Source organism: Mycobacterium lehmannii (assembly GCF_001499925.1).
Classification (GTDB): Bacteria; Actinomycetota; Actinomycetes; order Mycobacteriales; family Mycobacteriaceae; genus Mycobacterium; species Mycobacterium lehmannii.
In genome coordinates, this window is record NZ_LQIR01000004.1 from 1 (window position 1) to 56,088 (window position 56,088).

Genomic DNA, 56,088 nt, shown 5'->3' on the forward strand with positions numbered 1-56,088 from the left:
CGGGGCCACACCACCAACCTGTACCACCAACCTGTCACCGCCCACCGGCAACCAACCACAAATCGCAACAGCCACTGAGCGCTCCTAGCGGTGCACCAATCACTCGTCGTCGTCGCCGCCGGAGTCCGACCCGCGGATCGACGCCAGCGTCGCGGCCAGTTCGTCGGGTTTGACGAGAACCTCACGGGCCTTGGAACCCTCGCTCGGCCCGACGATGTTGCGGGTCTCCATCAAATCCATCAACCGGCCCGCCTTGGCGAAACCGACGCGCAGTTTGCGCTGCAACATCGACGTCGACCCGAACTGGCTCGACACCACCAACTCGACCGCCTGCAGGAAGACGTCCATGTCGTCGCCGATGTCGGGGTCGACGTCGGTGCGCTCGCTGTTTGTCTTGGCGTTGGTGACGCCCTCGGTGTACTCCGGTTCGGCCTGCGACTTGGTCGCTTCCACGACGGCGTGGATCTCGTCGTCGGTGATGAACGCGCCCTGCAGACGGATCGGCTTATTGGCCCCCATCGGCAGGAACAGCCCGTCGCCCATGCCGATCAGCTTCTCGGCGCCCTGCTGGTCGAGGATGACGCGGCTGTCGGTCAACGACGACGTGGCGAACGCCAACCGTGACGGCACGTTGGTCTTGATCAGGCCGGTGACGACGTCCACCGACGGTCGCTGCGTGGCCAGCACCAGGTGAATGCCTGCCGCGCGGGCCTTCTGGGTGATGCGCACGATCGCATCCTCGACATCGCGCGGGGCGGTCATCATGAGGTCGGCCAACTCGTCGACGATCGCGACGATGTACGGATAGGGCTTGTACTCACGCTGACTTCCCAGCGGTGTGGTGATCTCGCCGGAGCGCACCTTCTTGTTGAAGTCGTCGATATGGCGCACGCGCGAGGCCTGCATGTCCTGATAGCGCTGCTCCATCTCCTCCACCAGCCACGCCAGCGCGGCGGCGGCCTTCTTCGGCTGGGTGATGATCGGCGTGATGAGGTGCGGAATGCCCTCGTAAGGCGTCAGTTCCACCATCTTCGGGTCGATCAGGATCATCCTGACCTCCTCCGGTGTGGCCCGCACCAACAGCGACACCAGCATCGAGTTCACGAAGCTCGACTTACCGGAACCGGTCGAGCCGGCGACCAGCAGATGCGGCATCTTGGCGAGGTTCGCCGAGATGTACTCGCCCTCAATGTCTTTGCCCAAACCGATGACGAGCGGGTGGTGGTCACCCCGGGTACTCGGATCGGTCAGCACGTCAGCCAGGCGCACCATCTCGCGATCCACGTTGGGAACCTCGATACCGACCGCACTCTTGCCCGGGATGGGCGCCAGCATCCGGACACTCTCGGTCGCGACCGCATAGGCGATATTGCGTTGCAGCGCAGTGATCTTCTCGACCTTGACGCCCGGTCCGAGTTCGACCTCGTACCGGGTGACGGTCGGGCCCCGAGTGCATCCGGTGACCGATGCGTTGACCTTGAACTGGTCGAGCACCTCGGTGATCGCCTCGATCATTCGATCGTTGCCCGCGCTGCGCCGTTTCGGAGGATCGCCGGCGATCAGAAGCTCGAGCGACGGAAGCGCGTACGGGCCGTCGACCACGCGGTCCAGCGTCATCGTCGACTGCTTTTGCTTCTTCTTGCGCGTCTTGGCGGTCGGTTCGGGAATCGTCGGCGCTTCGTCGGAGAGCGGGTAGTTCTCCATCGGCGTGCCGGTCGGCCATGCCTGTTCGGCGTCGTAGGCGTTCGGATCGTCGTAGTAGCCGTCGGAGAAATCGTCGGACTCGGATATGACGGCGGTGTCCTCGTCGTCGTACTCGTCGTAGTCGTATTCGTCGTAACCGCGGGCGGAGAACATGGAGCGCACGGTCGAGGGCACTTCGCGAATCGTCGTGCCGGTCACCAGCAAGACGCCGAACAACACACCAATGAACAACAGCGGGGCGGCGATCCACGCTGTCAGCCCGTCGGAGAGCGGACCGCCGATAGCGAACCCGAAGAAGCCCGAGGCATGCCGACGTGCCACCGGATCCTGCGGCGAACCGGCCCACAGATGCCATAACCCGAGCGCGGGCAGCGCGATCATCGCCGAACCCAGGATCAGCCTTGGCCTGGCGTCCGGATCCGGTTCAGTGCGCATGAGCGTCACACCGACGGCTGCCAGAGCGATCGGCACGAGCACGACGGCGGCGCCGATCAGCGTCCGCCAGAACGTGTCGAGCCAGTCACCCACCGGGCCGGCGGCACCGAACCACGAACTCGCCGCGAGGATCACCGCCAGGCCGAGAAGTGCCAACGCGATGCCGTCACGGCGATGACCGGGTTCGAGGTCGCGAGCCCGCCCGACCGAACGCGCGGTGGTGCCCGCGCCTTTGGCCACCATCAGCCAACCCGCCCGCACACCGCGGCCCACCGAGGCACCGGCCGACGAGATGGGTGACGACGTCCGGCGTGGTGACGTGGTCTTGCGCGGCGCCGGCTTACGTCGCGGCGCCGCCCGGCCACCCGATCGCGCGCCCTGTTTTGATCTGGTGGAACGACTTCCAGAGCGCGCGGCGGTCTTACTAGGCATCCTGTAAGCCTAGTCGCTCCAGCCCCATAATCACCATCTGCCACACGGGTAACAGATACGTATCAATTGATGCGGTTTCGCGACTTACCGTGCGGAAATGACCGAAACCAACACGTCGGCGAGCCTGCCGACCACCACCAAAGCGCTGTGCGCCGCCTATGGCGTCATCGCGCTCGTCGCGCTGATCGCCACCTGGAGCCAGAACCTGGCCTACCTCGACCGCGGGGCGGACTTCCTCCGCGTGTTCTGGGAAGAAACCAAGGTCAACCCGGCGTCGCGATCCATCACCGCCGACATCACCCTGTTTCTGCTCGCCGCGGTGATCTTCATGGTGTTCGAGGCACGCAAGCACGGCATCCGCTTCGTCTGGATCTACGTCATCGCCTCGTTCCTCGTCGCGATCAGCGTGACGTTCCCGTTGTTCCTCCTGGCGCGGGAGCTGCGCATACACCGCACCGAGGCCCCGCAGATCGGTCTCGGGGACACCGTCGGACTCGTTCTCGTCGCGGTGCTTGCCGTGGCGTTCACGATCTGGGTCGACGTGGTCTGAATGTCGCAGGGGTCGCTGGGTAGGCTGTGCACTCGTCCAGCAGCACTCACCGAGGAGTCGGCGCCTGATGTCCAACCCAAACGCAGTTGTCGTTGTCGCCACCATGACCGCCAAACCCGAATCCGTTGACACGGTGCGGGACGCCTGCAAGAAGGCCATCGAGGCGGTGCACCAGGAGCCCGGCTGCGAGCTCTACGCGCTGCACGAGGCCAACGGCACCTTCGTGTTCGTCGAGCAGTGGGCCGACGAGGATGCCCTCAAGACGCACAGCACCGCACCGGCCATCGGCGAGCTGTTCGGCGCGGTCGGTGAGCACCTCGACGGGGCGCCCGACATCAAGATGCTGCAGCCGGTTGTCGCCGGCGACCCGAGCAAGGGCGCGCTGCGGTCCTGATGCCCGGGCTCGCAGGCAAAGTCGCGTTCATCACGGGTGCGGCGCGCGGGCAGGGCCGCGCGGAGGCGGTGAAGTTGGCCTCCGACGGCGCCAACATCATCGCCGTCGACCTCTGTGACCAGATCGCCTCGGTGCCCTACCCATTGGCGACGGCCGACGATCTGGCCGAGACCGTGAAGCTCGTCGAGGACACGGGCGCGCGAATAGTGGCTCGCCAGGCCGACGTTCGCGACCAGGATGCGTTGGCCTCGGCAGTGCAGACCGGCGTCGACGAGTTCGGCCGCCTCGACATCGTCGTCGCCAACGCCGGTATCGCGCCGATGCAGTCGGGCGCCGACGGGTGGCGCGATGTGATCGACGTGAACCTCACCGGCGTTCATCACACAGTGGAGGTGGCCAAGGGGGCACTGATCGCCACCGGCGAGGGCGGCTCGATCGTGCTCACCAGTTCGGTCGTGGGCCTGGTCGGGATGGGCAGCGATGATCCCGGTGCGATTGGCTACGTCGCCGCCAAACACGGCATCGTCGGATTGATGCGGCTATACGCCAATCTGCTTGCACCACATAGCATCCGGGTCAACTCGGTGCATCCCGCCGGCGTGGACACCCCGATGATCAACAACGAAGCGACGCGACAGTGGCTGGGCAGCATCGCGGAGAAGTCGCCGCAGGACATGGGCAACGCGCTTCCCGTGCAGGTGCTGCAACCCGAAGACATCGCCAACGCGGTGGCGTGGCTGGTGTCGGACGCCGCGCGTTACGTCACCGGTGTCGCGCTGCCCGTCGACGCCGGGTCGGTGAACAAACGCTGAGCTCTTGCGAGGGAGAAACTCAGGGCGACGAGCATACCGGCCTCGGTGCATGCTGCCCATGTGGCTCAGCAGTTGCAGCCCGCCTCTTCTATCTGTCGGTGATGCCTCCCTGACTGCCCAGCTGCGAGCGAAATATTCGTGGGCAGCGAATAATTCGCTCAGAGGCGGGCAGCCCACAACTGCGTCCAGCGGAGGCTGGCGAGGCTGGCCATACCGGTGATCGGCACCGCGACGTGGCCTAGCCAAACCTGCGAGTCAGATCTCGATGACCGTCGGCACGATCATCGGCTGGCGCCGGTAGACCTCCCCTACCCATTTACCGACGGCGCGCCGCGACGCCTGGGCGATGCGGTTGATATCGGTGACCCGTTCGGCCACAAGCGCTTCGAGTGCCTCTTCGACTTTGCGGGTGGCCGGTTCGAGGGCCTTCGGGTCCTCGGAGAAGCCGCGGGAGTGCAGGTGCGGCGCCGCCGCGGGCTTACCGGTCCCGCGCTGAACGACGACCGTGATGCCGATGAATCCTGAAGAGAGCGTGAGCCGTTGACCGACCACGGCGTCCCCCACATCGCCGGTGACCAGCCCGTCGACGAACATCTTGCCTGTGGGCACCGCGCCCGCGATCGACGCCCGCCCGGCCACCAGGTCGACGCTCACACCGTTCTCGGCCAACACGATGTTGTCCTCGGGCACCCCCGTGCGGGCGGCCAGACCGGCGTTGGCCCGCAACATCCGCCAGGTGCCGTGCACGGGCATCACGTTGCGCGGGCGCACTCCGTTGTAGAGAAATAGCAGTTCACCGGCGTAGGCGTGGCCGGAAACATGTACGCGCACTTGCGCGTTCGTGACGACGCGCGCGCCGATCTTCGCCAACGCGTCCAGCACTCCGAAGATCGCCTCCTCGTTGCCCGGTATCTGCGACGACGACATGATGATGAGGTCGCCCGCAGTCAACGTGATGCTGCGGTGCTCACCGCGCGACATCCGCGACAGCGCCGCCATCGGCTCCCCCTGCGTTCCGGTGGTGACGAGCACGACGCGTTCAGGAGCCATCATCTCCGCGGCGCCGATGTCGATGATGTCGTCATCGTTTTCCAGCGTGAGGTATCCGAGTTCCCTGGCGATCCCCATGTTGCGGACCATCGACCGGCCGACGAACGCCACCTTGCGGCCCAGCGCCACCGAAGCGTCGATGATCTGCTGCACGCGACCGACATTGGAGGCGAAGCAGGCCACGATGACGCGCCCCTGCGCGCTGCGGATCAGCCGGTGCATGTTCGGGCCGATCTCGCTCTCCGACGGCCCCACCCCGGGAATCTCGGCGTTGGTGGAGTCACAGAGGAACAGGTCCACCCCGGCATCGCCGAGTCGCGACATACCGGGCAGGTCGGTGGGTTTCCCGTCGGGCGGGGACTGATCGAGCTTGATGTCGCCGGTGTGCAGCACCGTGCCCGCACCGGTGTGGATCGCGATGGCCAGGCAGCCCGGGATCGAGTGGTTGACCCCGAAGTATTCGCACTCGAACACGCCGTGTCTGGAACTCTGGCCCTCGTCGACTTCGACGAAGACCGGTTTGATCCGGTGTTCGCGGCACTTCTCGGCCACCAGGGCGAGCGTGAACTTCGAGCCCACGACCGGGATGTCACGGCGAAGCTTCAGCAGGAACGGGATCGCGCCGATGTGGTCCTCGTGCGCATGGGTGAGCACCAGCGCCTCCACCTCGTCGAGGCGGTTCTCGATCAGGCGCAGGTCGGGCAGAATCAGGTCGACCCCGGGCTCGTCGTGGGTGGGGAACAAGACCCCGCAGTCGACGATCAGCAACCGACCCAGATGCTCGAAAACGGTCATGTTGCGGCCGATTTCGCTGATCCCGCCCAGCGCAGTGACCCGAAGTCCGCCTGGGGCCAGTGGCCCCGGTTGGTTGAGTTCTTCGTTCACTACCGCAGCACCGCGGCCGCCCGCATATCTGCGGCCAACGCATCGAGTTGTGCAGGGGTGGCCGGTACTTGCGGCAGCCTGGGCTCACCGGCGTCGAAGCCCTGGAGCCGCAGCCCGGCCTTCGACAGCGTCACGCCACCGAGCCGGGCCTGCGCGTCGACCAGCGGGCCCAGCGTGACGTTGATCTTGCGGGCCGTTGCGATATCGCCGGATTGGAAGGCCGAGAACATTTCTCGCAGCTGGCTGGCGGCCAGGTGGCCCCAGACGCTGACGAATCCGACGGCGCCCATGGCCAACCAGGGCAGGTTGAGCGCGTCGTCTCCGGAGTAGTACGCCAGGCCGGTCTCGGCAATGATCTGCCCGCCGCCGTGCAGATCGCCCTTGGCGTCCTTGACGGCCACGATGTTGGGGTGCTCGGCAAGCATGCGCAGCGTCTCCCACTGGATCGGCACCACCGACCGCGGCGGGATGTCGTAGAGCACCACCGGAAGCGGCGTCGCGTCGGCCACCGCGGTGAAGTGAGCCAGCAGCCCAGCCTGCGGCGGGCGCGAGTAGTACGGCGTCACCACCAGCAGCCCGTGCGCACCCTCGGCCGCACACGCTTTGGCCAGATGCACGCTGTGCGCGGTGTCATAAGTGCCCGCACCGGCGATGATGCGTGCCCGGTCGCCCACGGCGTCGAGCACCGCTCGCAGCAGCGCGATCTTCTCGGCGTCGGTCGTGGTCGGCGACTCGCCGGTGGTCCCGGACAGCACCAGGCCGTCACAGCCGGCGTCGACGAGTCGCGTCGCCAGCTGGGCCGCGGCTTCGGTGTCGAGCATGCCGTCGGGCTTGAACGGAGTCACCATCGCGGTCAGCACGGTGCCCAACCGGGCCCTCACATCGATTCCGCTGGTGCTCACGGGGCTCAGATTACTCGTTGATGGTCACGCTTCCGTGGCCAGAGGCGATGTGGCGACCTCCGTGCCGTCGGACAGCGTGGAGATCTCGAAGTCGCTGAACACCTGGGGTGCGACATCGACCAGTCGGCGCAGGCACTCGATGGCCAGCCGACGAATCTCCACGTCGGCGTGCTCGCTGGCCCGCATCGCGATGAAATGCCGCCACGCGCGGTAGTTCCCGGTCACGACGATGCGGGTCTCGGTGGCGTTGGGCAGCACCGCGCGCGCAGCCTGTCGCGCCTGCTTGCGTCGCAGCACACCGAGCTTCTCCCCGGGTTCATCGCCGCGGAACTTCGCTTCCAGGCGTTCGAGCAGCTCGGTGTAGGCGGCGCGGCTGGCGTCGGCCGCGGTGGCGAACATCTCGGTCAACTCGGGGTCGTCCTCGATGCCCGGCGGCACCACCACCTGCGCGTCGTGCTCGGGTACGTACCGCTGCGAGAGCTGCGAATACGAGAAGTGGCGGTGACGGATCAGCTCGTGTGTGCACGACCGCGAGATGCCGGTGATGTAGAAGGACACCGAGGCGTGCTCAAGCACCGAGAAATGCCCGACGTCGATGATGTGCCGAATGTAGGCCGCGTTGGTGGCGGTGCGCGGATTGGGCTTCGACCAGCTCTGATAGCACGCGCGGCCGGCGAATTCGACGAGCGCGGGCCCGCCGTCGGCGTCGGTTTCCCATGGCACTTCCGGCGGCGCGGTGAACTCCGTCTTGGCGATCAGCTGGACGCGCAGCGGCGAGGTCTCGGCCACGGCTCACCCTAACGCGGGTCGTCGGTGATGCCAGTGAGCGCCGAGCCTGCGCCGAGCCGACCGCCGGGTGTGCGGTTTCATCCGCGACTCGCCGGTCGCAGCGGATCAGATCGCACATTCGGCGGCGAACCAAGCGAAGAATCCAGGTTTCGACCGCGCGCGGGCCGGGAACAAATCCGTTCTCAATCGGTGTTACCCAGACGCCGATCTAGAGAGGGAGGGTGACCATGGCCACCGATTACGACGCACCCCGTGTGAAGGAAACCGACGAAGCGGTCGATGAGTCACTCGAGGCGATCGCCGCCCGCCGCGGCCAGGCCGACATCGCAGTTCTCGACGTCGATGACGGCGACGCGGTCGACCCGATCATCCTGCCCGATATGGACCTGTCCGGTGAGGAGCTCACGGTCCGAGTGATCCCGAAGCAGGCCGACGAGTTCACCTGCTCGAGTTGCTTCCTGGTGCAGCACCACAGCCGGCTGGCACTGCAATCCGGCGACCGCACGATCTGCGCGGACTGCGTCTGAGCTCGTTTCCGGCCGGGTGTCGGGTGGTGTCAACCCGACTCTCGGCGCAAGTTGTCGACCAGGTCCCCGTTCGCGCCGACCGTGACGTCTGACAATCCGAGCCACGACGCCATGGTCCGCAGTTCGTCGGCCATCGCCGGAGCTACCCGCGACCGCTCTGCGCCCTCCTCCGCGAACGCGCCCACCACGTGCAGGACGCCCGCGGCCCGATCGGCCTTCAAGTCCACCCGTCCGACCAGCTCACCGTCGAGCAGAAACGGCCACACGTAGTAGCCGTACCGCCGCTTCGGCGCCGGGGTGTAGATCTCGATGCGGTACCTGAAGCCGCCGAACAAGCGCTCCACCCGCGGCCGGAAGAAGATCAGCGGGTCGAAGGGGCACAGCAGCGCCGTTCCGCGGTCGCGTCGCGGAATGATCTGTCCCGCCCGCAGATACGCCGGCCCCTTCCAACCGTCGACCTCCACCGGTTCCAGCTCGCCGTCGGCGACCAGTTTCGCGATCGCAGGCTTCACCTGCCCCGGCGACAACCGGAAATAGTCGCGAATGTCCTGTTCGGTGCCCACACCGAGAGCGCCCGACGCCCTCAGCACCAACTCCCTGACGGCGTCCGCGTCATCGACCTCGCGGGTGAACACCTCCGGCGGCAGCACCCGCTCCGACAGGTCGTAGTGCCGCGCGAATCCGACCCGGGTGGCCGTCGTCAGCACCCCCGAGGCGAACAACGCCTCGGTCACCCACTTCGTGTCGCTGCGGTCCCACCACGGACCCTTCCGGCCGCGTTGTTCGGCGCCCAGATACGCCTCGATCTCGCCTGCGGTTGACGGGCCCAACGCCGTCACGGCGCTGACTACGTCGTCAACCAGCTTGGCGTTCTTCTTGACGATCTCCTTGCCCCACCGGCCGTGCGTGTACTCGCGCATCCGCCAGCGCAGAAGCGGCCAATCGTCGACGGCCATCAGCGCCGCCTCGTGCGCCCAGTACTCGACCAGCATCCGCGGAGCGCGCGCCGCATGACTCCACGCCGCCCGATCGAGCACATCGCGGTCGTAGGGGCCGAGCCGGCTGAACACCGGCGCGTAATGCGCGCGCACCGACACCGACACCGAATCCAACTGCAACACCTGGATCCGCGAGATCAGCCTGCGCAGATGCGCCCGGGTAACGGGGCCCCGCGGACGCGGCTCGGCGAAGCCCTGCGCGGCGACGGCGACACGCCGCGCCTGATCGGCCGTGAGTCTGCTCGGCACGTCTTCATCGTGCCGGACGCCACTGACAGCGCGTCAGCGCCGCCGGTAGGTGTAGTACCGGTACCGCAGACCCGAGGTGCTGACCTGCCAGTCGCCGGCCTCGCCGACCCAGTCCTCGTCGAGCACCGGCGCCAGCGCGTCGTCGTCCTCGCGGTGCAGGTCGAGATCGACCTCGGTGACCTCGCAGCGGGTGGCGATCGGCAACGCCAGCGCGTATACCTCGTTGCCGCCGATCACCCAGATCTGGTCACCGGTCAGGGCGTCCTCGAGTGAAGTCACCACCCGCGCGCCCTCGGCCGCGTAGTCGGGCCGGCGGGTCAGCACGACGTTGTCGCGTCCCGGCAGCGGCCGGACCTTGGCCGGCAACGACTCCCACGTGCGCCGGCCCATCACGACGGTGTGGCCCATCGTCAGTTCCTTGAAGCGGGCCTGATCCTCGGGCAGGCGCCACGGGATACCGCCGTTGCGACCGATGACTCCAGAGCTCGACTGTGCCCAGATGAGCCCGACGTTAGACCGCAACCGGCGCCTTGATCGCCGGATGCGGGTCGTAATTGAGGATGGCCACGTCTTCGTAGGTGTAGTCGAAGATCGAATCGCGCGGCGCAAGAACGAGTTCGGGGTACGGCCGGGGATCGCGGCTGAGCTGCAACTGCACCTGCTCGACGTGATTGTCGTAGATGTGGCAGTCCCCGCCGGTCCAGATGAACTCGCCGACCTCCAGTCGGGCCTGCGCTGCCATCATGTGGGTCAGCAGCGCGTAGCTGGCGATGTTGAACGGCACCCCGAGGAACAGATCGGCGCTGCGCTGATACAGCTGGCACGACAGTTTGCCGTCGGCGACGTAGAACTGGAAGAACGCGTGGCACGGCGGCAACGCCATCTGCGGAATCTCCCCGACGTTCCACGCCGAGACGATGTTGCGGCGCGAGTCGGGATCGGTCTCCAGCAGGTCCAGCGCGGCGCTGATCTGGTCGATGTGCTCGCCCGACGGCGTCGGCCACGAACGCCACTGCACACCGTACACAGGACCGAGATCCCCTGTCGGAGAAGCCCATTCGTCCCAGATGGTGATGCCGCGCTCCTGCAACCAGCGCACGTTCGAGTCGCCGCGCAGGAACCACAGCAACTCGTAGACGATCGACTTGGTGTGCACCTTCTTGGTGGTGATCAGCGGAAAGCCGGCCGCGAGGTCGTAGCGCATCTGGTGGCCGAACACACTGCGGGTGCCGGTGCCGGTGCGGTCGGACTTCGGGATGCCGCGCTCCATCACCAGCCGCAGAAGATCCTCGTACGGGGTGGCGATCGGCACGTCGGTCAGCTTACTTCCCGACCCGGCGGGTAGAACGGAGGCCATGCCGAGCATCTCCGCGACCGTCACCACTGCCGACGGCACCTGCCCCGTGACCCTGCACACCCCGAACGGCCCCGGACCGTGGACCGGTGTCGTGATGTACGTCGACGCCGGCGGGGTCCGCGACACCTTTCAGGAGATGGCGGCGCGGCTGGCCGGCTTCGGCCATGCGGTGCTGCTCCCCGACGTCTACTACCGTCACGGCGACTGGGAGCCGTTCGACATGCGGACCGCGTTCACCGACGCCAAGCAGCGCAAGCGTCTGTTCGGGATGATCTCCTCGATCACCCCCGACATGATGGCCTCCGACGCCGCGGCGTTCTTCGACTTCCTGCAGTCACGGCCCGAGGTCAAGGGCGACGCGTTCGGGGTCTGCGGCTACTGCATGGGCGGGCGCACCTCGGTCATCGTCGCCGGGCGGGTGCCCGACCGGGTCGCCGCGGCGGGATCCTTCCACGCCAGCGGTCTCGTCACCGACGAACCCACCAGCCCGCACCTGCTCGCCGACCGGATGAAGGCCACCGTCTATGTCGCAGGCGCAAAGAACGACCAGGGCTTCACGAACGCGCATGCCGAGACCCTCGACAAGGCTCTGACCGCAGCGAACGTCGCCCATACGGTGGAGTTCTATCCAGCCGGCCACGGCTTCGCGGTGCCCGACAACGCCCCGTACGACGAAGAGGCCGCCCAACGGCACTGGATCGCCCTGCAGGAGTTGTTCGAATCCGCTCTGCCCAATTGAGGCGCGTTCCACCGGGTCCGATCGCAGCCTGCCGGGTCGATACGCGACGATAATCCGATGGACGTTCAGGATCACGGCGCTCACGCGGACCACGACGACGTCGGCTCGCGTATCGACCCGGTGCTGGCCCGCAGTTGGCTGCTGGTGAACGGCGCACAGTACGACCGGTTCGCCCCTGCCGTGCGGTCCCGAGCCGACATCGTCGTGCTGGACATCGAGGACGCGGTCGCGCCGAAGGACAAGACCGTCGCCCGCGACAACGTCATCCGCTGGCTGACCGAGGGCAACACCGACTGGGTCCGCGTCAACGGCTTCGGAACGCCGTGGTGGGCCGACGACCTCGACGCGCTCGCGAAAACGTCGGTCGGTGGGGTGATGCTGGCGATGGTCGAATCCGTCGACCACGTCACCGAAACCGCCAATCGGCTACCGGGGGTGCCGATCGTCGCGCTGGTCGAAACGGCCCGGGGGCTCGAACGCATCACCGCGATCGCCGCCGCGAAGGGCACGTTCCGGCTGGCCTTCGGCATCGGCGACTTCCGGCGCGACACCGGCTTCGGCGAAAGTCCGACCACCCTTGCTTACGCGCGGTCGCGGTTCACGATCGCGGCGAAGGCCGCCCACCTCCCGAGCGCGATCGACGGCCCGACGGTCGGTTCGAGTGCGCTCAAGCTCAGCGAGGCCACGGCGGTGTCGGTCGAATTCGGTATGACGGGCAAGATCTGCCTGACACCCGAGCAGTGCACCACCGTCAACGAGGGGCTTTCCCCGTCACCCGAGGAAATCGCCTGGGCCAAGGAGTTTTTCGTCGAGTTCGAACGCGACGGCGGTGAGATCCGCAACGGGTCCGATCTACCCCGTATCGCCAGGGCGAACAAGATCATCGATCTGGCCCGCGCGTACGGCATCGAGGTGTCGGAGTTCGACGACGTCGACGATCCGGCGCACATCCCGGCTCCGTCGGACACCTACCACTACTGAGGTCTACGACGTCCGCGCAGCACCATTTGCAGCGACCGCAGCAGACCGCGTGCCGCGTAGATCCCGGCGACAATCGTCGCGAGGATCATCACGATGAACATCAGCAGCCAGTTCGTCCGGTCGTGGTCGACGTTCCACCAGACGATGGTGAACAGGATCGCGCAGAGAAACACCACGACGTCGCGCCAGTTGCCGCGATAGGACATCGCCGCCAGCCGCAGGTCGCGGCTGCGCTCAGCGGCGCTGATCATGTCTTCGATGCGATGGTCGATGCTGGCTTTCAGCCGCGCCTTGAGTTCGGGTTGGTCGTCGGGTATGCGCTCGAGCAGGTCCATGTCCTTGGCGATCAGTCCGCGGAAGTCAGGTCCGCGGAGGTTGCCCGCGGCGATCCCGAGCAGTGCCCCGCCCGCGAGTGGCGCTGCGCCCAAGGCGAGTTCGGCGATTCCGGGCATGACTAGTCCTCCATCAGCGTCGCGGCCAGTGTGCCACCGAGTTCGTAGGCGCGTTCGCGCACGCCCGCGTCGACGCCGCCGACGACCTCCAGCGCATCGGCGGCTCTGGTCAGGGCGAGCCCGGTCGCGAGCTTGTCCACGGCGTTGACCGCGCCGACGGTGTCGTTGTTGCCGTGCACCCACACGCCGTACGGCCGGCCGCCGACGTGGTCGAGGCTCGGGTAGTAGACGGTGTCGAAGAAGTGCTTGAGCGCGCCGCTCATGTACCCGAAGTTGGCCGTGGTTCCGAACAGGTAGCCGTCTGCGTCGAGCATGTCGGGCAGGGTGGCGGCCAGCGCGGGCCTGACCACGGTCTCGACGCCCTCGATGTCGGGATCCCCGGCGCCGGCGAGAACGGCCTCCAGCAGCTCGCGAGTTCCGGGCGACGGCGTGTGGTGCACGACCAACAGGGTCTTACTCATCGGTCCCGCTCCTCCATCTCGACAGCCCTCTTCATCGCTTCGCGCGCGCGGCTGCGGTCACCGGCGTAGTCGTAGGCACGCGCCAGTCGATACCACCGTCGCCAGTTGTGCGGGTCGTTGTCTAGTTCCGCACGCACGGTGACGAACAACGCGTCGGCGGCGTCGCGCTGGATTCGCCCGGACGGCATCCGCGGTAGCGCGCTGACGTCGAGTTCCATCCCCTCGTCGTGGCAGATCCGCGCGAGCCGCTGATGGGCCAGGCCGGCGCGCAGCGTGCTGAGCATGGCCCACAGCCCGATCAGCGGAAGCACCATCAGCGCCAGCCCCAACCCGACTGCGGCGGGCTCCCCGGTCGTGACGAATGCCATCGCGAGGCGGCCCAGCAGCACGAAGTACACGACCAGCGCGACGCACATGAAGCCGATCAGCAGTTGAATGCGCAGGACGCGCCCGCCTTCAGCCATCAGAGGTCGAGAAGCGGCTCGATACCCACGGTGAGCCCCGGCCGTTCGGCCACCCGCCGCACCGCGAGCAGGACTCCCGGCACGAAGGAGGTCCGGTCCAGGCTGTCGTGCCGGATCGTCAGCGTCTCCCCCTGCGTGCCGAACAGCACCTCCTGATGAGCGACCAGCCCGGCCAGGCGCACCGAATGAACCGGAACCCCGTTGACGTCAGCACCCCGCGCGCCGTCAAGACCGGTACTGGTGGCATCGGGGTTGGGCGGCATGTCTTTTCGCGCCTCGGCGATGAGTCGCGCGGTGCGCGCCGCGGTGCCGGACGGGGCGTCGGCCTTGTGCGGATGGTGCAGTTCGATGACTTCAACCGATTCGAAGTGCCGCGCGGCCTGCTGGGCGAAATGCATGGACAACACCGCGCCGATCGCGAAGTTCGGCGCGATCAGGACCGCCGCATCGGGTTTGGCGTCCAGCCATTCCCGGACGGTGTCCAACCGCTCGTCGGTGAACCCGGTGGTGCCGACGACGGCGTGTATCCCGTTGCCGATGAGGAACTCGAGGTTGTCCATCACGACGTCGGGATGGGTGAAGTCGATGACGACCTCGGTCTGGCTGTCTGTCAGCAGGCTCAACGGATCGCCCGCGTCGACTCCCGCGGTGAAGGTCAGGTCTTCGGCGGCTTGCACGGCCTCGACCATCGTCGCGCCGACCTTGCCCTTTGCTCCCAGCACTCCGACTCGCATGGCGTCACCTTATCCACCCGGGGCCCAGCTTGATCGACGCGACCGGATCGCCGCTTTCGGTGACGGCGCCCCCTGAAAGCGGGTAACCATGCATGAGGACACCGGAACGACAGCAGATGGAGTTCGAAGTGACGGATATGAGTGGACGGCCCGAGCAGCAGCTGGGCGACCAGCGGCCCGCACGCCAGGTCATCGCGACGTTCGACAACTATCCCGAGGCGCAACGGCTGGTGGACCGCATGTCCGACGGCGGCTTCCCCGTCGAGCACGTGCGCATCATCGGCGATGATCTGCGCACGGTCGAACGCATCACCGGACGGATGACCAAGGGACGGGCGGCGTTCGCCGGCGCCGCGAGCGGCGCTTGGTTCGGGTTGTTCATCGGGCTGCTGTTCGCGATTTTCACGGTAGGCCCGGTGTGGATCGTGACCATGCTGATCGCGCTGACGATCGGCGCATTCTGGGGCGCGGTGTTCGGGTTCGTCGCGCATGTGACGACCAGAGGCGAACGGGACTTCTCCAGCGTCGAGACACTCGAAGCCCGGCGCTACGAGGTGTGCGTGCCGCCGCAGTACGCCGCCGACGCAGCGCGTTACACCCAAATGGCCTGAGCAGCAATGCTTCCCGTCGCTAGAGCGGCGACGCCCCTCGCAGGTGTTCGAAGATCAGCGACGTTTGAGTACCGGCCACGTCGGCATCGGCGTTGAGGTTCTCCACTACGAACGACCGTAGGTCGTCGGTGTCACGCGCGGCGACGTGGAGGATGAAGTCGTCGGCGCCCGCGAGGAAGTACACGTCCATCACCTGCGGCCTGCGCCGGATCTGCTGGATGAAGCTGTGGATCCGGCCACGAGCGCTGGACTGCAGGCTCACCGAGATCATCGCCTGAAGCGGCAGACCGATCGCGGCCGGATCGATGTCGGTGTAGAAACCGCGGATCACCCCCGACTCCTGCAGTCGGCGGACCCGGCCGTGGCATGTCGACGGCGCAATCCCGACCGCCTCGGCCAGTGCGTTGTTCGATATCCGCGCGTCACGGTGCAGCGCGGTGAGAATGCGGCGGTCGACGTCGTCGAGGGGAACCGGGCGAACATCCTTCGGGCCGACGCCCCCTGAAGCCCGAGGAAATGAAGATGTTTCGCTCACACAGTAATTCTACAGAAGTTCAAACGCGATAATTGCAGATCCATCGAAGTTTCTTCACACTGGGGGCGGAATCCAATAGAGGAGCGGTCATGCGCGTCGGTATTCCGACCGAGATCAAGAACAACGAATACCGGGTCGCGATCACCCCGGCCGGAGTCGCCGAGTTGGTGCACCGCGGCCACGAGGTGATCCTTCAGGCCGGTGCCGGCGACGGTTCGGCGATCTCGGACGCCGATTTCAAACGCGCAGGCGCGCAGCTGATCGACAGCGCCGACCAGGTGTGGGCCGAGGCCGAGCTCCTGCTCAAGGTCAAGGAGCCGATCGAAGCCGAATACCACCGGATGCGTCGGGGCCAGACGCTGTTCACCTACCTGCACCTGGCGGCGTCGCGGCCGTGCACTGAAGCGCTGATGGCTTCGGGGACGACGTCGATCGCCTACGAAACCGTCCAGACCGCCGACGGCGCCCTTCCGTTGCTGGCCCCGATGAGCGAGGTTGCCGGACGGTTGGCGGCCCAGGTCGGGGCCTACCACTTGATGCGCAGCCACGGAGGCCGCGGCGTCTTGATGGGCGGCGTTCCGGGCGTGGCTCCCGCCGACGTCGTCGTGATCGGCGGCGGCACCGCCGGCCGTGACGCCGCGCGGGTGGCCGCGGGCATGGGCGCGCACGTCACCGTGTTCGATGTCAGCCTCGACAAGCTGCGCGCCGTCGATGCGGAGTTCGGCGGGCGCATCGGAACCCGTTACTCCTCGGCGCTGGATCTCGAGGATGCGGTGAAGGACGCCGACCTCGTCGTCGGCGCGGTCCTGGTGCCGGGCGCCAAAGCGCCGAAATTGGTGACGAATTCGACTGTCGCCCAGGTGAGACCGGGCGCGGTGCTGGTCGACATCGCCATCGACCAGGGCGGGTGCTTCGAAGATTCGCGTCCGACCACGCACGACGACCCGACGTATGCCGTGCACGACACGCTCTTCTACTGCGTCGCCAATATGCCCGGCGCGGTGCCGCGCAGCTCGACCTTCGCCCTGACCAACGCGACCATGCCGTACGTGCTCAAGCTGGCCGAGGCGGGCTGGCGGGCGGCGTGCCGGGCCGATGCCTCCCTCGCGAGGGGTCTGTCCACCCACGAAGGCGCCCTGCTGTCCGCACAGGTCGCCGCCGACCTCGACCTGCGGTACACGGATCCGTCGTTGCTGCTCTGAGTCCACGCTCAGCGTGTTTGCCGGGCACCCTTAAACGTGCCGGTGCAAAAAGATAGGGATTCGCCCGATTCCTCCGTCACGCTCCATGCCATACCGTTTAGTCCAGCGGCTGACGCTCGGTGCAGGGGGGGCGAAGAGCGTGGGGGGCAGCCGCTGACAAGCCAGCTTGACCCGGTCCCGAGGGGTGACCGGGCAAAGCTGGCGCCTTCATCGGATATCAGGCCAGCAGGCCGGCGACCAGCACAGAAGCCACTTCACCGACCAGCTGCCGGTCGTTCGGGATGTCGGGGTCGTTTGCCGCGGTCCTGGTCATGATTGCCAGCAGCAATCGCTCACCGGCCGGGCCGAACGCGATACCGACGTCGTTGGTGCTCGCGTAGTCACCGCTGCCGGTCTTGTCGGCCGTCGCCCAGCCCGGCGGCAGCACCGGTCGCACGCTCGACGTCTGATTGGCCCGCATCCAGTCCTCGAGCTGCCGCCGCTGCGGGTCGGCGAGCACGTTGCCGGTGAGTATCGCCCGGTAACCGGTTCCGATGGCCTCGGGTGTGGTGGTGTCGCGCGGATCTCCTGGGACCGCCGCGTTCAGCTCGATCTCCCACCGGTCGAGCCGGGACCGTTCGTCGCCGATGCTGCGGGCGAAGTCGGTCACGCCGGACGGACCACCGATCACCCGCAGCAGCCAGTTGCCCGCGGCGTTGTCGCTTCGCTGCAGGGCGGCCTGACACAACTCCGCCCACGTCATCGTCTGCCCGACGCGCGCCTCGGTCACCGGCGAGTTGGGGACGATATCGCCCGGCTCGATGGTGACGCGATCGGTGAGCGCGAGCTCACCGCGCTCGGCCTTCTGCAGCACCCGCGCGGCGGCGTAGGTCTTGAACGTCGAACACATCGCGAACGGGTCCTGCGCGCGATGCGCGATGGTGTGCCCGGTGCCGAGATTGGTTGCGAACACTCCGATCAACGCGTTCTGGCGACGCTCCATCTCGCCGAGCCGATCCTCGATCGGCGGTAAGGGACGGTTGGGGTCGGCCATGACGGCCTTGTGCGGAGAGGCGGCGAGCGCCGCGAGTGTCAATCCACCGATCAGAACGTGACGACGTGACAACCCAGTCATGGGCTCCCAGCGTAGGTGATCAGCCGGCGATGGCCCGAAGCGGCTGAGGCAGTGACCGTTTCGATTGAAGCGGACCCAACACAGCGCCGCCGTAGGGCCGCCGCAGAAGCCGGCGCGCGACGGCGTTGACCTCGTCGAGCGTGACCGCGTCGATCTTCGCCAACGTCTCGTCGATGGTGCGGTGTTCACCGAAATGCAGTTCGCTGCGGCCGATGCGGTTCATTCGCGAACCCGAATCCTCCAGGCCGAGCACCAGTCCGCCGCGCAGGGAACCCTTTGCGATCCGGCACTCGTCTTCGGTGATCCCATCGCTCGCGACGGCCTCGAGCACATCGGTGGTCACGCGGGCAACCTCGTCGAAGCGGTCCGGCAGGCACCCCGCGTACACCGACAGCGCGCCGCTGTCGGAGAAGGTGTCGATCGTCGAGTACACCGAGTACGCCAACCCGCGGGCCTCCCGAATCTCCTGGAACAGCCGCGAACTCAGGCCCCCGCCGAGCGCGGTGTTCAGCACCGACAGCGCCCAGCGGTGCTCCCAGTGCCTGCCCGGCGTACGCACACCCAGCGAAAGGTGCGTCTGTTCGGAGTCCCGGTTGACCAGTTCCAGCCTCGGGCGTCCGCCCACCCGGCCGGCGCCTTTGCGGGGCGGCACCGGTGTGCGGCCACGCATTAGACGCGCGCCGAAGTACTCGCGCGCCAGCGACACCACGTCGTCGTGATCGACGTTGCCCGCCACCGCGAGCACCATCCGCTCGGGGGTGTAGCGGCGGAGGTGGAAGGAGTGCAGTTGGGCGCGTGTCATCGAGGAGATCGAGTCCACGCTGCCGATCACCGGGCGTCCAACCGGATGCGAGCCGAACATCGCGGCGAGGAACTCGTCGCCGAGGGTGTCCTCGGGATCGTCGTCGCGCATCGCGATCTCCTCGAGCACCACGTCGCGTTCGACCTCGACGTCCTCGGCCGCGCACTGTCCGCGCAAGACGACGTCGGCGACGAGGTCGACGGCCAACTCCAGATCGGAGTCGAGCACGTGCGCGTAGTAGCAGGTGTGCTCGCGGGCGGTGAAGGCGTTCAGCTCGCCGCCGACCGCATCGACGGCCTGCGCGATGCTCACCGCCGACCGGGTCGGCGTCGACTTGAACAGCAAGTGCTCGAGGAAGTGCGCCGCACCCGCGACACTCGGGCCCTCGTCGCGCGAACCGACGTTGACCCATAGCCCGACCGACGCCGAATGCACCGACGGGAGGTACTCGGTGACCACACGCAGGCCACCGGGTAACACCGTGCGACGCACTGCCTCCGCTGATCTGTCGCCACGTTCGGTGTGGCGCAACGCCCTAACTGCTGGCCGCTGCGGCATCTGCCGGCGCGGCGTCGGAATTGGACGCGGCTCCATCTTCCTGTTCATCGACGAGGATCAGCGAGATCTTCCCGCGGTTGTCGATGTCGGCGATCTCCACACGCAACTTGTCGCCGACCTTGACGACGTCCTCGACCTTGGCGATCCGCTTGCCACGTCCCAGCTTCGAGATGTGGACCAGCCCGTCGCGACCCGGCAACAAGGAAACGAAAGCTCCAAAGTCGGTGGTCTTCACCACAGTTCCGAGGAACCGCTCGCCGACCTTGGGCAGCTGCGGATTGGCAATCGCGTTGATCTTGTCGATCGCCGCCTGCGCCGACGGTCCGTCGGTCGCGCCGACGAACACCGTGCCGTCGTCCTCGATGGAGATCGACGCGCCGGTCTCTTCGGTGATCTGGTTGATGATCTTGCCTTTGGGCCCGATCACCTCGCCGATCTTGTCGACGGGCACCTTGATGGTGGTGATCCGCGGGGCGTACGGGCTCATCTCGTCGGGCCCGTCGATGGCCTCGGCCATCACCTCGAGGATCGTCAGCCGGGCGTCCTTGGCCTGCGAAAGCGCACCGGCCAGCACCTGCGACGGAATGCCGTCGAGCTTGGTGTCCAACTGCAGCGCGGTGACGAACTCCTTGGTGCCCGCGACCTTGAAGTCCATGTCGCCGAACGCGTCCTCGGCACCGAGGATGTCGGTGAGCGCGACGAACCGGCGCTCAGTCTTGCCATCAACCTCGATGTCATCGGACACCAGACCCATCGCGATGCCCGCGACCGGAGCCTTGAGCGGCACACCGGCGTTGAGCAGCGCGAGCGTCGAAGCGCACACCGAGCCCATCGACGTCGAACCGTTCGAGCTCAACGCCTCCGACACCTGGCGGATCGCGTACGGGAACTCCTCGACGCTGGGCAGCACCGGCATCAGCGCCCGCTCCGCCAGCGCACCGTGGCCGATCTCGCGGCGCTTGGGCGAACCGACACGGCCGGTCTCACCGGTCGAGTAGGGCGGGAAGTTGTAGTGATGCATGTAGCGCTTGGAGGTTTCGGGCCCCAGCGAGTCGATCTGCTGGGCCAGCTTCATCATGTCGAGTGTGGTGACACCCAGGATCTGGGTCTCGCCACGCTCGAACAGCGCGCTGCCGTGCGCCCGCGGCACGACGGCGACCTCGGCGCTCAACGCGCGGATGTCGGTGATACCGCGGCCGTCGATGCGGAAGTGATCAGTCAGGATACGTTGGCGCACAAGCTTTTTGGTCAGCGAACGGAACGCGGCGCCGACCTCCTTCTCGCGGCCCGCGTACTGCTCGGCCAGCCGCTCGAGCACCTCGGCCTTGATCTCGTCGGTGCGGTCGTTGCGCTCGGCCTTACCGGCGATGGTCAGCGCCTCCGACAACGCGTCGGTGGCCACCGAGGCCACGGCGTAGTAGACGTCTTCGCCGTACTCCGGGAACACCGGGTAGTCGGCGGTCGGCTTGGCAGCGCGCTGCGCCAGCTCCTGCTGGGCTGCGCACAGGCTCGCGATGAACGGTTTGGCGGCCTCCAGGCCCTCGGCCACGACGCTCTCGGTGGGCGCCTGCGCACCGCCGGCGATCAACTCGACGACGTTGTCGGTGGCCTCGGCCTCGACCATCATGATCGCTACGTCGTCGCCCTCGATGGCACGACCGGCGACGACCATGTCGAACACCGCCCGCTCGAGCTGCTCGACGGTCGGGAAGGCGACCCAGGTCCCGTCGATCAGCGCGACGCGCACGCCGCCGACCGGCCCGGAGAACGGCAGTCCGGCGATCTGCGTGGACGCCGACGCGGCGTTGATCGCGACCACGTCGTACAGATCCTTGGGATCGAGGCTCATGACGGTGACCACGACCTGGATCTCGTTGCGCAGGCCGTCGACGAACGTCGGGCGCAGCGGACGATCGATCAGCCGGCAGGTCAGGATCGCGTCGGTCGACGGGCGGCCCTCGCGGCGGAAGAACGAACCGGGGATGCGACCCGCGGCGTACATGCGCTCTTCGACGTCGATGGTCAACGGAAAGAAGTCGAAATGGTCTTTGGGGTTCTTGCTGGCCGATGTCGCCGAGAGCAACATCGTCTCGTCGTCGAGGTAGGCGACGACGGCGCCGGCGGCCTGCTGGGCCAGCCGGCCGGTCTCGAAACGGATGGTGCGGGTGCCGAAGCTCCCGTTGTCGATCACGGCGGTCGCTTCGTACACGCCGTCTTCAATTTCAACTACAGACATAGGTGTCCGTATGGCCTCTCTGGTTCAGTGTCTCCACTGTTTAGCTGTTTTCGCGTCGTCACAGCGCTTGAACCACCGGCCTCGATGCGGCTACGGCCATCGATCGAAGCTGCCGGCAGTTCTTCCGGCAGCCACTACCGAAGACCGCGCGATCGAGCAGGTCCTGGTTATGACACGCGGGAGCGGTGCTCGCGGAGCTGCGAAAACCGCACCCAGGTCGTTCGCGCCTCAACGGCAGTCGAACGAGGCCATCGTACTCTGCGGGGAGTACCCGGCCGAATCCCGTCGCGCGTTCGCGCGGCGGTACGAGGTCAGCGACGCAGGCCGAGTCGTTCGATCAGCGTGCGGTACCGCTGGACGTCGACCTGGGCCACGTACTTGAGCAGCCGGCGCCTGCGGCCGACGAGCAGCAGCAGACCGCGCCGCGAGTGGTGATCGTGCTTGTGCACCTTCAGGTGCTCGGTGAGGTCGATGATCCGCTTGGTCAGCAGGGCGACCTGCGCCTCCGGCGAGCCGGTATCGGTGTCATGCAGGCCGTAGTCGCTCAGGATCGACTTCTTCTCTTCGGCGGTAAGCGCCACGAAACAACTCCATCTTTTTCAGTCCGCGGAAGGGGGCGTGTAAGCCCCGGGAAGGCGCAGCCGCCGCGAACTGCAGCGCACGCCCGGTCGGCAGGCAGTCTAGCAGCGGCCGAGGTGAGCGGCGAAATCGCAGCTCAACACCGGTGTCACCGAGCCAAGAGTGTGCGGGCGTGTTCGGTGTCGCGGCTCATCTGCTCCACCAGGTCGTCGACGTTGGCGAATTTCTCCTGGCCGCGCAACCGGGCCACGAAATCGACGGCGACGTGCTGGCCGTACAGGTCGGCGGTGGTGTCGAGCACGAATGCCTCGACGGTGCGGGTGCGTCCGGAGAACGTCGGATTGGTCCCCACCGAGACCGCGGCCTGGTACCGCTCGCCGGGGATGACGCTGCCCGCGACCGGACCGTGGCCGAGCACGGTGAACCACGCGGCGTAGACGCCGTCGGCGGGAATCGCCGAGTACATGGGCGGCGCCACGTTGGCGGTCGGAAAGCCCAGCACCTTGCCCCGTCCGTCGCCGCGCACGACGACCCCCTCGACGCGGTGCGGGCGCCCCAACGCCTCGGCCGCGGCGACGACGTCGCCCGCGTCGACGCAGGACCGGATGTAGGTCGAGGAGAACGTGACGGCCTGGTCCCGGTCGGTGTCGGCCACCCCAAAAGCGTCGGAGACCAGCGTCATGCTCTCCACGGCGAAGCCGAACCGCTCGCCGGCCTGGCGCAGCAACTCGACGTTGCCCGCCGCCTTCTTGCCGAAGGTGAAGTTCTCCCCCACGACGACCTCGACCACGTGCAGGCGTTCGACCAGAAGTTCGTGGATGTAGCGCTCCGGGGTCAGCTTCATGAAGTCGGCGGTGAACGGCATGACCAGGAAGACGTCGACGCCGAGTTCCTCGACCAGTTCGGCGCGCCGGGTCAGGGTGGTCAGCTGGGCGGGATGGCTGCCCGGGAAGACGACCTCCATCGGGTGCGGGTCGAAGGTCATCAGCACCGTGGGCACGCCGCGGGACCGGCCGGCCTTGACCGCGTGGTTGATCAGCTCCTGGTGTCCGCGATGCACACCGTCGAAAACCCCGATGGTGACCACGCATCGGCCCCAGTCCGTCGGGATCTCGTCTTGTCCCCGCCAGCGCTGCACGAGGGCAAGCCTACGGCGCGACAGGAGTCCCCCGCGTCGCCGGATCCCCCGGATGAGGTGAGTATTGCCTAAACTTTGTCATTGTGAATCCTGCCGGCGATGCGCGTGACCTGACGACGGTTGCCCAGGACTACCTGAAAGTCATCTGGACCGTTCAGGAGTGGTCGCAGGAGAAGGTGAGCACCAAGCTGCTGGCCGAGCGTCTCGGCGTGTCGGCCAGCACCGCCTCGGAGTCGATCCGCAAGCTCGCCGACCAGGGTCTGGTCGACCACGAGAAGTACGGAGCGGTGACGCTGACCGAAGCCGGCCGGGCCGCCGCCCTGGCGATGGTGCGCAGGCACCGGCTGATGGAGACGTTCCTCGTGCGCGAGCTGGGCTACAGCTGGGACGAGGTGCACGACGAAGCCGAGGTGCTCGAGCACGCGGTGTCGGACCGGATGCTCGACCGCATCGACGCCAAGCTCGGGCATCCGACGCGCGATCCACACGGCGATCCGATTCCGGCCGCCGACGGACGCGTGCCCGCCCCGGACGCGCGCCAGTTGTCGGCCTGCAACGACGGCGACCGCGGGACGATAGCGCGCATCTCGGACGCCGATCCGGAGATGCTGCGGTACTTCGACAGTGTCGGCATCAGCCTGGACTCGCGCCTTCGCGTGGTGGCCCGGCGCGACTTCGCCGGCATGATCTCGGTGGCCATCGAGTCGACAGACGGCGACGACACCACCGTCGAGCTGGGAAGCCCCGCCGCAGAAGCGATCTGGGTGGTGGCGAGCTAGCGCGTTGGTCGCTGTGGCGGGCCGCCGACCTCTTCGACGAGTGCCCACCTATCAGCGAATTATTCGCTGCCAGCGAATTTTTCGCTGCAAGGCGGGCGCCTTCCCGAATGGTCGGTTGCGATAACCGGCCACCGGATTTTCGCCAGGCTCCACATTCGCGGGGTGTCCCCTCAGCTTCGTTCGACGGCGGCAGGCTGTTCCTCGGACATCGTGAGGCCGGAGGCCCGCACGAGCACCGCCAGCACGATCGCGACGAACAGCAGTGCGGGCACATCGCCCACCAGATGCCCGGTCTGGTGCTCACCGCGCACCGACTGCACCGCCATGATGACGGCGTGCACGACGCTGGACCACACCGCGAACCAGATCAGGCTCAGATGAGCGCGCGGATTACGCGCCGCCCACACCAGAAAGACCCCGAGGGTCGCATACAGCCCGACGATCATCATGAAGTAGTCGGAGTGATGCGGCGGTCCCGGATGCCACGCCCAACCTGACGGCCACACCGCGGCAAGCGGATACAGGCAGAGGGCGACCACGCCGAACACGCCCAATGCGATCTGAAGTGCCTTGTACGGAGACGCCATTTTCGGCTCCTATCTCTAGGACGGCGTCAGTATGCGCCCGGATGCGCCGGGCTACAAGGTCGCCGGACGCAGCACGACGACCGACTTCGTACGATCCGACCGGTCTTCCAGTAGCGCGATGACCTGGCCGTCCTGAGCCGTCGCGGCGTAAATCCCGTCGATGCCCGCCGGTTTGAGCGGTCGGCCGTGCCGCACGTCCTCGGCCTCGTCTGACGTCAGGTCCCGCCGCGGGAACGCCAGAAGACATGCGGTGTCGAGGCTGTACGACAGCCGTGGGGTTTCGGCGAGTTCGTCGAGCGTTCGCGCCTCGCTCAACCCGAAACCGCCGACTCTGGTGCGGCGCAACGCGGTGAGATGTCCACCGACTCCCAGCGCCGCCCCGACGTCGCGGGCCAGTGCGCGGATGTAGGTGCCGCTGGAGCACTCCACCTCGACGTCGACGTCGACGACGGCGGGTTCGCGCCGGACGTCCAGCACCGCGAACCGCTCGATACGCACGCTGCGGGCCGCCAACTCGACGGCCTGCCCTTCGCGCGCGAGTTTGTAGGCGCGCTGTCCGCCGACTTTGATCGCGCTCACCGCCGACGGGACCTGGTCGATCTCGCCGCGAAGGTCGGCGACCGCGCGCTCGATGCACTCGTCGGTGACGGCGTCGGCCGAAACCTGCTGCAGCATCTCGCCTTCGGCGTCGTCGGTCGAGGTGGTTTGCCCGAGTCGGATGGTCGCGGAGTACGCCTTGTCCGTCACCGTCAGCAGTCCGAGGATCTTGGTGGCGCGCTCGATTCCGACGACGAGAACGCCGGTGGCCATCGGGTCAAGGGTCCCGGCGTGGCCGACCTTGCGGGTGCCGAAGAAGCGACGGCAGCGGCCGACGACATCATGGCTCGTCATGCCCACGGGTTTGTCGACGATGACCAGACCCGCCTGTGTCATAGCACGATCGCGGTCAGCGCCAGACCGTCGCGGACCGACCACCGGCCGGCCAGGGATTCCAGCGGGGTGCCGTGCATCGCCGCCGGGTCGATCAGGATTCGCGAGACGAAACTGCCGGAGGTGCCGCTGTCGTCGACGTCGAAGACGATGTGCGCGTCCTCGAAGCCCAGCCACCGGCGGGTCACCGGGAACCACGCCTTGTAGGTTGCCTCTTTGGCGCAGAACAGGATTCGGTCCCAGTGCAGTTCGCCCGGCAGCTGTTTCAGTTCGGTTCGCTCGTCGGGCAGGCTGATCGCGTCGAGCACACCGTCGGGCAGCACACCGTGCGGTTCTGCGTCGATGCCCACCGACCGCACCTCGGCCTGCCGACCGACCACCGCCCCGCGATAGCCCTCACAGTGCGTCAGCGAGCCGACGATGCCGTCGGGCCAACGCGGTTCGCCCTTCTCCCCCTTCAGGATCGGCACCGGTCCGATACCGATCTCGGAGAGTGCCTGCCGCGCGCAAAACCGCACCGTGACAAACTCGTTGCGCCGCTTGGCCACCGACCGCGCGACCAGAGGTTCCTCCTCGGGCAGCGGCGCCAGGTCCGGCGGGTCGCGGTAGATCTCTGCGGCTGCCAGTCCCGTCCTCGTCGCCGGCAGCACATCGGACAGCAGCGAAGCGGCGACCGTCATCGCGAGACCTGCCTGTCGCGGATCCGTTGCTGCACCTTCTGCGCGTTCTCCCGCATCTCCTGGGTGATCTGGAAGTGGCCGCCGAACTCGTTGAGGTACCCGGGCGGATACTGCGGGTCGGGCAGGATCTGGCGCATCCAGCGATATGGCTTGCGGCGGCGCCACTCTCGCGGATATCCGACGGACACCTCCTCGAACCGCACACCGTCGTACCACGTCGTGCGCGGAATGTGCAGGTGGCCGTAGACCGAGCACACCGCGTTGTAGCGGGTGTGCCAGTCGGCGGTGGCGGTGGTGCCGCACCACAGCGAGAACTCGGGGTAGAACATCGCGTCGCAGGGTTCGCGAACCATCGGGAAGTGGTTGACCAACACCGTCGGCGTCATCCAGTCGAGGTCCTCGAGTCGTTTGCGGGTGTAGGACACCCGGTCGCGGCACCACGCGTCGCGGGTGGCGTAGGGCTCGGCGGACAGCAGGAACTCGTCGGTGCCGACGACGTTGCGCTCGCGCGCAATGGCCAGCCCCTCAGCCTTGGTGGCGGCGCCTTCGGGCAGGAAGGTGTAGTCGTACAGCAGGAACATCGGCACGATCGTGGCCGGACCGCCCTCCTCGGTCCACACCGGGAACGGATGCTCGGGGGTGATGATGCCCATCTCGTCGCACATGTTGACCAGGTAGTCGTAGCGGGCCTTGCCGAAGATCTGCATTGGGTCGCGGTTGGTGGTCCACAGCTCGTGGTTGCCCGGAATCCAGATCACCTTGGCGAACCGTTTGCGCAACAGGTCCAGGGCCCAGCGAATCTCGTCGGTGCGTTCGGCGACGTCGCCGGCGACGATGAGCCAGTCGTCGGGCGAGGCCGGATGCAGCGACTCGGTCACGGGTTTGTTGCCTGTGTGACCCGTGTGCAAGTCGCTGATCGCCCAGAGGGTGGGTCGTCGGCCGTCGCGTGTCACAACTGACCAGGGTACTTAACCGGATGTGCACGGCTCGTCCGGCAACTAGAACAGGTTCTTGTTTCCTCTTCGGGTGCTGGCAGCGGCCCGCTACACTCCCCGCAGGGTCGGACCGACGAACAAAGGGGTGACATGCTCGCCAAGCTGCGCTTGGTCTCGGCACTGTGCGCACTGATCGCTGCGGTGATGGTGGTGTGGCAGGCCAACCCGGCGGGCGCCCCGCGGGTGGACGCCGTCGACATTCCGATGACGAATGTCACGACGTCGATCAAATGGCCCGTCATCGAGACCACCGACCCGTCGCCGTTCAACCCGTGCAAGCAGATTCCGCTCGAGGCGGTGCAGGCGATCGGTCTGGCGTTCACGCCGCCGACGCCGGAGGATCAGCTGCGATGCCGATACGACGCGGGCAACTATCAAATGGCCGTGGAGGCCATCGTTTGGCGCACCTACGAGCAGACCCTGCCCGCCGATGCGGTCCAGCTCGACATCGACGGGCACCGCGCGGCGCAGTACTGGGTCATGAAGCCGACGGACTGGAACAACCGCTGGTGGATCACCTGCATGATCGCCTTCGACACCAGCTACGGCGTGCTGCAGCAGTCGCTGTTCTACTCGCCGATCTACTCCGAGCCCGACCCCGATTGCATGCAGACCAACCTGCAGCGCGCGCACGAGCTGATTCCGCACTACGTGTTCTGAGTCTTCTAATCGGCCCGCGCGTTCAGCTGTCGTGCTCGATGCGGTCCATCGGGGTGGACCGCTCCAACATTCCGATCGTCTCCTCGCCGTCCCAGCGATAGCGCACACCGGCCTGCTGCAGGGCCGGGAACGTCCAGTTGGCCATCTTGTCCAGTTGTTCGGCGGGAAGCTCGGCGGGATCGGTGATGTCGTGGGTGGACAGCACCGTCTCCCCCTCGATGTGCACGGTTCCGCGGGCCGTTTCGAGCACCAGCGACACGTCCTCCCCGCGCGGCCGCAGTCGGCGCAGCCACGGCGCCTCCACGACGCGGGCGGGGATCAGACCCGCCGGATCTCCGAGGTACAGGTAACCCTCGTTGTAGTTCGGCTGCCCGTCGGGCCGCGGCGGGTACGCGATGTAGCCGAACGCTAGTCCGCTCCCGAACAGCGCGGACTGCCAGCAGTGCCCCCAGAACCCCTCCAGTCGGCGCACACCTTGGCGACGGATGCGCAGCCCGCTTCCCGACAACGGGTGCCGGTGTCCCGCCACCTCCACGATCCCGTCGGCGCGGAACAACTGTTCGTAACGGGCGCCGCCCATCAACTCACCGACCACCGTCGTCTTCAGTTGGTCGGCGGCATCATCGCGCATCGCCCCCTGAATCCACGGTGGCACCGCCATTCTCGCCTCGACCTCGAATCGCACGTCGACCAGCGGGCCGCTCTTGTCGCCGGCGGCGAGCGCCTCCGAGGACGTCTGGACGGCCTGACCGTCGAACGTCACCGTCCACGTGTCGAACGGCGCCACGCACTCGAACGTCAGCGGCCCCGCGCCGAGCACTGTCGGCTCGCCGTTGCGGCCCTCGACCGGCGCGCTCTGCCCGTCGGCGCGCAAGCGGTAGACGCGTCCGTCGGCGAACGCCAGGTTGACCTGCAGTCCGTGAGCGTCCCAGTTGGACGCGACCGCCTCGATGCCGATCCTGGGCAGGCCTACCTCGCCGCGCTCGTCGAACACCCAGAAGCTCACCGAATCCCGCATCTCGGGGTCCTGCGGCCGCTCGGCGAACATGTACTCGCGGGCCGGGTCGATGCCGCCCGTCACGTCGACGGTCATGGGGTGCTTTCCTCCTGCCGGTCGTAACGCCGAGAGCCGCCGGCGTAGGCGTCTACGTAGGCCGCGAACAGCGGCCGAATCACGTTGTCGTCCAAGCCGAATGCCGCCGGGTCGGCTTTGGGGTGCGGTTCGCGCTTCTCGGCGTTCTCGGTCCACCACGCCCGCATACCGGCCTCGAACCGTTCGGTCACCGTCTCGCCGAGCCAGCTGTACAACCGCTTGACTTCGCCGATCGGATCGTTCTGCATGACCCGAAAGTCGATGTCGTAGAACCGCTCTGCGGCCTTATCGCGGAACGCCATCGCCCGCGTGATCCCCGTCGACCACTGGGTGACGTTCAGTTCACCGAGATAGCGCCGGTCGAGGTGATCGGTGAAGCCGCCGACGATGTCGGCGTAGACGTCGACGACCGACAGCAGCACGTCGGTCGGATCGCGGTGCGTCATGACGAAGCGGGCATCACCGAACACGCGGTCGAGGTAGTCCAGCGAAAGCACATGTGCCGGCGACTTGAGCCGCCATGGGCGCGTCGGTTCCCCCCACTGCAGCAATCTGAGGACCCGTCGTTCATAGCGGTACGTCGACGTGAAATCGGCTCGGTCGCAGAGCCATTGCGAGTAGGTCGGAATCTGTGCGTAGGCCTGGAAGATCTGGGACTTGAAGTCGAGCGCCATCAGGTCCAGGCATTCCATCGGTCCGCGGATGTCGGTGGGCACGTGGTGGCGGGTGCCCACGAGGACGGGCCGCTGATCCGGCGGGATGCGCGGGTCGTCGCCGCGCACGGTCGACGGTGGCGGGCACGGCTGCGCGGACTCCCAGCTGCGCAGGTAACGGACATCGGGATCTTGCGCGAGCAGGAACGACAGCGCGGTCGACCCCGTCCGCGGCAGGCCCAACCCGAACAGCGGCGCGGCGATCTGCTCGTCGTCGATGTCGGGGTGGCGGCGGTACCAATCCTCTACCTGGAGCCGCTGCGACAGGTGCAGCCCGATGCGGTTGTAGACGAAGTCCTCGCCGCGCGCGTTGAGCCGGGCTTCGTCGCTCAGCGCACGGACGAGGATCTCGAGTCCCTCGCGGAACGAGTCCTCGCCGAAGTCCTCGAGTCCGGTGCGCTCGACGGCCGCGGCCATCAGATCCTCGACGGATGCCACACTGCACCTCCCACCGAATTAGTGACAGTACACTGCCACTACTATGGTCGGCTCGTCAACGCGCTCGTACGACAACAGCGTCCGCAGGCGCAAGGCAGCACACACCCGCGAGCGCATCGTCGCCGCGGGCAGTGCGCTGGTGCATGAGTTCGAGACGTGGGACTGGCGCGAGCTGACGTTCAAGGCCGTCGCCGCGCGGGCCGGGGTCGGCGAGCGGACGGTGTACCGGCATTTCCCGACCGAACGCCATCTGCACGACGCGGTGATGCAACGGCTCGAGACCGAAGCCGGGGTGTCCTATGAGGACGTCACGCTGGCGAACCTGAGTGAGGTGACGGGGCGGGTTTTCGCGTCGCTGCAACGCTTCTCGGTCAAGCACAGCACACCGTCGCCGGTCGATCCCGCGTTCGTCAGCTCCGACGTCCGTCGCCGCGATGCGCTGTTGCGAGCGGTGAACGAGGCCTCACCGCAGCTCCCCGACGAACAGCGGCGCGCGATCGCGGGCCTGCTCGACGTGCTGTGGAGCCCGGCGACCTACGAGCGCCTGGTCGCGGTGTGGGGCCTGGACGGCGACGCGGCCACCGGTGCGATCGACTGGTTGATGGCCCAGGTGACACAGGCGATCGAACGCGGGGGCATCGAGTCTGCGTAGCCTCGTGACGTGACCGCATCCTCCGTCGCCGCACCGCCGGCATCCCGTTCGAAGGTCAAGCAGCTCACCGGACGCACCGTGTCACGCCTGCTGCGGCTGCCGCCGCACACCACCGACTTCACGGTCCACAAGGTCCGCGTACCGATGCGCGACGGTGTCGAGCTGCGCGCCGACCACTATGCGCCCAGCACGCTGGACCCCGCCGGCACGCTGCTGGTCCGCTGCCCCTATGGCCGCGACTTCCCCTTCGCCGCCATCTACGGACGCGTCTACGCCGCACGCGGCTATCACGTCGTCCTGCAGAGCGTGCGCGGAACCTACGGCTCCGGCGGCGACTTCGACCCGATGGTCAACGAGATCGCCGACGGCGCCGACACCGTCGAGTGGCTGCGCAACCAGGAGTGGTTCACCGGCTCGTTCGCCACGATCGGGCTGTCGTATCTCGGTTTCACCCAGTGGGCGCTGCTCACCGACCCGCCACCGGAGATGAAGGCCGCGGTGATCACCGTCGGTCCGCACGACGTCAGCGGGCCGCGGTGGGGTCCCGGTTCGTTCGCGCTGAGCGACTTCCTCGGCTGGAGCCACCTGGTGGCCTATCAGGAGGATCCGAACCGGGCGCGGGCGCTGGTGCGACAGCTGCGGTCGCGGCGCCGGCTGGCCCGTGCGACGAGCCGGCTGCCCGCCGGCGAGGCGGGCCGCGCGCTGCTGGGCGAGGGTGCGCCGTGGTGGGAGTCCTGGCTCGATCATCCCGATGCCGACGATCCCTTCTGGACCGCGCTGAACCTGCGTCGGGCCCTGGACACCGCCGACGTGCCGGTGCTGCTGATCAGCGGCTGGCAGGACCTGTTCCTGGAGCAGACGATGGCCCAGTATCGGCGGCTGCGTGAGCGCGGAGTCGAGGTCGGACTGACCGTCGGCCCGTGGATCCACACCCAGTTGATGACCAAGGCCGCGCCCACCGCCATCCGCGAGACGCTCGACTGGTTGGGCGCCCACCTCACCGGCGCGGAGAGCAAGCGGCGCCAGCCGGTGCGGATCTTCGTCAACGGCAGCGGCTGGATCGACCTGCCCGACTGGCCGCCGGCGATGCCCGAAGTGGTGCGCTACCTACAGCCGGGTGGTCGCCTCGGCGATGCCGTCCCGCCGGAGACGGCGGCTGCGTCGACGTTCAGCTACAACCCGGCGAATCCGACGCCGACGGTGGGCGGCCGGCTGCTGTCGCCGGAGGGCGGATATCGCAAGGACACCCGCCTGGCGCAGCGTGCCGACGTGTTGAGCTTCACCGGCGACCGCCTGCCCGCCGACAAGTACGTGGTGGGGGTACCGGTCGTGGAGCTCTCGCATTCGTGCGACAACCCGTACAACGATTTGTTCGTGCGCCTGAGCGAGGTCGACGCCAAGGGACGCTCACACAACGTGAGCGACGGCTATGTCAGCGCCGCACCGGATTCCGGACCGGTGCGCATCGAACTCGACCCGATCGCGCATCGCTTCCGTGCGGGTTCACGGATCCGGGTGCTCGTGGCGGGCGGGTCGCACCCCCGGTTCGCCCGCAACCTCGGTACCGGCGAACCGCTCGGGACGGGTAAGAACCTCGCGCCGGCCACCCACACCGTGCATCTCGGCGACGGCGCGTCGCGGCTGGTGCTGCCCGCCGCGCCGCAGCCGCCCGCCGGCTGAGGCGCGGGTCAGCCCACCGAACGGCGCACCCGCTCGGCGATCTCGTGCAGCGCGGCGCCGTCGTGCACGGGGGCCGCCCACTCGGGGTTGATCGGCAGCTGCACCCAGCTGGTGCAGCCGCCGTACTCGGGTGTGCGTTCGAGTCGCCGCGGGGCCAAGAGCGGGCCGGCTTGGACGACGAGCGCGGTGAGCCGATGTTTGGGCCGAAAATCGAGCCGGTCGGCGCGCACCGATGCGTCGGTCCAAATATGCAGGGGCGCAATCTCTTCGAGGGCTGCGGGGCGGTTCACCTCGACTGCGGCGACGACGCGGGCGCCGGCGCGCACCACCACCGCGTCCTCTGTGCTGTCGGCGGTCGCCACATCGAGCAGATCGCGGTGCTCGGGGCGCACCCGCTCGGCGTGGCTGTGCGCGACCGTCGGAAACAGCAGAAAGCGCGACGCGGCGACCGCGAACCGCTTCTCGTGGATACCGCCCTTGCGCAACAGAACGGTCTGCCTGCCGTCCAGCAGCGCGTGGATCGCAGCACTCCACTCCTTGAGCGCCGGCTGCGTCAGCGTCGTCGTCATCGTGCTACGTCGCGGCCGCAGCTTTGCTGTTCATGCGGGCCCGCACCTCGGGCCGGCGCAACGGCGGCACCGTCTTCGGCGGCTGGCGCCGAGCCGGCAGAGACTCCAGCAGCCGGTGGGTGGTGGCGGTGACCTCCGCGACGGCGGCCTCGAAGGCTTCGGCGTTGGCCGTGGTCGGCCGGGTGATTCCGCTGACCTTGCGAATGTACTGGCGCGCGGCCGCCTCGATCTCCTCGTCGGTGGCCGCCGGTTCGAGTCCGCGTAGCTCGGTGATGTTTCGGCACATGGCTCCACGATAGGTTCGTCGGGTGACTGACGACATCCTGCTCATCGACACCAGCGACCGGGTGCGCACCTTGACCCTCAACCGGCCGCAGGCGCGCAACGCGCTGTCGTCCGAGCTGCGCAGGCGGTTTTACCGTGCCCTCGGTGAGGCTCAGGCCGACGACGACGTCGACGTCGTGATCGTCACCGGCGCCGATCCGGTGTTCTGCGCGGGTCTGGACCTCAAGGAGCTTGGCGACACCACCGAGCTGCCCGACATCTCGCCGAAGTGGCCGCCGATGACCAAGCCGGTGATCGGCGCGATCAACGGTGCGGCCGTCACCGGTGGCCTCGAAATCGCCCTGTACTGCGACGTTCTGATCGCCTCCGAACAGGCGCGCTTCGCCGATACGCATGCCCGGGTCGGGCTGTTGCCGACGTGGGGGCTGTCGGTGCGGTTGCCGCAGAAGGTCGGCGTCGGCATGGCCCGCCGGATGAGCCTGACCGGCGACTACCTGTCGGCCGAGGAGGCGTTGCGGACCGGGTTGGTCACTCAGGTGGTGCCCCACACCGAGCTCATGTCGACCGCCCGGCAGGTCGCGGCATCGATCGTGGGCAACAACCAGCAGGCCGTGCGCGCGTTGCTGGCGTCGTATCACCGCATCGACGAGGCGCAGACCAACGAGGGACTGTGGATCGAGGCGGCGTCGGCGCGCGAGTGGATGCGCACGACCAGCGGTGACGACATCGCCGCCAACCGCGACGCCGTCCTGCAGCGGGGCCGCTCGCAGGTCCGCTGATTCCCCGCGCGCGCGCCTGCCCCACACGCCACCTTGTGCGAGCGACCGCGTCTGATCACGACACGCCGCGGATTTACAGCAGTTTGCGGTCGCTCGTACGCTGCGAGCGTGAACGAAGCGCATGAGTACTGCGGCAGCGAGGAATGGCGACAGCTGATCCGCGAGGTGATTCTGCCGTGGGCATTGGGTGAGGTCGACCTCGGCGACGACGTGCTCGAGGTCGGTCCCGGCTACGGTGCCACCACCGACGTGCTGAGCGAATCGGTGGGCCGGCTGACCTCGGTGGAGATCGACGACGAACTCGCGGCGATGTTGACGACGCGCTTCGCCGATGTGCCGACCGTCGAGATCGTGCGCGGCGACGCGACCGCGCTGCCCTACGCCGACGACCGCTTCTCCGGCGCGGCGTGTTTCACGATGCTGCATCACGTCCCCACTGCCGAACTTCAGGATCGGCTCTTCGCCGAGGTCGCCCGGGTGCTGCGGCCCGGGGCCGCGCTGGTGGCCAGCGACAGCCTCGGCAGCGACGAGTTGGCCGTCGCGCACGAAGGCGACACCTACAACCCCGTCGACCCTGTGACATTGCCGGACCGGTTGGCGGCGGCGGGATTCGGCGATGTGCGGATCAAGACGACAGAGTTCGGTTGGGCGGCTGTGGCCCGGCGCTGAACCGCGGCGAGCGACCGCAAACTGTCCATATCAACGCGGCGTGTCGTGTTCAGACGCGGTCGCTCGCGGCACAAAGGAGACAAGACGCGGGCACCGCACCAACAGATCAACCCGTGCCGGGGATCAGCCAGCGGCCGGAGAACGCGCGCCAGCCGACGAACACCAACCGCAGCACCATGAACGTCGACAGCCCCGCCCAGATACCCAGCAGCCCCCAACCGAACGCCAACGACAGCCAGATCAACGGCAGGAAGCCCGCCAGCGCGCTGGCCAGCGTCGCGTTGCGCATGAACTTCGCGTCGCCGGCGCCCAACAGCACCCCGTCGAGCGCGAAAACGATTCCGGCGACCGGCAATTGGGCCACCATGAACCACCACGGCACCCCGATCGCGTCGAGCACCGAGCGGTCGTCGGTGAACACGTTGGGAAACACCGACGCACCGGCCGCGAACACCACCGCAAGCACCGCCGAGGCCAACGCCGAGAATATCGTCACCCGCCACGCCACCGATTTGGCGTGCGTCAGCTGACCCGCGCCCAGCGCCGCACCGACCAGCGACTGCGCGGCGATCGCCAGCGAATCCAACACCAGCGCAAGGAAATTCCACAGCTGCAGCACGACCTGGTGCGCGGCGACGGCGGCCGCGCCGAACCGGGCCGCGACAGCTCCCGCCGACACGAAACACGCTTGGAACGCCAGCGTGCGCAACACCAGGTCGCGGCCCATCACCACCTGCGCGCGCAACACTCCGGGGTGCACCCGCAGCGGCACCCGTTCGATCAGCAGTGCACGACAGAACAATGCGGCGGCCACCCACTGCCCCACCGCGTTCGCGACGGCCGAGCCGGGCAACCCGAGCCGGGGCATACCGAGCAAGCCGTAGACCAGCAGCGGGCACAGCACCGCTGAGACCCCGAACCCGAACACCACGAACTTGAGCGGCCGCACGATGTCCTGCACCCCGCGCATCCACCCGTTGCCCGCCGCCGACACCAGGATCGCGGGTACGCCGATGATCGCTATGCGCACCCACGACAGCGCTTCGTCGGCGATCTCTCCCCCGTCGGACGACCCCGCCAGCGCCGACACCAGCGGAACCGCGAACACCTGCACCGCGACAACGATGACCGCACCCAATCCAAGCGCCAGCCAGGTGGCCTGCACGCCTTCCCCGACGGCCGCCGCCCGATTGCCTGCGCCGTAGAAGCGGGCCGACCGGGCGGTGGTCCCGTACGCCAGAAACGTCATCTGCGAGCTCAGCGTGGTCAGTATCAGCCCGCCGATCGCCAGACCCGCCAGTGCCAGTGCGCCCAACCGGCCCACGACCGCGAGATCGAACAGCAGGTAGATGGGTTCGGCCGCCAGCACTCCGAGTGCCGGAAATGCCAGCCCGGCGATCCGGCGGCCCATCACCGGAGCGTTCGGCGGCTCCAGTTCGGGCTCAGCCAAGGGCCGCGTACAACGCCTTCACCACGTCCTCGGCGGACCCGGTGGCCGAATATCCCGCGGCCAGGCGGTGACCGCCGCCGCCGAACCCACTCGCGACCGGCGACAGGTCGTAGGACTTGGCCCGCATCGACACCGACCAGTGGCCCGGCTCGATCTCCTTGAACACCGCGGCCACCTCGGCCTCGTCGGTGGTGCGCACGATGTCGACGATGCTCTCGACTTCCTCGGGTCGGGCGTCGACCCACTCGTCGTGTGACACCACCGCGTACACCAGGCCCCGGCCACCGGCGGCATCTTTCAGCAACTGCGCCGAGGACAGCACCCGAGACAACATCGGCAGCCAGGCGTAGGGATGGGTGTCGAGCAGGGTCCGGCTGATGCCGGCGTTGTCGACGCCGAGATCGACGAGGCGCGCAGCCAGCCGGTGCGCGCGCGGGCTGGCCCACCGGAACGAACCGGTGTCGGTGGTCAGGCCCGCGTACAGGCAGTGTGCGACGCCGATGTCGATCGGCTTGTCCCACGCGTCGAGCAGGTCGGCCACCAGCATCGTGGTGGAGTCCGCCGAGGCGTCGACGTAGTTGGCGGTGCCGAACAGCTGGTTGGAGGCGTGGTGGTCGATGACCAGGACCTCGCGACCGTCGTCGACGATCCCGCGCAGCGCACCGAGGCGGTTGATGCTGGGGATGTCGACGGTGACGATCAGGTCGGGGTCGCGGCGCATCTCGTCGGGGCCGACGAGCAGATGCCCGCCGGGCAGCGACTGCAGCGATTCGGGCAGCTTCTCCGGCGCCGCGAAACTCACCTCGACGCTCTTGCCGACCTGGTCGAGCACCAGCGCCAGCGCCAGACCGGCGCCGATAGTGTCGGCGTCGGGATAGACGTGGCAGACCACTCCGACCGAGGCGGCCGCTGACAACAGTTCGGCTGCGCCGTGGGCGTCAACCCGATCGCCCACTTCCAGGGCGTCAGTCGTCTTGTCGATCGCGGTCACCGCTGTCCTCGGAGTCGTCGGGCCCCCCGGCTACTGCCTCGCCCTCCACCTCACTGACACGGTACGGGTCCGCATCCCCGGCGTGCTTGGCACCTTGCCGAACTCTCGCCAAATCCTCATCTGCGGCGCGAGCGCGGGCCAGCAGTTCCTCCATCTTGACCGCGGCGTCGGGAACGGTGTCGCGCTCGAACGCGAGCGTGGGCGTGAAACGCACACCGAGGCTCGCACCCACCTTGGACCGCAGCACACCTTTGGCCTTCTCGAGCGCCGCGGCTGCCCCGCCGTAATCCGGCTCCTCGGACAGCGACGCGCCGAGCACCGTGTAGTACAGCGTCGCGTCGTGCAGATCGTTGGTGACCTTGGCGTCGGTGATCGTCACACCCGACAGCCGCGGATCCTTGATCTCGTACTCGATCGCCGAGGCGACGATGGTGGAAATGCGTTTGGCCAGTCGCTTCGCCCGTGCGGGGTCAGCCATGCTCAGTCCCTCTGTTTCTCACCGAGAGTGGGGATTGTGACCGGTTTCTTCCGTTTTCCCGCCACATTTCCCACTCTCGGCGCAGTAGCCGAGCAGCCACTCTAGGTGCGCTCCTTCTCGACCAACTCGTAGGTCTCGATGACGTCGCCTTCCTTGATGTCGGAGTAGGTCAGCGTCAGACCGCATTCGTAACCCTCGCGGACCTCGGTGACGTCGTCCTTCTCGCGGCGCAGCGACGACACGGTGAGGTTCTCGGCCACCACGACGTTGTCGCGCAGTAGCCGGGCCTTGGCGTTGCGTCGCATGATCCCCGACTGCACGAGGCAGCCGGCGATGTTGCCGACCTTCGACGACCGGAAGATCGCGCGGATCTCGGCGCGGCCGAGTTCGCGCTCCTCGTAGATCGGCTTGAGCATGCCCTTGAGCGCCGCTTCGATCTCGTCGATCGCCTGGTAGATGATCGAGTAGTAGCGGATCTCGACACCCTCGCGGTTGGCCAGCTCGGTGGCCTTGCCTTCGGCGCGGACGTTGAAGCCGATGATGATCGCGTCCGAGGCCGACGCCAGGTTGACGTTGGTCTCGGTGACACCACCGACGCCGCGGTCGATGACCCGCAGCTCCACTTCGTCGTCGACCTGGATACCCAGCAGGGCCTCCTCGAGCGCCTCGACCGTACCGGCGTTGTCGCCCTTGAGGATCAGGTTCAGCTGGCTGGTTTCCTTCAGCGCCGAATCCAGATCCTCGAGGCTGATCCGCTTGCGGCTGCGCGCGGCCAGGGCGTTGCGCTTGCGGGCGCTGCGTCGGTCGGCGATCTGACGCGCGATGCGGTCCTCGTCGACGACGAGCAGGTTGTCCCCGGCACCGGGCACCGACGTGAAGCCGATGACCTGCACGGGCCGCGACGGCAACGCCTCCTCGACATCCTCGCCGTGCTCGTCGACCATGCGGCGGACGCGACCGTAGGCGTCGCCCGACACGATGGAGTCGCCGACCCGCAGCGTGCCGCGCTGCACCAGCACCGTGGCCACCGGCCCGCGGCCGCGGTCCAAGTGCGCCTCGATCGCCACACCCTGGGCCTCCATGTCCGGGTTGGCCCGCAGGTCCAGGGCCGCATCGGCGGTCAGCACGACCGCTTCCAGCAGCGCCTCGATGTTGGTGCCCTGTTTGGCGGAGATGTCGACGAACATCGTGTCGCCGCCGTAGTCCTCGGGAATCAGCCCATATTCGGTGAGCTGGCCGCGGATCTTGGCCGGATCGGCGCCTTCCTTGTCGATCTTGTTGACCGCCACCACGATCGGCACCTCGGCCGCCTGCGCGTGGTTGATGGCCTCGACCGTCTGCGGCATCACGCCGTCGTCGGCGGCGACCACCAGGATCGCGATGTCGGTGGCCTTCGCGCCGCGGGCACGCATGGCGGTGAACGCCTCGTGACCCGGGGTGTCGATGAACGTGATCGGGCGGACGTTGCCGTCGAGGTCGACCTCGACCTGGTAGGCGCCGATGTGCTGGGTGATGCCGCCGGCCTCGCCCTCGCGGACGTTGGCCTGACGGATGGTGTCCAGCAATCGGGTCTTGCCGTGGTCGACGTGACCCATGACGGTGACGACCGGCGGACGCTGTTCGAGGTCCTCCTCGCCGCCTTCGTCCTCGCCGTAGGTGAGGTCGAACGACTCGAGCAGTTCGCGGTCCTCGTCCTCGGGGGAGACGACCTGAACCTTGTAGTTCATCTCGCTGCCGAGCAGTTCGAGGGTGTCGTCGCCGACGGACTGCGTCGCGGTGACCATCTCGCCGAGGTTGAACAGTGCCTGCACGAGCGTGGCCGGGTTGGCGTCGATCTTCTCGGCGAAGTCGCTCAGCGAGGCGCCGCGGGCCAGCCGGATGGTCTCACCGTTGCCGTGCGGCAGCCGGACGCCACCGACGACCGGCGCCTGCATGTTCTCGTATTCGGCGCGTTTCGCCCTCTTCGACTTCCGTCCGCGCTTGGGCGCGCCGCCGGGACGACCGAACGCACCGGCCGCACCGCCGCGCTGGCCGGGGCGGCCACCACCACCGGGACGGCCCCGGAAACCTCCGCCGGCGGGTGCGCCGCCCCCACCGCCGCGGTAGTTACCGCCACCGCCACCACCGCCGGGACCACCGGGACGACCACCACCGCCACCCGGTCCGCGGCCACCGGGGCCGGGACGGGGACCACCGGGGCGACCCATCGCACCGGGCCGCGCGCCTGGCGGGCGCGGCGGCATGTTGCCGGGCGTCGCACCGCCTGGGCGTGGGGCACCGGGGCGCGGACCACCGGGTCCGGGCCGGGGGCCTTGGGGACGAGGCATCGGCCGGTCGACCGGCTGTTGAGAGGAGAACGGATTGTTGCCAACGCGGGGAACGCGTGGCGCCGGTTTCGGCGCGCCCGGCGTGGGACCCGGCCGGGGGCCGGGTGTCGGCCCCGGGCGGGTGGGCGGCGCAGCAGGCGTGGCCGGCGGAGCGGCGGCCGCCGCGGGAGGCGCGACAGACGGAGTCTCCGCGGCCGGAGCCGCAGGCTTGGGGGCGGGCGCCTTAGCGGGCTCCGTCGGAGCGGCGCTCTTGGCGGGCGCAGCGGTCGACGAGGCGGCCGCCGAACCATTGCCCTCGGATTTGGCTTTCTCGGCGGGCTTCTTGCCGCCGCCGAAGGATTCACGCAACCGGCGCGCGACCGGGGCCTCCACGGTGGAGGACGCGGACTTGACGAATTCGCCCTGTTCGCTCAGACGAGCGAGAACTTCCTTACTGGTGACACCGAGTTCCTTGGCCAACTCGTGTACACGGGCCTTACCTGCCACTACATCTCCATCTCTAGAGGCGTCAGCGGTGGTAGGCGCCGCGCCTCGGGTTAGCTATGACGCATGGTCATCGGGACTTCACGGTGTGCTCATGTTCTTCGCTACCTGTTCTGTTGCCGAGGGCTCGGGCGGGTCTGCACTGCTGCGAGTGCCGACATACTCGATCACCGCGGATAGGTCCGGTGAACCGGTGATGCGCAACGCTCGACCGAACGCTCGCCGACGAATCGCTGCCTCGAGGCACTGTGGAGTGGGATGCAGCCACGCACCCCGCCCCGGCAGCTTTCTCGCCGGGTCAACGGTGACGGTGCTGAGAGAATTCCCAGCCCCATCGACGTTGCCGACAGCGACCACCCGAAGCAGTTCGACGGCCAGCTCTCGTTTTCGGCAACCAACGCAGGTCCGCACCGGTCCGACAGAATCGTCGGGGCTGCGTCGTTGCGCCGAAGCCGAAGTCTCGCGCTGGATCACAGGTGAGTCTACCGTCACGTCCGCTGGTATTTGAAATGGCTGCGCTGCCCGGCGTGGACGCGTGGGCCGGCCGGCGCTTACCGGTCCCCCACGGCACCGCGTGCGGCGTCCTGGTCGGGCTCGCCGGCGCCCGCAGGAGGCGCGTCGCTGCGGATGTCGATGCGCCACCCGGTGAGCCGGGCCGCCAGCCGGGCGTTCTGCCCCTCCTTGCCGATGGCCAGCGACAGCTGGAAGTCCGGTACGACGACGCGGGCCGCGCGGGCGGCCTCGTCGATGACCGTCACCGAGACGACCTTGGCCGGTGAGAGCGCGTTGGCGACGAACTTGGCCGGGTCGGGGTCATAGTCGATGATGTCGATCTTCTCGCCCGACAGTTCACTCATCACGTTGCGCACCCGCTGACCCATCGGCCCGATGCAGGCGCCCTTGGCGTTAAGTCCCGGCACCCGCGAGGCCACCGCGATCTTTGAGCGGTGACCGGCCTCCCTGGCGACCGCCACGATCTCGACCGAGCCCTCGGCGATCTCGGGCACCTCCAGCGAGAACAGCTTGCGCACCAGGTTCGGGTGCGTGCGCGACAGCGTGATCAGCGGTTCGCGCGCACCGCGGCTGACGCCCACGACGTAGCAGCGCAACCGGTCGCCGTGTTCGTAGCGCTCGCCGGGCACCTGCTCGGCGGCGGGTATGACGCCTTCGGAACCCTTGGTCTCACTGCCCATCCGGACGACGACGAGGCCGCGGGCGTTGGCCCGCGCATCGCGCTGGATCACCCCGCCGACGATGTCGCCCTCGCGGGCGGAGAACTCGCCGTACGTCTTCTCGTTCTCGGCGTCGCGGAACCGCTGAAGCATCACCTGGCGCGCCGTCGTCGCCGCCACGCGGCCGAATCCCTCTGGGGTGTCCTCCCATTCGGTGATCGTGTTGCCGTCCTCGTCGACCTCGGCCGCGATGACCTTGACCTCGCCGGTCTTGCGGTCGATCTCGATGCGCGCCTCGGCGGCATGGCCCTCGGTGTGTCGATACGCGGTCAGCAGTGCGGATTTGATGGTTTCGACGAGTTCGCCCACCGGAATTCCGCGGTCGACCTCGATGGCGTGTAGCGCGGCCATGTCGATATTCACGCCGACGCCTCCTTCCCAGATTGGCCGACCAGCTCCAGCTCTCGCGGATTGGGGGGCGAGAATTCAACTTGCACAACAGCTTTCGAGATGCCGTCGAGCGGCAATTCCCGGACGGAGAAGGTCGCCTGACGGCCGGTCCGTACCACCAAACGCACCACGCCGTCGCGGGTTTCGCCGAGCCTGCCGGTGAGCTGCGAGCCGTCGGACAGCGTCAGCTCGACCTTGCGGCCGCGCGCACGGCGGTAGTGCTTCTCGGCGGTCAGCGGCCGGTCCACACCCGGTGAGGTGACCTCGAGAACGTAGGGGGCGGATCGCGCGTCGACCTCGTCGAGCAGCGCAGAAGCAGTACGGGACAGTTGGGCGATCGAAGCGAGGTCGAGGCCGTCGTCCCCGTCGGCCACCACCGTGATGCGCGGCGGACGCGCGGCCGGGTCGACGATCACGTCCTCGATTTCGAAACCCGCACGCGCGAACTCGCCGTCGAGTAGCTCGATCACCTCGTTCTGCGACGGCAATCCCGCAGAATGCTCCGTCACGGCGAGCTCCTCGTCTTGAGTTGTCCGGACTCGATCCTTCGGCGACACACCTTGGAACCGACACTCCACGATACGCCAGCGTCGCCGCGGTAAACGCCAAACGAACACCGATGCGAACGAAGCGCAATGGCAAGATGTTGTCCGTGCCGAGCCCCCCGCCGACCGTCAGCAGGAGACGCGTGCTGGCCTCGGCGGCGGCATTGGCGCTGCTGGGCGCGACCGCGGCGGCCTGCGGCACACCGCCCCCGCCGCCCGAGGTCGACGAACTCGCTGCTCAACTCGACCGGGCCCGCGCCGACAGTCAGCTGGCCACTGATGCGGCGGCCAATGAGCGCGGACCCGTCGTGGAGGCGTTGACGGCGGTGGCCGCCGAACGCGCCGCCCATGCCCAGGCGCTGTCCGACGAGTTGGTGCGGCTGCGTGGCGAGCAGGCACCCACGTCCACTCCGACCAGCACGACCGCGGAGCCGGCCAAGCCGCGCACCGCCAAGGACGCCGCCAACGCGTTGCGGGTCTCGTCGTCGAGCGCCGCCGAGCTCGCGGCCAAGCTCTCCGGCTACCGCGCCGGACTGCTCGCCTCGATCGCCGCGGCGTGCACGGCCGCGTACACGGTCGCCCTCGCCGAACCGGAGAAGCCGCGATGACATCGACGGAACCCACCCCGACGCGGCCGTCGGAGCCCGCGGACGGCGCGCTCTACGACGCGATCGCCACCGAACACGCGACCATCTACGGCTACGGCATCGTGTCTGCGCGCTCGGCGCCCGAGGACAACTGGCTGGTGTCGAAGGCCATGGCCGAGCACCGCGAACGCCGCGAGGCCGGGCTGCAGATGCTGGAGGACCGGTCGGTCGTCGGCCCGCTGCCCGCCGCGGGTTACCAGCTGCCGATGGAGGTCAAGACGCCCGCCGACGCCGCCAAACTCGCGGTGCGGATGGAAGAGGACGCGGCCGTCGCGTGGCGCGCGGTCGTCGAGCAGGCCGGCACCGAACAGGAGCGAGCCTTCGGCGTCGAGGCGCTGACGCAGTGTGCGGTGATGGCGTCGCGGTGGAGTCAACTGCTCGGCACGACGCCGGTCACGGTCGCCTTCCCCGGCGGAAACGAGTAAACGCCCCAGCCCCGAGTGTGGGCTCGCGTCACGGTCAGATCGCCGTTGGCGTGCGGGTAACCCACGTTCGGCCTACGGCGAAGTGAGCGCCGCCGCGATCTCCGCCGCCGCACCGGCGTCCTGGCCGCTCACCGAGATCTCGCGCGTTTCGCCGGTGAACCGGTTGCGCAGCTCGACCACCCCGTCGGCCCAGCCGCGGCCGACCACGACGAGCCATGGCACACCGAGCAGTTCGGCGTCCTTGAACTTCACCCCTGGCGAGGCGGTGCGGTCGTCGAGCAGCACGTCGATCCCGCGTCGATCCAGCTCGCTCGCCAGTTCCTCGGCCCCGTCGCGCGCGGCGGCGTCCTTGTTCGCGATGACGAGGTGGACGTCGAACGGCGACACTTCGGCCGGCCAGCGCAGGCCGAGCTCGTCGTGGTGTTGTTCGGCGATGACGGCGACCAGTCGCGACACCCCGATGCCATAGGAGCCCATGGTCAACCGGACCGGCTTGCCGTTCTCGTCGAGCACGTCGACGTCGAATGCGTCGGTGTACTTACGGCCCAGCTGGAAGATGTGGCCGATCTCGATACCGCGCGCGCTCACCAGCGGTCCCGCCCCGTCCGGCGAGGGGTCGCCGTCGCGCACCTCGGCGGCCTCGATCGTACCGTCGGCGACGAAGTCGCGGCCCGCCACCAGGCCCACGACGTGCTTACCGGGTTCGTCGGCGCCGGTGATCCACGACGTGCCGTCGACCACACGGGGATCGACCAGATAGCGAATCCCGTTGGCCAGCAGGGCTTTCGGTCCGATATACCCCTTGGCGAGGAACGGATACCTGGCGAAGTCGGCGTCGTCGAGCAGCGCGTACTCGGCCGGTTCGAGCGCAGCACCCAGGCGTTTGTCGTCGACCTCGCGGTCGCCGGGCACCCCGATGGCCAGCAGCTCCCACTCGCCGCCGGGCACGCGCGTCTTGAGCATCACGTTCTTCAGGGTGTCGGCGGCGGTGACGGTGCGATCGAGCGCCGCGTTGGCCCAGTCGACCAGCGTCGCGATCGTCGGGGTGTCGGGGGTGTCGTGCACCTTGGCCTCGGGCTGGCCGTCGACGGGCAGCGGGGCCGGGGCGGCCGTGGTCACCGCTTCGACGTTGGCGGCATAACCGGACTCCAGGCACCGCACGAACGTGTCCTCGCCGATCTCGCTTTCGGCCAGGAACTCCTCGGATGCGCTGCCGCCCATCGCCCCGGAAACGGCCGAGACGATGACGTAGCGCACGCCCAGCCGGTCGAAGATGCGCCGGTAGGCGTCGCGGTGGGCCAGGTACTGAGCGCGCAGCCCGTCGTCGTCGACGTCGAACGAGTACGAGTCCTTCATGACGAACTCGCGACCGCGCAGGATTCCCGCCCGCGGGCGTGCCTCGTCGCGGTACTTGGTCTGGATCTGGAACAGCAGCAGCGGAAAGTCCTTGTAGCTGCTGTACTCCCCCTTCACCGTCATGGTGAAGAACTCTTCGTGGGTCGGGCCGAGCATGTAGTCGTTGCGCCTGCGGTCCTGCAGCCGGAACACGCTGTCGCCGTATTCGGTCCAGCGGTTCGTCGTCTCGTAGGGCGCCTTCGGCAGGAGCGCCGGGAAGAGGATCTCCTGGCCGCCGATCGCGGTCATCTCGTCGCGGACGACCCGTTCGATGTTGCGCAGCACCCGCAGCCCCAGCGGCAGCCAGCTGTAGAGCCCGGGCCCGACCGGTCGGATGTAGCCGGCGCGGATCAGCAGTTTGTGGCTGGGCACTTCGGCGTCGGCTGGGTCGTCGCGCAGAGTGCGCAGGAACAGCTCCGACATGCGGGTGATCACAGCCGACAACCTTACTGACTGTGTTGATCCCCCGATCGCTACGCTCACCCCGCCGGAACCCGAGCTACAGCTCGCCGGCCTCCACGGCCTCCTTGGTGTGCTGCGCGGAGGCGATCTGGCGCGAGGAGAAACCGATGAAGAATGCGGCGATACCGACCATCACCGCGACACCGGCGACCCACAGCAGCGAGTACGTATAGCCGTAGCCGAGCGCGTCGAGCTGGGCAGGCGTCATGTCCTTGACCGGTCCGGTGGTACCGCCCAGGTACAGGGTGCGCGACGTCTGCACCGCCTGGATGACGACGAGCACCACTGGGCCGCCGAGGTTCTGCACCATCAACGTGATCGACGACACCGGGCCGATCTCGCCGGGGCCCACTCCCGCGATCGCGCACAGCGGCAGGATCACCGCGATGGCTCCGATGCCGAAGCCGCCGATCACGATGGGCGCGAACAGGTCCGGGAAGTAGGGGATGCTGCGGTCCAGCGTCGACCCGTACAGCATCGCGCCGAGGACGAAGATGCCGCCGCCGAGGATCAGCCAGCGCGGGGCGACATGCGGCGCGAGCCGGGCGGCCACGGCGGTGCCCACCCCGAAGGCGAGCGCGAACGGGATGAAGCAGATGCCCGCCTCCAGGGCCGAGTAGCCCAGGACGTCCTGCACCAGCAGACCGATCATCACCGTCAGCGTCAGCAGCACGCCGCCGGCCAGGAACAGCGCGATGAACGTCATGACCCGGTTGCGGTTGTCGAACACCGAGAACGGCACGATCGGGTGCTGGGCCGTGCGTTCGACGAGCAGGAAGCTGATGAAGAAGACCGCCGACGCGACCGCGGCGCCGATGACCAGCGGGTCGATCCAGCCGCGCGGCGGGCCCTGGGTGAAGACGAGCACCGCCGACGAGCAGCCCAGCGTGGCCAGCAGCGCACCGGTGACGTCGAGTTTGAGTCGCTCGTGGTGTGTTTCGGCGAGCTTGAGGACCGCGATGGTGATGATCGCGATGCCGATCGGCACGTTGATCAGAAACGCCAGCCGCCAGGAGATCACCGTCAACGCGCCGCCGAGCACCAGGCCCAGCACCGAGCCGATGCCCTGCATGGCCGCCGATATGGCCAACGCCCGGTTGCGCGCCTGGCCGACCGCGTACGTCGTCGCGATCAGGGCCAGTCCGGTGGGCGCTGCCACCGCTGCCCCGGTGCCCTGTACCGCGCGCGCGACGATCAGCGTGGCGGGGTCGGTGGCCAGGCCGCAGACCAGCGAGGCGATGGTGAACACCCCGACGCCGGACAGGAATGCGCGCTTGTGGCCGATCGCGTCGCCGACGCGCCCGCCGAGCAGCAGCAGCCCGCCGAACGCCAGGACGTAGGCGGTGATCACCCAGCTCTTGCTGGCGTCGGTGAGGCCGAGGTCGGCCTGCATCCTGGGCAGCGCGACGATCACGATCGTGCCGTCGAGGGTCGACATCAGCTGCATGCCGGTGATCGCGATGATCGCCGGGCCCAGAACGGACTTCGCGAGCGGCAACGCCGCCGGCGGCACGGGTCGGTCTGTCGACTCGGAGGAACCACCGACGGCAGACATGGTCAGCCACCCTACCGAGTGCGATTTCGGTGTATTCGGTCGCGCCGGGCGCGACGGACTACACCGAAGCTAAAGCTCTCCGGAGTTGGATGTCGAGCTAAAGCTCTCCGGCGTCGATCGCGTCCTTGACTTCCTGCGCATGCGCAACCTGCGACGCGCTGTAGCCGATGAACAGCGAGGCGAGCCCGACCATCACGGCGACCGCGGCAACCCACAGCAGGCCGTAGGTGTAGCCCTGGTCGAGGGCGTGCAGCTGTGCGGCGCTCATATCGTTGACGGGTCCGGTGGTGCCGCCCAGATACAGCGTGCGCGACGTGATCACGGCCTGGATGATGGCCAGCACGACGGGCCCGCCGAGGTTCTGCAGCATCAGCGCGATGGCCGACACCGGGCCGATCTGGTCGAAGCCGACGCCGGCGATCGCCGACAGCATCAGCGGCACGACGATCATTCCGATGCCCAGCCCGCCGACCGTGATCGGCAGCACCAGGTTCGGGAAGTACGGGATGTTCGCGTCGAGCGTCGAGCCGTAGATCATGGCACCCAGCACCAGCACGCCGCCCGCGATGACCAGCAGTCGCGGCGGGAACATCTGCACCAGCTGCGACGAGAGCCCGAGCCCGATCCCGAGCGCGATCACGAACGGAATGAACCCGATGCCTGCGCGCAGCGGGCTGTAGCCCATGATGTCCTGCACGTACAGGCCGATCAGCACGGTCAGCGTGAACATCACGCCGCCGGCCAGGAACACCGCGGCGAAGGTCGCGACCCGGTTGCGGTCCTTGAACAGGTCGAACGGCAGGACCGGGTTGGCCGCGGTGCGCTCGACGTAGAGGAACGCCAGGAAAGCGGCGCACGCAGTGAGACCGGAACCCAGCGTGATCGGCGACAGCCAGCCCTGTTCGGGACCCATCGAGAACCCGAACACCGCTGCGGTACAGGCGAGCGTGGCCAGGAGGGCGCCCGCGGCGTCCAGCTTGAGCCGCTCGCGGTTCGTCTCCCGCAGCGTCTTGCGGGCCAGGTGGATCATCACCAGGCCGATCGGCACGTTGATCAGGAACGCCCAGCGCCATGACACCTCGGTCAGCGCACCACCGACGATCAGGCCCATGACCGAGCCGATACCGGTCATCGCGGCGAAGATCGCGGTGGCAGCGTTGCGGGCCGGGCCCTTCGGGAAGGTCGTCGCGATCAACGCCAGCGCGGTCGGTGAGGCGATCGCAGCGCCGACGCCCTGCAGCAGTCGGGCGACGACCAGAGTCGCCTCGTTCCACGCGAGACCACACAGGATCGAAGCGATGGTGAACAGCGCCACGCCGACGATGAAGGTGCGCTTGCGGCCGATCGTGTCGCCGAGTCGCCCGCCCAGCAGCATCAACCCGCCGAACGTCAGCACGTAGGCGGTGATCACCCAGCTACGGCCGGCGTCGGAGAGGCTCAGCTCGTCCTGGATCTTAGGAAGCGCGACGATCGCGATCGTGCTGTCCATGGTCGCGAGCAGCTGCATCCCGCCGATCGCGATGACCGCAGCGATGAACCTCGGCGATGGCAGCCACGCCGAGGACCTGCCGGTTTGCCCGCGCGCAGACCCGATAGCGGTCTTCGGGGAGTGCGGTGGGAATGCTCGATTTGCCCCACCCTCGGCGTCACGGCGCATGGCAGCACGCTCTGCGTCATTGAGAGCCGTCATACGGGTTACCTTACAGTAATCTTAAGATCCCTTTAACCGGCGAAGGCGGCCACGGGCCCGATAACGATGATTGCAGGAGGCCGAATTCCGTCCTCCCGGATGCGTTCTGCGACATCGGCGAGCGTCGCGCGCAAAGTCCGCTGTGCGGCGGTGGTGCCGTGCTGAACCACCAGTACTGGCGTATCCGCAGGTCGTCCGCCTTCCAGCAGAGCCTCGGCGAACAGTTCGATGCGTTCGACCGCCATCAGCAACACGATGGTGCCCGAGAGCGCGGCCAAGGCATTCCAATTCACTAACGATTCGGGATGCCCGGGCGCGACATGCCCACTGACCACCACGAATTCGTGCGTGACGTGCCGGTGGGTGACGGGCACACCCGCGAGCGCGGGAACCCCTATGGCACTGGTCACACCGGGTACGACGGTGACCGGGATACCGGCCTCGGCGCACGCCAGCACCTCTTCATATCCGCGGGCGAACACGAACGGGTCGCCGCCCTTGAGCCGCACGACGAACTTGCCCGCTTTCGCGCGGTCGATCAGCAGGCCGTTGATCGCGTCCTGTGCCATGGCCCGGCCGTAGGGAATCTTCGACGCGTCGATGACCTCGACATGCGGCGGCATCTCGGCCAGCAGTTCCTGCGGTGCGAGCCGATCGGCGACGACGACGTCGGCGTGCGCCAACAGCCGGCGCCCGCGAACGGTGATCAACTCGGGGTCGCCCGGCCCCCCGCCCACGAGCGCCACGCCGCCGCGTACGACGTCGGCGGTCGCCGAGCTGTCCGGTGCGATGAGCCCGCGCTGCATGGCCTCGTGGATCGCCGACCTGATCGCCGCCGACCGGCGGTGCTCACCGCCGGCGAGCACACCGACCGACAGCCCCTCGTACTCAAACGATGCCGGTGTGACGGCCGTGCCCTCGACGGCCACGTCCGCGCGCACACAGAAGATGTGGCGATCCTCGGCCTCGGCGACGACGGCGGCGTTGACGGCCGGGTCGTCGGTGGCCGCGATCGCGTACCAGGCGCCCTCGAGGTCGCCCGGCTCGAACTCGCGCAGCTGCAGCGTGATTCCACTCATCGCTTCGACCACGGGCGTGGCCTCGGGCGCGATCACGACCACGTCGGCGCCGTTGGCCACCAGAAGCGGCAAGCGGCGCTGCGCCACACTGCCGCCGCCGACGACGACGACTTTCCTGCCGGTCAGGCGCAGGCCGACCAGATAGGCGTCCTCGGTCACTGATCTGGATCCTGTTCGCGCGAGCTCATCGGCGCGAGCTTAGAGGCTGCGGCCACCGCCACGAAGCGGCTGATCGCCCGCGGGTGCGCGGCGGGGTGGGTGTGCAGGTAGCCCGCATGCACGGCCCCGTCCACCACACCGTCCCTCCTGCGACCGCCGGCGTGGCCGGTTAAGATCCACGCGGGGGCGTAGTCGTCTTTGAAAGTGACTGCGGTGCGGTGAAATTCGTGTCCCATCATCCGGTCACCGATCGAGTGCAACGGCGAGTCGGTCACCACGACGGCTTCGCGGTAGCCGAGTGTGAGGCGTTCGGTGAACGTCGCCGAGCCGGAGATCACCCCACACATCGGGTGACCGTCGAGGTCGTCGACGAGATATGTCAGGCCCGCGCATTCGGCGTGCACGGGGGCCCCCGACGCCGCCAGTTGTCTGATCTGCGTGCGTGCGACGTCGTTGGCCGAGAGTTCGGCGACGAACTCCTCCGGGAAACCGCCGGGGACGACGAGGGCGTCGGTGCCCGACGGCAGCGTGTCGGTCAGCGGGTCGAACTCGACGACTTCGGCGCCCGCGGCGGTGAGCACTTCGCGGTGTTCGGCGTAGCCGAAGCTGAACGCCCTGCCCGACGCCAGCGCCACTGTGGCGGTTCCGCCGACGGGGGTCACCTCCTCGGCGTCCCAGGGGTCGTCCATGACTCGGCTGTCGGCCAGCGCGGCGATCCCGACCAGGTCGACGTGGCGGCCGACGAGCGCGGTCATCGCCTCCACCGCCTCGCGCGCCCTGTCCCCGTGTTCGACCGCGGTGACCAGCCCCAGATGTCGTGAGGGGACAGATATTTCGTCGCATCGGGGAATCGCACCCAAGACCGGGATGCCGGCGTGTTCACAGGCTTGGCGCAGCACCTCCTCGTGACGCAGCGAGCCGACGCGGTTGAGGATCACCCCGGCGACGCGAACCGAGGAGTCGAACGTCGAAAAGCCGTGCAGCAGCGCGGCGATGCTGTGACTCTGTCCGCGGGAATCGACGACGATGACGACCGGCGCGCCCAACAGAGCGGCGACATGTGCGGTGGATCCGAACGCATTGCCGCGCGACTCCTCGGTGATGCGGCCGTCGAACAGGCCCATCACGCCTTCGATGACCGCGATGTCGGCTCGGGCGCTGCCGTGCCGGTACAGCGGGCCGATCAGCTGCTCCCCCGTCAGGACGGGATCGAGGTTGCGGCCGGGCCGGAGCGAGGCCAGCGCGTGATAGCCGGGGTCGATGTAGTCGGGGCCGACCTTGAACGGCGCTACCGCCCGCCCCGCCCGCCGCAGCGCCCCCATCAAACCCGTTGCCACGGTGGTCTTTCCGCTACCCGACGCGGGTGCGGCGATGACAACCGCAGGCGTCGCCCTGCTCACCCCACCTCCCGCCTGGGCCCACCCACCAGTGGCGAGCGACCGTGTTTGCACGCCGACACACCGCGAATGGTGTCATTTCGCGGTCGCTCGCGCCGATCGAGCGTCACCACTCGATGCCCTTCTGGCCCTTGCGCCCGACGTCCATCGGGTGCTTGACCTTGGTCATCTCGGTGACCAGATCCGCGGCATCGAGCAACTGCTGCGGGGCGTCGCGACCGGTGATGACGACGTGCTGCATTCCGGGTCGCGACCGGATCGTCTCGACGACCTCGTCCACGTCGATCCAGCCCCACTTCAGTGGATAGGTGAACTCGTCGAGCACATAGAAGTCGTGCCGTTCGTCGGCGAGCCGCCGCGCGATCTCGGCCCAGCCGTCGGCCGCCGCCGCGGCGTGGTCGACCTCGTCGCCGCGTTTGCGCGACCAGGACCACCCCGAGCCCATCTTGTGCCACTGCACCGGTCCCCCGACGCCGTGCTCGTCGTGCAACTTGCCGAGTTCGCGGAAGGCCGCTTCCTCGCCGACCTTCCACTTGGCGCTCTTGACGAACTGGAACACCGCAATGTCAAAGCCTTGATTCCACGCGCGCAACGCCATGCCGAACGCCGCGGTGGACTTGCCCTTGCCCGCGCCCGTGTGCACCGCGAACAGCGGCGCATTGCGGCGTGCCCGGGTGGTCAACCCGTCATCGGGAACCGTCAGCGGCTGGCCCTGAGGCATCCGAAACTTCCTTTCAGGCGGCGGTGCGGACGACGTCGGTGAGGCTGTCCGCCCGCAGCTGGGCCAGCCGCACCGCCGGGGCGCCCAGTTGTTCGGCGAGCTCTGCGGCCAGACCCAACCGCACATACGACGTTTCGCAGTCGACAACGACAGCGGCGGTGCCTTCGGCCACCAACCGCGCGGCCGCCGAGCGCGTGCGTCCCAACGGGTCGGCACCGCCGGTGGCGCGCCCGTCGGTCAGCACCACCACGAGGCTGCGCCGGGCGCGGTCGCGGGCCTTCTCCCTCACGACCAGGTCGCGCGCCGCCAACAAGCCTTCCGCCAGAGGCGTCTTACCGCCGGTGTCGAAGCGGGCCAGACGCCGGCTGGCGATATGCACCGACGACGTCGGGGGCAGCAGGACTCTCGCGTCGCTTTGGCGAAACGTGATCACGGCGACCTTGTCGCGGCGCTGGTAGGCGTCGCGCAACAGCGACAGCGCCGCACCCCCGACCGCGGACATCCGGTCGCGCGCAGCCATCGAACCCGACGCGTCGACCACGAAGATCACCAGGTTCCCCTCCCGGCCCTCCCGGATCGCGCGCCGCACATCGCCCGGTTGCGGCCGGGGCGCGCCGGGCCTGCGTTGGCTCTCCACGGCGGCCAGCAGGGTGCCGAACACATGCACACCGTGACCGGTCCGGCCGTCAGACGTGGCCGCGACCGTCTTGCCGGTGCGGTTACGCGCCCGCGACCGGCGGCCCGGCGCACCCTCCCCCACACCGGGCACCACCAGCGAGCGAGTGCGAAACACCGCCGAGGGCGCGGCGCTGGGACGCGAAGCACTCTCCGAATTCCGTTGTGACGGTTGCCCATCACTGCCGTCACCCTCCGGCGACGACGACGCGCCACCGCCCGGCGGGTCGGGATCTGGTTCGGGGTTGTCGTCGGTGGCCTCGTCAGCCTGCGCCATCGCGTCGTCGAGTTGGCCGGGATCCAGGCCCGGGTCGTCGAACGGGTCGCGTCGTCGGCGGTGCGGGAGCGCGAGTTCAGCGGCCACCCGGATGTCCTCCTCGGACACCACGTCGGCACCACGCCACGCGGCATGCGCGACAGCGGTCCTCGCGACGACCAGGTCGGCACGCATGCCGTCGACGTCGAACGCCGCGCACAGCGCCGCGATCCGACGTAATTCGCTGTCGGGCAACGAAACCGAGTCGACCGAAGCGCGGGCCGCCGCGACACGGCGGGCGAGTTCGTCGTCGTCTTCGGCGTAACGTTGGGCGAACCCGGCGGGATCGGCCTCATACGCCATGCGCTGTCGGATCACCTCGACGCGCACGTCGACGTCGCGCGACGCCCGTACGTCGACGGTGAGCCCGAACCGGTCGAGCAGCTGCGGACGCAGTTCGCCCTCTTCGGGATTCATCGTGCCTATCAGCACGAAGCGTGCCTCATGACTGTGCGACACCCCGTCGCGCTCGACGTGTACCCGGCCCATCGCCGCGGCGTCGAGCAGCACGTCGACCAGATGGTCGTGCAGCAGGTTCACCTCGTCGACGTAGAGCACACCGCCGTGCGCGCGGGCGAGCAGTCCCGGCGAGAACGCGTGCTCACCGTCACGCAATACCTTCTGCAAATCCAGCGAGCCGACCACCCGGTCCTCGGTGGCGCCTATCGGGAGTTCGACCAGCTGCCCAGTGGTGCCCGTTGTCCCGTCCGCCGCAGCGGCCGCTTCCAGCACCTTGGCCAACCCACGCACCGCCGTCGACTTCGCGGTGCCCTTCTCCCCGCGGATCAGCACCCCTCCGATGTCGGGGCGGATCGCGCACAGCAGCAGCGCCAACCGCAGACGGTCATGCCCGACGATCGCGCTGAAGGGATAGGTCACGGCTTCAGCATAGGGACGTGCGGAATGCCGTCCTGCATGAACTCCTCTCCGTCGCGGACGAAGCCGAGGCGGACATACATATCGGCCAGGTACGTCTGGGAGTCGATGCGGCAGGGATAGTCGCCCACCTCGGCCAGCGCGGCCTGCAGCAGCCGCGTGCTGTGCCCCTGCCCGCGCGCCTCGCGCTTGGTGCACACCCGGCCGATGCGGAAGCCCTTCTGTCCGCCGGGATGCTCCTCCATCAGACGCAGCGTCGAAATCACCTCACCGGTGGACGTTTCCAGCCAGAAGTGCCGCGTCTCGGCGAGAAGATCGCGGCCGTCGAGCTCTGGATACGGAATGGCCTGCTCCACGACGAAGACCTCGACCCGCAGCTTGAGCAGTTCGTAGAGCGTTGCGGCGTCGAGGTCTCGAGACCAACTGCGGCGCAGCGCAACCGTCATCCCGTAGCCACCGCCGAGGACTCGTCGAGACGCAGGACCCGCGTTCCGTGCGACCACACCTCGTCGAACAGCTCAGGCTCGGAGGACAACTCGTGTCCCAGCGACGGCACCATCTCCTTGATCTCGGACTCCCACGCCGGATAGCGCTTGGCGAAGCAGCGTTGCAGCACGTCGATCATCGCGGGCACCGCGGTCGAGGCTCCCGGGGAAGCGCCGAGCAGCCCGGCGATGGTGCCGTCGCCGGAGGTGAGCACGGTGGTGCCGAAGTCGAGCACACCCTTGCCGCTCTTACCGCAGATGACCTGGACCCGTTGCCCCGCCACGTTGAGCTCCCAGTCGGATTCCTTTGCGCTGGGCGCGAATTCGCGTAGCGCCTCGATTCGCTCGGCGTCCGACAGCATCAGCTGACCCACCAGGTACTTGAGCAGTCCGAACTGGGTGAGCGCGACGTTGACCATTGATGCGACGTTGTTGAGCGTGATGGATTCGGGCAGGTCCAAGACGTCGCCCTGTTTGAGGAATTTCGGTGACCAGCCGGCGAACGGCCCGAACAGCAACCAGGACCGGCCGTTGATCACGCGCGTGTCCAGGTGCGGAACCGACATCGGCGGCGCACCCACCGGTGGCTGGCCGTACACCTTGGCCTGATGCGCATCGGTCAGGCGCGAGACGTCGGTGCGCAGAAACTTGCCGCTGACCGGGAAGCCGCCGAAGTTCTTGGCCTCCTTCATGCCTGCCTTCTGCAACAGGTTCAACGCCCCGCCGCCCGCGCCGACGAACACGAAGCCGGCCTTGAGCTTGCTGGTGCGCCCGGTGCGCAGATTGACCAGTTTCAGGGTCCACGAACCGTCGGACTTTTGGTCCAGATCGCGCACCTCGTGCCCGAAGTATGTGGTCATACCGCGCTGGGCGACGTAGCCGAGCAGCTGGCGGGACAGGGCGCCGAAGTCGACGTCGGTGCCCTGCTCGGTCCAGTTGAGCGCGACCGGTTCGGAGAAGTCGCGCTTCTCGGCCATCAGCGGCAGCCGCCGGGTGAACTCGTCCTCGTCGTCGATGTACTCCATGCGCGCGAACAGCGGGTTGGTCACCAACGCGTCGTAGCGGCGCCGCAGATACTTCACGCTTTCGGCGCCGTGTACGAAACTCACAT

Annotated in this window: 56 protein-coding genes and 1 pseudogene (1 of these 57 only partly in view); 16 read left to right on the plus strand and 41 right to left on the minus strand. The window is 68.0% G+C overall.

Translation table 11 applies throughout. The features are described from left to right. Positions 1–99: 99 nt before the first annotated feature. Positions 100–2,615: pseudogene (locus tag AU192_RS03970) on the minus strand (FtsK/SpoIIIE family DNA translocase). Between the two features lie 53 nt (positions 2,616–2,668). Between AU192_RS03970 and AU192_RS03975 the strand changes: the two are divergent. The 3 genes from AU192_RS03975 (at position 2,669) to AU192_RS03985 (ending at position 4,327) form a co-directional block, all read left to right on the plus strand. After that, positions 2,669–3,121 carry a DUF2834 domain-containing protein gene (locus AU192_RS03975; protein ID WP_064394453.1) on the plus strand — a complete coding sequence of 151 codons (453 nt, stop codon included), beginning with the start codon at positions 2,669–2,671 and terminating at the stop codon, positions 3,119–3,121. Between the two features lie 67 nt (positions 3,122–3,188). After that, positions 3,189–3,515, plus strand: a complete 327-nt coding sequence (locus AU192_RS03980) for a putative quinol monooxygenase (RefSeq protein ID WP_064394455.1) — start codon at positions 3,189–3,191, stop codon at positions 3,513–3,515. Further along, complete coding sequence (locus AU192_RS03985) at positions 3,515–4,327, plus strand: mycofactocin-coupled SDR family oxidoreductase (protein WP_064394458.1); 813 nt, start codon at positions 3,515–3,517, stop codon at positions 4,325–4,327. Before AU192_RS03980 ends, AU192_RS03985 begins: the two co-directional genes overlap by 1 nt. Before the next feature lie 255 nt (positions 4,328–4,582). On the opposite strand, the gene AU192_RS03990 is transcribed toward AU192_RS03985, so the two are convergent. The 3 genes from AU192_RS03990 to thyX are packed head-to-tail and all read right to left on the minus strand — an operon-like array spanning position 4,583 to position 7,953. Then, positions 4,583–6,262 (minus strand): ribonuclease J, encoded by a 1,680-nt coding sequence (locus tag AU192_RS03990; RefSeq protein WP_064394461.1) that lies wholly within the window; start codon positions 6,260–6,262, stop codon positions 4,583–4,585. Further along, a complete protein-coding gene (gene dapA, locus AU192_RS03995) occupies positions 6,262–7,164 on the minus strand; it encodes a 4-hydroxy-tetrahydrodipicolinate synthase (protein ID WP_064394463.1) in 903 nt (300 codons plus the stop codon). Before dapA ends, AU192_RS03990 begins: the two co-directional genes overlap by 1 nt. Positions 7,165–7,188: 24 nt before the next feature. Beyond that, the gene (gene thyX / locus AU192_RS04000) at positions 7,189–7,953 is read right to left on the minus strand and encodes an FAD-dependent thymidylate synthase (RefSeq protein WP_064394465.1); all 765 of its coding nucleotides are present in this window, start codon (positions 7,951–7,953) and stop codon (positions 7,189–7,191) included. A gap of 227 nt (positions 7,954–8,180) precedes the next feature. Here thyX and AU192_RS04005 point away from each other — a divergent pair, with 227 nt between their 5' ends. Continuing rightward, entirely contained in the window at positions 8,181–8,480 is a 300-nt protein-coding gene (locus tag AU192_RS04005; protein WP_066841475.1) for a DUF4193 domain-containing protein, read from the plus strand. A gap of 29 nt (positions 8,481–8,509) precedes the next feature. Here AU192_RS04005 and AU192_RS04010 read toward each other — a convergent pair whose 3' ends face one another. The 3 genes from AU192_RS04010 to AU192_RS04020 are packed head-to-tail and all read right to left on the minus strand — an operon-like array spanning position 8,510 to position 11,039. Next, positions 8,510–9,727, minus strand: a complete 1,218-nt coding sequence (locus AU192_RS04010; protein WP_064394468.1) for a winged helix-turn-helix domain-containing protein — start codon at positions 9,725–9,727, stop codon at positions 8,510–8,512. A gap of 33 nt (positions 9,728–9,760) precedes the next feature. Further along, positions 9,761–10,249, minus strand: coding sequence for a dihydrofolate reductase (locus AU192_RS04015; RefSeq protein WP_064394471.1), 489 nt, complete (start codon positions 10,247–10,249; stop codon positions 9,761–9,763). Continuing rightward, positions 10,239–11,039 carry a thymidylate synthase gene (locus AU192_RS04020; RefSeq protein ID WP_064394592.1) on the minus strand — a complete coding sequence of 267 codons (801 nt, stop codon included), beginning with the start codon at positions 11,037–11,039 and terminating at the stop codon, positions 10,239–10,241. The genes AU192_RS04015 and AU192_RS04020 overlap by 11 nt, the downstream gene beginning before the upstream one ends. A gap of 43 nt (positions 11,040–11,082) precedes the next feature. Here AU192_RS04020 and AU192_RS04025 point away from each other — a divergent pair, with 43 nt between their 5' ends. Together AU192_RS04025 and AU192_RS04030 are read left to right on the plus strand one after the other, a co-directional pair. Beyond that, positions 11,083–11,823, plus strand: coding sequence for a dienelactone hydrolase family protein (locus tag AU192_RS04025; protein ID WP_064394473.1), 741 nt, complete (start codon positions 11,083–11,085; stop codon positions 11,821–11,823). Between the two features lie 57 nt (positions 11,824–11,880). Then, positions 11,881–12,804, plus strand: a complete 924-nt coding sequence (locus AU192_RS04030) for an HpcH/HpaI aldolase/citrate lyase family protein (protein WP_064394475.1) — start codon at positions 11,881–11,883, stop codon at positions 12,802–12,804. Here AU192_RS04030 and AU192_RS04035 read toward each other — a convergent pair. From AU192_RS04035 to dapB, 4 genes are read right to left on the minus strand one after another with little or no spacing between them, the layout of a single operon-like run. Next, positions 12,798–13,256, minus strand: a complete 459-nt coding sequence (locus AU192_RS04035; RefSeq protein ID WP_064394477.1) for a hypothetical protein — start codon at positions 13,254–13,256, stop codon at positions 12,798–12,800. The genes AU192_RS04030 and AU192_RS04035 overlap by 7 nt on opposite strands. Positions 13,257–13,258: 2 nt before the next feature. Beyond that, on the minus strand, positions 13,259–13,717 hold the full coding sequence (locus tag AU192_RS04040) for a flavodoxin family protein (RefSeq protein WP_064394479.1): 459 nt from the start codon (positions 13,715–13,717) through the stop codon (positions 13,259–13,261). Beyond that, positions 13,714–14,181 (minus strand): hypothetical protein, encoded by a 468-nt coding sequence (locus tag AU192_RS04045; RefSeq protein ID WP_064394481.1) that lies wholly within the window; start codon positions 14,179–14,181, stop codon positions 13,714–13,716. The genes AU192_RS04040 and AU192_RS04045 overlap by 4 nt, the downstream gene beginning before the upstream one ends. Next, positions 14,181–14,915, minus strand: coding sequence for a 4-hydroxy-tetrahydrodipicolinate reductase (dapB, locus tag AU192_RS04050; protein WP_064394482.1), 735 nt, complete (start codon positions 14,913–14,915; stop codon positions 14,181–14,183). The genes AU192_RS04045 and dapB overlap by 1 nt, the downstream gene beginning before the upstream one ends. A gap of 92 nt (positions 14,916–15,007) precedes the next feature. On the opposite strand from dapB, the gene AU192_RS04055 reads away from it, so the two are divergent. Next, the gene (locus tag AU192_RS04055; RefSeq protein WP_233151215.1) at positions 15,008–15,526 is read left to right on the plus strand and encodes a YflT domain-containing protein; all 519 of its coding nucleotides are present in this window, start codon (positions 15,008–15,010) and stop codon (positions 15,524–15,526) included. Positions 15,527–15,545: 19 nt separating this feature from the next. On the opposite strand, the gene aldR is transcribed toward AU192_RS04055, so the two are convergent. Next, positions 15,546–16,061, minus strand: a complete 516-nt coding sequence (gene aldR, locus AU192_RS04060; RefSeq protein WP_064394484.1) for an HTH-type transcriptional regulator AldR — start codon at positions 16,059–16,061, stop codon at positions 15,546–15,548. An 89-nt stretch (positions 16,062–16,150) separates the two neighbouring features. On the opposite strand from aldR, the gene ald reads away from it, so the two are divergent. Further along, positions 16,151–17,263 carry an alanine dehydrogenase gene (gene ald / locus AU192_RS04065; protein WP_064394485.1) on the plus strand — a complete coding sequence of 371 codons (1,113 nt, stop codon included), beginning with the start codon at positions 16,151–16,153 and terminating at the stop codon, positions 17,261–17,263. Between the two features lie 217 nt (positions 17,264–17,480). On the opposite strand, the gene bla is transcribed toward ald, so the two are convergent. From bla to AU192_RS04090, 5 genes are all read right to left on the minus strand, one after another. Next, a complete protein-coding gene (bla, locus tag AU192_RS04070) occupies positions 17,481–18,377 on the minus strand; it encodes a class A beta-lactamase (RefSeq protein WP_064394487.1) in 897 nt (298 codons plus the stop codon). A 19-nt stretch (positions 18,378–18,396) separates the two neighbouring features. Beyond that, positions 18,397–19,737: a M16 family metallopeptidase gene (locus AU192_RS04075; protein WP_064394489.1), complete on the minus strand. Its 1,341-nt coding sequence runs from the start codon at positions 19,735–19,737 to the stop codon at positions 18,397–18,399. After that, complete coding sequence (locus AU192_RS04080) at positions 19,715–21,973, minus strand: polyribonucleotide nucleotidyltransferase (protein ID WP_064394491.1); 2,259 nt, start codon at positions 21,971–21,973, stop codon at positions 19,715–19,717. The genes AU192_RS04075 and AU192_RS04080 overlap by 23 nt, the downstream gene beginning before the upstream one ends. Before the next feature lie 311 nt (positions 21,974–22,284). Next, positions 22,285–22,554, minus strand: coding sequence for a 30S ribosomal protein S15 (rpsO, locus tag AU192_RS04085; protein ID WP_064394493.1), 270 nt, complete (start codon positions 22,552–22,554; stop codon positions 22,285–22,287). A gap of 146 nt (positions 22,555–22,700) precedes the next feature. After that, entirely contained in the window at positions 22,701–23,690 is a 990-nt protein-coding gene (locus AU192_RS04090; protein ID WP_082694234.1) for a bifunctional riboflavin kinase/FAD synthetase, read from the minus strand. Positions 23,691–23,773: 83 nt separating this feature from the next. Here AU192_RS04090 and mntR point away from each other — a divergent pair, with 83 nt between their 5' ends. Next, positions 23,774–24,469 carry a manganese-binding transcriptional regulator MntR gene (gene mntR, locus AU192_RS04095; protein ID WP_064394496.1) on the plus strand — a complete coding sequence of 232 codons (696 nt, stop codon included), beginning with the start codon at positions 23,774–23,776 and terminating at the stop codon, positions 24,467–24,469. Between the two features lie 170 nt (positions 24,470–24,639). On the opposite strand, the gene AU192_RS04100 is transcribed toward mntR, so the two are convergent. From AU192_RS04100 to AU192_RS04115, 4 genes are read right to left on the minus strand one after another with little or no spacing between them, the layout of a single operon-like run. Continuing rightward, on the minus strand, positions 24,640–25,056 hold the full coding sequence (locus AU192_RS04100; protein ID WP_064394498.1) for a DUF6632 domain-containing protein: 417 nt from the start codon (positions 25,054–25,056) through the stop codon (positions 24,640–24,642). Between the two features lie 51 nt (positions 25,057–25,107). Further along, a complete protein-coding gene (gene truB / locus AU192_RS04105; protein WP_064394500.1) occupies positions 25,108–25,989 on the minus strand; it encodes a tRNA pseudouridine(55) synthase TruB in 882 nt (293 codons plus the stop codon). Next, the gene (gene pptT / locus AU192_RS04110; protein ID WP_064394501.1) at positions 25,986–26,666 is read right to left on the minus strand and encodes a 4'-phosphopantetheinyl transferase PptT; all 681 of its coding nucleotides are present in this window, start codon (positions 26,664–26,666) and stop codon (positions 25,986–25,988) included. Before pptT ends, truB begins: the two co-directional genes overlap by 4 nt. Beyond that, positions 26,663–27,619, minus strand: a complete 957-nt coding sequence (locus AU192_RS04115; RefSeq protein WP_064394502.1) for a metallophosphoesterase family protein — start codon at positions 27,617–27,619, stop codon at positions 26,663–26,665. Before AU192_RS04115 ends, pptT begins: the two co-directional genes overlap by 4 nt. Positions 27,620–27,751: 132 nt before the next feature. On the opposite strand from AU192_RS04115, the gene AU192_RS04120 reads away from it, so the two are divergent. Continuing rightward, a complete protein-coding gene (locus tag AU192_RS04120; RefSeq protein WP_064394504.1) occupies positions 27,752–28,321 on the plus strand; it encodes a DUF3558 domain-containing protein in 570 nt (189 codons plus the stop codon). A gap of 22 nt (positions 28,322–28,343) precedes the next feature. Here the strand turns inward: AU192_RS04120 and AU192_RS04125 are convergent, their stop codons facing one another. Then, positions 28,344–29,414, minus strand: a complete 1,071-nt coding sequence (locus tag AU192_RS04125; RefSeq protein WP_064394506.1) for a hypothetical protein — start codon at positions 29,412–29,414, stop codon at positions 28,344–28,346. Then, positions 29,411–30,565 carry a sulfotransferase family protein gene (locus tag AU192_RS04130; protein WP_064394507.1) on the minus strand — a complete coding sequence of 385 codons (1,155 nt, stop codon included), beginning with the start codon at positions 30,563–30,565 and terminating at the stop codon, positions 29,411–29,413. The genes AU192_RS04125 and AU192_RS04130 overlap by 4 nt, the downstream gene beginning before the upstream one ends. Positions 30,566–30,608: 43 nt before the next feature. Here AU192_RS04130 and AU192_RS04135 point away from each other — a divergent pair, with 43 nt between their 5' ends. After that, positions 30,609–31,217: a TetR/AcrR family transcriptional regulator gene (locus tag AU192_RS04135; protein ID WP_064394509.1), complete on the plus strand. Its 609-nt coding sequence runs from the start codon at positions 30,609–30,611 to the stop codon at positions 31,215–31,217. A gap of 9 nt (positions 31,218–31,226) precedes the next feature. Beyond that, a complete protein-coding gene (locus AU192_RS04140; protein WP_064394511.1) occupies positions 31,227–32,897 on the plus strand; it encodes a CocE/NonD family hydrolase in 1,671 nt (556 codons plus the stop codon). Between the two features lie 8 nt (positions 32,898–32,905). On the opposite strand, the gene AU192_RS04145 is transcribed toward AU192_RS04140, so the two are convergent. Next, positions 32,906–33,466 carry a DUF1802 family protein gene (locus AU192_RS04145; RefSeq protein WP_064394513.1) on the minus strand — a complete coding sequence of 187 codons (561 nt, stop codon included), beginning with the start codon at positions 33,464–33,466 and terminating at the stop codon, positions 32,906–32,908. Between the two features lie 4 nt (positions 33,467–33,470). Beyond that, positions 33,471–33,752 carry a DUF2277 domain-containing protein gene (locus AU192_RS04150; protein ID WP_064394515.1) on the minus strand — a complete coding sequence of 94 codons (282 nt, stop codon included), beginning with the start codon at positions 33,750–33,752 and terminating at the stop codon, positions 33,471–33,473. Between the two features lie 22 nt (positions 33,753–33,774). Between AU192_RS04150 and AU192_RS04155 the strand changes: the two genes are divergently transcribed. Beyond that, positions 33,775–34,530, plus strand: a complete 756-nt coding sequence (locus tag AU192_RS04155; protein WP_064394517.1) for an enoyl-CoA hydratase — start codon at positions 33,775–33,777, stop codon at positions 34,528–34,530. Between the two features lie 108 nt (positions 34,531–34,638). Continuing rightward, on the plus strand, positions 34,639–35,199 hold the full coding sequence (locus tag AU192_RS04160) for a class I SAM-dependent methyltransferase (RefSeq protein ID WP_064394519.1): 561 nt from the start codon (positions 34,639–34,641) through the stop codon (positions 35,197–35,199). A gap of 106 nt (positions 35,200–35,305) precedes the next feature. Here AU192_RS04160 and AU192_RS04165 read toward each other — a convergent pair whose 3' ends face one another. The 7 genes from AU192_RS04165 to rimP all read right to left on the minus strand — a co-directional run bounded on the left by AU192_RS04165 (position 35,306) and on the right by rimP (position 43,059). Further along, entirely contained in the window at positions 35,306–36,610 is a 1,305-nt protein-coding gene (locus AU192_RS04165) for an MATE family efflux transporter (RefSeq protein ID WP_082694900.1), read from the minus strand. Positions 36,611–36,641: 31 nt separating this feature from the next. Then, a complete protein-coding gene (locus AU192_RS04170) occupies positions 36,642–37,640 on the minus strand; it encodes a DHH family phosphoesterase (protein ID WP_064394522.1) in 999 nt (332 codons plus the stop codon). Further along, positions 37,615–38,118, minus strand: a complete 504-nt coding sequence (gene rbfA, locus AU192_RS04175) for a 30S ribosome-binding factor RbfA (protein ID WP_064349765.1) — start codon at positions 38,116–38,118, stop codon at positions 37,615–37,617. Before rbfA ends, AU192_RS04170 begins: the two co-directional genes overlap by 26 nt. Before the next feature lie 101 nt (positions 38,119–38,219). After that, positions 38,220–40,931 carry a translation initiation factor IF-2 gene (gene infB, locus AU192_RS04180; RefSeq protein ID WP_082694901.1) on the minus strand — a complete coding sequence of 904 codons (2,712 nt, stop codon included), beginning with the start codon at positions 40,929–40,931 and terminating at the stop codon, positions 38,220–38,222. A 78-nt stretch (positions 40,932–41,009) separates the two neighbouring features. Further along, positions 41,010–41,570 (minus strand): YlxR family protein, encoded by a 561-nt coding sequence (locus AU192_RS26200; RefSeq protein WP_341271742.1) that lies wholly within the window; start codon positions 41,568–41,570, stop codon positions 41,010–41,012. After that, the gene (gene nusA / locus AU192_RS04185) at positions 41,480–42,523 is read right to left on the minus strand and encodes a transcription termination factor NusA (protein WP_064394526.1); all 1,044 of its coding nucleotides are present in this window, start codon (positions 42,521–42,523) and stop codon (positions 41,480–41,482) included. Before nusA ends, AU192_RS26200 begins: the two co-directional genes overlap by 91 nt. Next, complete coding sequence (rimP, locus tag AU192_RS04190) at positions 42,520–43,059, minus strand: ribosome maturation factor RimP (RefSeq protein WP_064394528.1); 540 nt, start codon at positions 43,057–43,059, stop codon at positions 42,520–42,522. Before rimP ends, nusA begins: the two co-directional genes overlap by 4 nt. Before the next feature lie 134 nt (positions 43,060–43,193). On the opposite strand from rimP, the gene AU192_RS04195 reads away from it, so the two are divergent. Next, a complete protein-coding gene (locus AU192_RS04195) occupies positions 43,194–43,703 on the plus strand; it encodes a hypothetical protein (protein WP_064394594.1) in 510 nt (169 codons plus the stop codon). Then, the gene (locus tag AU192_RS04200; protein WP_064394530.1) at positions 43,700–44,167 is read left to right on the plus strand and encodes a ferritin-like domain-containing protein; all 468 of its coding nucleotides are present in this window, start codon (positions 43,700–43,702) and stop codon (positions 44,165–44,167) included. The genes AU192_RS04195 and AU192_RS04200 overlap by 4 nt, the downstream gene beginning before the upstream one ends. A gap of 72 nt (positions 44,168–44,239) precedes the next feature. Here the strand turns inward: AU192_RS04200 and AU192_RS04205 are convergent, their stop codons facing one another. From AU192_RS04205 to mqo, 9 genes are all read right to left on the minus strand, one after another. Beyond that, positions 44,240–45,997, minus strand: coding sequence for a proline--tRNA ligase (locus AU192_RS04205; RefSeq protein WP_064394532.1), 1,758 nt, complete (start codon positions 45,995–45,997; stop codon positions 44,240–44,242). A 64-nt stretch (positions 45,998–46,061) separates the two neighbouring features. Then, positions 46,062–47,579: an MFS transporter gene (locus tag AU192_RS04210; protein WP_064394533.1), complete on the minus strand. Its 1,518-nt coding sequence runs from the start codon at positions 47,577–47,579 to the stop codon at positions 46,062–46,064. A gap of 97 nt (positions 47,580–47,676) precedes the next feature. Then, complete coding sequence (locus AU192_RS04215; RefSeq protein ID WP_064394535.1) at positions 47,677–49,269, minus strand: MFS transporter; 1,593 nt, start codon at positions 49,267–49,269, stop codon at positions 47,677–47,679. Between the two features lie 32 nt (positions 49,270–49,301). Continuing rightward, positions 49,302–50,507 carry a uroporphyrinogen-III C-methyltransferase gene (gene cobA, locus AU192_RS04220; protein ID WP_064394536.1) on the minus strand — a complete coding sequence of 402 codons (1,206 nt, stop codon included), beginning with the start codon at positions 50,505–50,507 and terminating at the stop codon, positions 49,302–49,304. Continuing rightward, positions 50,504–51,907 carry a cobyrinic acid a,c-diamide synthase CobB gene (locus AU192_RS04225; RefSeq protein ID WP_064394537.1) on the minus strand — a complete coding sequence of 468 codons (1,404 nt, stop codon included), beginning with the start codon at positions 51,905–51,907 and terminating at the stop codon, positions 50,504–50,506. Before AU192_RS04225 ends, cobA begins: the two co-directional genes overlap by 4 nt. Positions 51,908–52,010: 103 nt before the next feature. After that, entirely contained in the window at positions 52,011–52,625 is a 615-nt protein-coding gene (gene cobO, locus AU192_RS04230; RefSeq protein ID WP_064394538.1) for a cob(I)yrinic acid a,c-diamide adenosyltransferase, read from the minus strand. 13 nt (positions 52,626–52,638) lie between these two features. Beyond that, positions 52,639–54,495 carry a magnesium chelatase subunit D family protein gene (locus AU192_RS04235; protein WP_064394539.1) on the minus strand — a complete coding sequence of 619 codons (1,857 nt, stop codon included), beginning with the start codon at positions 54,493–54,495 and terminating at the stop codon, positions 52,639–52,641. Beyond that, entirely contained in the window at positions 54,492–54,938 is a 447-nt protein-coding gene (locus AU192_RS04240) for a GNAT family N-acetyltransferase (protein WP_064394540.1), read from the minus strand. Before AU192_RS04240 ends, AU192_RS04235 begins: the two co-directional genes overlap by 4 nt. Continuing rightward, positions 54,935–56,088, minus strand: the 3' portion of a protein-coding gene (mqo, locus tag AU192_RS04245) for a malate dehydrogenase (quinone) (RefSeq protein WP_064394541.1). It continues 346 nt past the right edge of the window; only the last 1,154 of its 1,500 coding nucleotides appear in the window; its start codon lies off the right edge, out of view; its stop codon occupies positions 54,935–54,937. Before mqo ends, AU192_RS04240 begins: the two co-directional genes overlap by 4 nt.

What these genes read in the sequence shown, in the direction of transcription:
- AU192_RS03975 (WP_064394453.1), top strand. Translation starts at nt 2,669, where the DNA reads ATGACCGAAACCAACACGTCGGCGAGCCTGCCGACCACCACCAAAGCG.
- AU192_RS03980 (WP_064394455.1), top strand. Translation starts at nt 3,189, where the DNA reads ATGTCCAACCCAAACGCAGTTGTCGTTGTCGCCACCATGACCGCCAAA.
- AU192_RS03985 (WP_064394458.1), top strand. Translation starts at nt 3,515, where the DNA reads ATGCCCGGGCTCGCAGGCAAAGTCGCGTTCATCACGGGTGCGGCGCGC.
- AU192_RS04005 (WP_066841475.1), top strand. Translation starts at nt 8,181, where the DNA reads ATGGCCACCGATTACGACGCACCCCGTGTGAAGGAAACCGACGAAGCG.
- AU192_RS04025 (WP_064394473.1), top strand. Translation starts at nt 11,083, where the DNA reads ATGCCGAGCATCTCCGCGACCGTCACCACTGCCGACGGCACCTGCCCC.
- AU192_RS04030 (WP_064394475.1), top strand. Translation starts at nt 11,881, where the DNA reads ATGGACGTTCAGGATCACGGCGCTCACGCGGACCACGACGACGTCGGC.
- AU192_RS04035 (WP_064394477.1), bottom strand. Translation starts at nt 13,256, where the DNA reads ATGCCCGGAATCGCCGAACTCGCCTTGGGCGCAGCGCCACTCGCGGGC.
- AU192_RS04040 (WP_064394479.1), bottom strand. Translation starts at nt 13,717, where the DNA reads ATGAGTAAGACCCTGTTGGTCGTGCACCACACGCCGTCGCCCGGAACT.
- AU192_RS04045 (WP_064394481.1), bottom strand. Translation starts at nt 14,181, where the DNA reads ATGGCTGAAGGCGGGCGCGTCCTGCGCATTCAACTGCTGATCGGCTTC.
- dapB (WP_064394482.1), bottom strand. Translation starts at nt 14,915, where the DNA reads ATGCGAGTCGGAGTGCTGGGAGCAAAGGGCAAGGTCGGCGCGACGATG.
- AU192_RS04055 (WP_233151215.1), top strand. Translation starts at nt 15,008, where the DNA reads ATGAGGACACCGGAACGACAGCAGATGGAGTTCGAAGTGACGGATATG.
- ald (WP_064394485.1), top strand. Translation starts at nt 16,151, where the DNA reads ATGCGCGTCGGTATTCCGACCGAGATCAAGAACAACGAATACCGGGTC.
- bla (WP_064394487.1), bottom strand. Translation starts at nt 18,377, where the DNA reads ATGACTGGGTTGTCACGTCGTCACGTTCTGATCGGTGGATTGACACTC.
- AU192_RS04075 (WP_064394489.1), bottom strand. Translation starts at nt 19,737, where the DNA reads ATGCCGCAGCGGCCAGCAGTTAGGGCGTTGCGCCACACCGAACGTGGC.
- AU192_RS04080 (WP_064394491.1), bottom strand. Translation starts at nt 21,973, where the DNA reads ATGTCTGTAGTTGAAATTGAAGACGGCGTGTACGAAGCGACCGCCGTG.
- AU192_RS04100 (WP_064394498.1), bottom strand. Translation starts at nt 25,056, where the DNA reads ATGGCGTCTCCGTACAAGGCACTTCAGATCGCATTGGGCGTGTTCGGC.
- truB (WP_064394500.1), bottom strand. Translation starts at nt 25,989, where the DNA reads ATGACACAGGCGGGTCTGGTCATCGTCGACAAACCCGTGGGCATGACG.
- pptT (WP_064394501.1), bottom strand. Translation starts at nt 26,666, where the DNA reads ATGACGGTCGCCGCTTCGCTGCTGTCCGATGTGCTGCCGGCGACGAGG.
- AU192_RS04120 (WP_064394504.1), top strand. Translation starts at nt 27,752, where the DNA reads ATGCTCGCCAAGCTGCGCTTGGTCTCGGCACTGTGCGCACTGATCGCT.
- AU192_RS04125 (WP_064394506.1), bottom strand. Translation starts at nt 29,414, where the DNA reads ATGACCGTCGACGTGACGGGCGGCATCGACCCGGCCCGCGAGTACATG.
- AU192_RS04135 (WP_064394509.1), top strand. Translation starts at nt 30,609, where the DNA reads ATGGTCGGCTCGTCAACGCGCTCGTACGACAACAGCGTCCGCAGGCGC.
- AU192_RS04145 (WP_064394513.1), bottom strand. Translation starts at nt 33,466, where the DNA reads ATGACGACGACGCTGACGCAGCCGGCGCTCAAGGAGTGGAGTGCTGCG.
- AU192_RS04150 (WP_064394515.1), bottom strand. Translation starts at nt 33,752, where the DNA reads ATGTGCCGAAACATCACCGAGCTACGCGGACTCGAACCGGCGGCCACC.
- AU192_RS04165 (WP_082694900.1), bottom strand. Translation starts at nt 36,610, where the DNA reads ATGGGCCGCCGGATCGCCGGGCTGGCATTTCCGGCACTCGGAGTGCTG.
- rbfA (WP_064349765.1), bottom strand. Translation starts at nt 38,118, where the DNA reads ATGGCTGACCCCGCACGGGCGAAGCGACTGGCCAAACGCATTTCCACC.
- AU192_RS04195 (WP_064394594.1), top strand. Translation starts at nt 43,194, where the DNA reads ATGTTGTCCGTGCCGAGCCCCCCGCCGACCGTCAGCAGGAGACGCGTG.
- AU192_RS04200 (WP_064394530.1), top strand. Translation starts at nt 43,700, where the DNA reads ATGACATCGACGGAACCCACCCCGACGCGGCCGTCGGAGCCCGCGGAC.
- AU192_RS04210 (WP_064394533.1), bottom strand. Translation starts at nt 47,579, where the DNA reads ATGTCTGCCGTCGGTGGTTCCTCCGAGTCGACAGACCGACCCGTGCCG.
- AU192_RS04215 (WP_064394535.1), bottom strand. Translation starts at nt 49,269, where the DNA reads ATGACGGCTCTCAATGACGCAGAGCGTGCTGCCATGCGCCGTGACGCC.
- cobO (WP_064394538.1), bottom strand. Translation starts at nt 52,625, where the DNA reads ATGCCTCAGGGCCAGCCGCTGACGGTTCCCGATGACGGGTTGACCACC.
- AU192_RS04240 (WP_064394540.1), bottom strand. Translation starts at nt 54,938, where the DNA reads ATGACGGTTGCGCTGCGCCGCAGTTGGTCTCGAGACCTCGACGCCGCA.